The sequence below is a fragment of the Phaeobacter sp. CAU 1743 genome (genome assembly GCF_039839315.1).
In the GTDB taxonomy this organism is placed as follows: Bacteria; Pseudomonadota; Alphaproteobacteria; order Rhodobacterales; family Rhodobacteraceae; genus Phycobacter; species Phycobacter gallaeciensis_A.
Genome location: NZ_JBDOQR010000037.1, coordinates 1 through 46657, shown reverse-complemented (window position 1 = coordinate 46657; position 46657 = coordinate 1). Strand labels below are relative to the sequence as shown.

The window sequence follows — 46657 nt, the reverse complement described above, 5'->3', positions numbered from 1 at the left end:
GCGGCAGGCGCTTGAGCTATTTGAGGGCTCCGCGCCTGCCGCGCTTGCCAAACCCGAAACCGACGACTACCAAAATCAAACCCGCAGACTCTCGTCATGAGCGAGGGACCAGCGGGGGGCAGGTCAATCGCACTGAAAACTGCGGTACACCTTCCTCATAACCCATTGAAACTTATAAGGTGGTGTTTTGGCCTTGCGGTACACCTTGGGCATTGAAAACATTATATTTTTTCTGGATGGTGGTAGGCCCGGCAGGATTCGAACCTGCAACCAAAGCGTTATGAGCGCTCTGCTCTAACCGTTGAGCTACAGGCCCGCCGTAAGCAAGTGGTTAGGAAATGGCGCGGGTAAGGTCAAGCGATGATTGTCGCGGGTCTCGGCTGCGCCGCCCGGCGGTGTATCTGGGTCAGGCGCTCTGTCACTCCATCGATCACCAGTTCCCGCCGCCGGTCGATACTGTGGCGCGAGGGGAAGACCGCAAAGACGTCCTTGTCCGGGGCGTTGTACTCCGGCAGCACCTGTTCGAAGGTGCTATCGCGCAGCTGGTCATCGACAAAAGGACGCGGGGCGCGGGTGTAGCCAGAGCCGTTGGTCACCGCCTGAATGATGAGTTCGGGATCGTCTGCCGTGAAACCAACCCGTATCGGCGCCAGGACTTCCTTGCCATCGCGGTGCAGCGGAAAGAAACCTTCGGTCTGGTCTTCGTGCAGCTGGATGAACTTAAGCCTTATCAAGTCTTCGGGCTGCTGCGGTCGCCCCACGGCATCAAGATAGGCTGGTGAAGCAAAGAGCACGGTTTCCAACTCCGCGATCTTGCGGCCCACGCCATCGGTGCTGCCCAGCTTGCCGCTGCGGATGGTTAGATCGTAATTCTCGCGCACCACATCGACCAGCCGGTCCTCCAGCCGCATGACGATGTCTAGATCGGGGTATTGCCGGTCCAGCTCCAGAAGAAGCGGTCCGACCACGCTGCGGCCAAGGAAGGTGCTGGTGCTGATGCGAAAGGTACCGGAGACGCTGGCGTTCAGGCTGTCCAGCTCGGCTGTTAGCCGGTCATAGCCACCCAGCAGTCCCTGGGCGTGGGTAAAGACCAGGTCCCCGGCGCGGGTGGCCTGCACCCCGCGAGCACTGCGGTGCAGCAGTTGCTGGCCCAGTAGGCTCTCCAGTTGCTTGATCTGCTGGCTGACGGCGGATTGGGTCATACCCCGGCGCTGCGCTGCGCGGTTCAAGCTGCCTTCATCCAGTGCCACGACGAATGTTTCCAGAAGTGAAAGCCTGTCCATGATATACCTATTAGCAATGCTTATAATGGGTGTCTGACTTCTGTGACTGATCCCCAAGATATATGCACCTTATCTGCAGGGTGCGGGGAAATTCCGCTGATCAGATATTGGAGTGTCTTATGACTATCACCCGAAGAACCCTTTTGAAAGCCGCTGCGGTCGCCCCAGCGGCGGCTGCAGCACCTGCATTGATCACTCCTGCTGCTGCGGCGCCGCAGGGGCCGACGCCAGTGCTACATCAGTTCACACTAGGCGATGCGCGGATTACCGCGCTGCTGGATGGGCATCTGGCGATCAAGCCGGAGTTTTTCACCGGCTATGACGCCGCCAAGGCAGAGGCGGCGCTGGCAGGCTCGCTTTATCGCGAAAATGCGAAAGGTCTGGAAATCCCGGTCAATGGCTATCTGGTGAAGCAGGGCGGTGAATATACCCTGATCGATACCGGGACGGCACAATTGATGGGGCCGGATTTGGGCGCGCTGCCTGCGGCCCTGGCAGCGGCGGGTGTGACGCCTGAGCAGATTACGACCGTGCTGCTGACCCATATCCACCCTGACCATAGCGGTGGATTGCTGACGCCGGATGGCCGTGCCGCCTTTGCCAATGCGGAACTGGCGGTGGCTGCGGCGGAGTGGGATTACTGGCACGATGAGGCGGTTCTGGCTGCTGTGCCTGAGGAAAGCCGCGGCTTCTTCCAGACGGCGCGCAACAGCGTCGCGCCTTATGTGGACCGCCTGAAACTGTTGAGGGGGGAGGCCGAGGCCGCAAGTGGGCTCAGCGCGGTGCCGCTGCCCGGCCACACACCGGGACATACCGGATTCATGCTTGATGCGGGCAGCGAGGCGCTGTTGTTCTGGGGCGATGTTGTTCACAGCGCCGCCCTGCAATTCGCCGAGCCGGATTGGACCATTCCTTTTGACGTCGATCAGGCGCTGGCGGCGCAGACGCGGCGGCAGATGTTCGACCGGGCGGTGGCGGATGATCTGCTGGTGGTCGGCATGCATTTGGACTTCCCGGGGCTGGGCAAGGTGCTGCGCGCAGGCAAAGGCTTCCGGTTTCAGCAGGCACCTTGGCAATTCGGCCTGTAATCCGAGCGTGAGAGACGCAGTTTGACAGGTTTGCCGCGCTGCCTCTTGCGGCGCGGCAGATTCCCTTGTTCCCTTCCGAAGCGCCTTGCGTTAAAGGCTGCGCAACGTTTCTAAAGGAGCCAAGCGATGACCAGCGGCAAGAACGGTTTGACCTATGCGGATGCAGGTGTGGACATTGATGCAGGAAATGCATTGGTGGACCGGATCAAGCCGGCCGCGAAACGCACCAATCGCTCTGGCGTGATGAGCGGTCTGGGCGGCTTTGGCGCGCTGTTTGATCTGAAGGCCGCCGGCTATAATGATCCGATCCTGGTTGGCGCCACCGATGGCGTCGGCACCAAGCTGCGCATCGCCATCGACACCGGCGTGGTGGACGGCGTCGGCATCGATCTGGTTGCCATGTGCGTCAACGATCTGGTCTGTCAGGGCGCCGAACCTTTGTTTTTCCTGGACTATTTCGCCACCGGCAAGCTGGAAACAGAAACCGCCGCCCGCATCATCGAAGGTATCGCCGAGGGCTGTGTGCGCTCTGGTTGCGCGCTGATCGGTGGTGAGACGGCAGAAATGCCGGGCATGTATCCTGAGGGCGACTTTGACCTTGCGGGCTTTGCCGTCGGCGCGATGGAGCGCGGCACCGCGCTGCCCGAAGGCGTGGAAGAGGGTGATGTCCTGTTGGGGCTAGCCTCGGATGGGGTGCATTCCAATGGCTATTCTCTGGTGCGCAAGCTGGTTGAAGTGTCGGGACTCGGCTGGGATGCCGATTGTCCCTTTGCCGAGGGCACACTTGGTGAGGCGCTGCTGACTCCGACCCGGCTTTACGTGAAACAATCGCTGGCGGCGGTGCGGGCAGGGGGCGTGCATGCGCTGGCCCATATCACCGGCGGCGGTCTGACCGAGAACCTGCCGCGCGTGCTGCCCGAAGGGTTGGGCGCTGATATCGATCTGAACGCCTGGGCGCTGCCGCCGGTGTTCAAATGGATGGCGGAAACCGGCGGCATCGCCGAGGCTGAGATGCTGAAGACCTTCAACTGCGGCATTGGCATGATCCTGTCGGTCTCTGCCGACCGCGCAGATGCGCTGACTAAGGTTCTGGAAGGCGAAGGCGAGACCGTCAGCCGCCTTGGCTCCGTGACCCCGGGCGAGGGTATGCGTTACTCGGGCAAGCTGCTGTGAGCCACAAGAAGGTTGCCATTCTGATTTCGGGCGGCGGCTCCAATATGGTGTCGCTGCTGGAAAGCATGACCGGAGACCATCCGGCGCGCCCTTGTCTGGTGCTCTCGAACAACGCCGATGCCGGGGGGTTGAAAAAAGCCGCTGCTGCTGGTGTTGCGACCGCCGTGGTGGATCACCGCCCGTTCAAGGGCGACCGCGAGGCGTTTGAGGCGGAACTGGTCAAACCCATTCTGGAGGCGGGCGCCGATATCGTCTGCCTTGCCGGGTTCATGCGGGTTCTGACCGCTGGTTTCGTGTCGCAGTTTAAGGGCCGGATGCTGAATATCCACCCGTCGCTGCTGCCCAAATACAAGGGGCTGCACACCCACGCACGCGCGCTTGAGGCAGGCGACAAGGAACACGGCTGCACCGTGCACGAGGTCACGCCCGCGCTGGATGATGGCCCGGTTCTGGGGCAGGCGCGGGTTCCGATCCTACCGGGGGACACGCCCGAGGATCTGGCCCAGCGGGTTCTGGTGAAGGAACACCTGCTGTATCCGGCAGTGCTGCGTCGTTACGCAGCCGGGGACCGAACACCGGTTCTGATCGACTGATCTTTCCCGCGCCGTTTGCAATGCAGGAACCAAGGGCGTATCACCGGGTGATACGCATGAAATATAAAGAAAAGCCGCGACCGATGAAAACACTCACCACCACCGAAGAGTTGACTGCCTTCTGTCAGGAGGCTGCCAAGCATGATTATGTGACGGTGGATACCGAGTTCCTGCGCGAGCGAACCTATTATTCCAAGCTGTGCCTGATCCAGCTGGCGTTTTCCGGCGATGGTGAAACGGACGCGGTGCTGGTCGATCCGCTGGCCGACGGTCTGTCGCTGGAGCCGCTTTACACGCTGTTCCGCGATGAAAGCGTGGTGAAGGTGTTCCATGCCGCGCGGCAGGATCTGGAGATTTTCTGGGTCGATGCGGGCGTTTTCCCGAAACCGCTGTTCGACACGCAGGTGGCCGCCATGGTCTGCGGATTTGGCGAACAGGTGGGCTATGAAACTCTGGTGCGCAAGATCGTGAAACAGGGGCTCGACAAGACCTCGCGGTTTACCGACTGGTCGCGCCGCCCGCTGAGTGATGCGCAGAAAACCTATGCGTTGGCGGATGTGACCCACCTGCGCCGGATCTATGAATACCTCGCCGCTGAGCTGGACCGCAGCGGTCGCAGCCATTGGGTGGCCGAGGAACTGCAGGTTCTGACCGACCCAGCCACTTATGACATTCGCCCGCAAGAGGCCTGGCGTCGGATCAAGACCCGCACCACCTCGGGTAAATTCCTGGCCGTGGTGCGCGAACTGGCGGCCTTCCGCGAAGATTACGCACAGCGCAACAACGTGCCGCGCAACCGGGTGTTCAAGGACGACGCACTGGTCGAGCTGGCCTCGACCAAACCGCGCACCGGATCGGATCTGGGTGGCTCGCGCCTGCTGCTGCGCGAGGCCCGCAAGGGCGCCATCGCCGAAGGTATTTTGGAGGCAGTTGGCCGCGGTGTGAACTGCCCGCCGGAAAAGCAGCCCAAGCCCGACCGCAGCCGTGAAAAACTGCAGGTCAATCCGGCGCTTGCGGACCTGTTGCGGGTACTGCTGAAGGCAAAGACCGAAAGTTCAGGCGTCGCAGCCAAGCTGATCGCGCCTAGCGCTGATCTGGATGCTATCGCCGCCGGGCAGCGCGATGTGGCGGCCCTGACGGGCTGGCGCCGCGAAGTCTTTGGTGCCGATGCGCTACGTCTGTGTGACGGGGAAATCGCGCTGGCGGCGCAGGGGCAATCCGTGAAGGTTGTTTCCCTCTAAGCGGCACCCTTTCCTGCGAAAAATCTCTCACATTGCCCTGACGAACCTTTGGTGGTCGTCAGGGTCTAAGCGCGGGTACAAAGGGCAGCAGCCTGTTCGCGTACGGCGCCTGATCAGCGACGGCGGCTTTCGCGGGCGTTGCCGGATCCGTTGACGCGGATCGTGCGAATACCCGCCAGATCCTGCCTTCCGAGGCTAACCGCAGCGCGCAGGGTGCGGCTGAAGGCACTGCCCACGGCGGTGGCGTCTTCGGGATAGACCACCCGGAAATCATATTCGAGAACGGCAGGATCGTCATTCGGCACCGGGCGCATCTCGACATCAAAGGCGCCGAGCCGCGAGGCAACACCAGTGGCATAGACGATGGCGCCGGTGGGGGTCTTTTCAATGCGCAATTCACTGACCTCGGCGATCAGAACGCTGCGGTCCTCGGCCTCGGGTTTGTCGAGCAGGCCATTGCCGACCTTTTCGGGGATCAGCGGGTTCACATCGCCGTCTACCGGGGCCTCAGCCACACGGGAGCTGCCGAACCAGTTGCTCGGGTTGATGCGGGAGTCACGCCAGCCGCCGCAGCCCGCCAGAACAATTGCACTGGCCAAGAGTAGTGAAAGGGGTTTGCGCATGATGTCCTGCCCGTTTGAGTTCTCCCTGATTGTGGTTACCCGATTGCTGCTGCGTTGAAAAGCGGTTGAAAAGACCGGGCCAGCCGCATAACTGCTGATCTGCTCGCACCGTAACCAACAGGGGATTGTCCTTTCATGGCCAGCGCCGCATTTGAAGAGATCGTCGAGGACTTCGAATTCCTGGAAGACTGGGAAGACCGCTATCGCCATGTCATCGATCAGGGCAAGGAAATGACCCCGCTGGACGATGCGCTGAAGGTCCCCGCAACCAAGGTCGAAGGCTGCGCCAGTCAGGTCTGGCTGCATCCGGTGATCGAAGACGGCCGGTTCCATTTTGACGGCGACAGCGACGCGATGATCGTGCGTGGTCTGATTTCGGTTCTGCGGTCGCTTTATAACGGGTTGACGCTGGCCGAGGTTCTGACCGTGGATGCCAAGGCTGAACTGGGCCGCTTGGGGCTGAACGATCACCTTTCGGCGCAGCGCTCCAACGGTCTGCGCGCCATGATCGAGCGGATCCGCGAGACCGCCGCCGCCGCGTCCTGATCCGCCCCTGATCTGCGCCTACGGAGGGGCCTCTGTCTGGGATGGTGCACAGCGCGCTTTTAGCTGTTCGATAAACTCCCTGAGCAGGGCAACCCTGCGCGGGCGAAAGCTTTCGCCGGTTTGCGCGTATCCTTCGATGCGGGTGATGTGAAAAAACCTGAAATCCAGCCGTTTGCAGCACCAGGCGAGCAGCATCACAGTGCGATCATTGTACGACAGGGCCAGCGGATAGATCCTCCGCTGTGTGCGCGCGTCCTGCAGATCGCGATAGCCAATATCCAGCGCCTCCTCGGCCCACATCGCCTCGCGCAGAAGGGTCATGTCGATCGTCGCCTGCGGCGGCGCATTGAACCGGTGTACCAGATTGACCGCATGCATCGCTTGGCGCTGCTGGCGTTCTGGCAGGGTGGCCAGAATCTTGACCAATGCATCATTTGCCGCTTGCGCCAGATCCGCATCGCCTCGCTGGTTCACATCGGCCAGCCCCAGCATCAGTGCCTCCAGTTCGATCTGGCTAAAGGTCTGCGGTGGCAGGGCAGGGTCCTCGGTCATGGTGTAGCCGAGACCTGCCTCGCCTTCGATCCGGGCGCCAGCTGCGCGCAGGCTGTCGATGTCGCGATAGATCGTGCGCTCGGATACCTCCATTGCAGCAGCAAGCCGCGCAGCCGTCACCGGCGGGCGCAGACCCCGGATCAGATGCAGTAGTCGGAACAGTCGGTCGCTTTTGGCCATGGGGGAGATATACCCGGAAACATCCTGACAGAAATTGGCAAGAGGGTAACGGCATAGCTGCGTCATCAGCAACCCATCAACACGAAGGTCATGGATATGCCTACTCTCTTTCATTCCCCTAACAGCCGCTCCTCTCGCGTGATTGCCCAGCTCATACTGATCGGCAAGCTGGAGGCGGTCGATGTCGTCATCGTAAATGTCGCACGCGGTGATGGCACCGGGCGTCACGACCCGCGCAATGTCCATCCCGAAGGCAAGGTGCCCTATCTGATCACCGATGACGGGCAAGAGGTCCGCGAAAGCGCCGCGATCATGATGTACCTGGATGAGCTCTTCGGCCAGCCGCTAAGCCCGAAGATCGGCACGCCTATGCGTGGGAGCTTCCTAAGCTGGATGAGCTATTATGGCGGCGTCATGGAGCCCGTCATCGTGTCCGCCTTCTCCGGCATTGACCATCCGGCGATCACCGTGAATTTTCGTGGGATGGCAGAGGTTTGCTCCGCACTGGAGGCGGGCTTGAAGGATCGGCCGTTCCTGTTGGGAGAGGACATTGGTATTGCAGACATCCTTCTGGCTTCACCCTTTCAATGGGCGCCCCATCTGATGCCAGACAGTCCTGCGATCAAGGCCTGGGTCAAACGGGTTGGCAATGCCTTGGATGGTTCGGCGCTGGCAGCCTACGAGGCTAACGCGGTGGCGGAGCTCGGTGCGTTGCAAAGCGCCTGAGCGAGAGGGGCTAAATTGGGGGCGCGTAGGTCAGTCCTGCGTGTCCCTAGCGCCCCAGCGCCGGATCGCGGTTTCCAGATCGCCATAGCCGGTGTGGCGGTGTTCAAATTCCAGCCCCATGCGATCTGCGCAGGCGCGGGCCTTGTCCACCAGCGCGGGATCGCTGATCTGGGACTGATAGACCAGCTTGGTGTAATTGCCGAACACCATGTCGCGCAGCTCGGGGTGCTTATCCAGCCCCATGGGACGCCAGACAAAGGCGTCGAACTGTTTGACCAGAAAATCGGTGAGGTAAAAGGCGGTGATTTCGCCCTCGTCAGCCTTTTGAGCAAAGGCTTCGTTTCCCTCGAAAAAGGCGTAGCAATGCGGGCCGGGCACCAGTTCCACGCCCAGTTCCGCGCAGCGCTTTTCGAGCGTACCGCCAGTGCCGCAATCGGCATAGACCACATAGATCTGGTCGTAGACCTGCTGGTGTTTCAGCACCGCCTCCTCGACGGCTTCGGTGATCTTGTCGGGATAGATATGCAGTTTCGCGGGCAGGCAGGTCAGATCCATGTGATCCAGACCGTTCTTTTCCTTGATATCAAGGATTTCCCGGGCCAGGGCGCCACATCCGATCAGCAGGATGCGCCCGGTCTTTTTCTCGGGGGCGGCCAGCCCCTGTTCCGCAAGGGAGGCGGTATCGAGACTGCGCCCGGTTGGGGGGCGGAAGGCAGCCCGCTCATTCAGGCGGGCTGCGCGTCCTTTGCGTGCCAAATCAGGCGCTCATCTGGTTGTGCTTGCGCGCGACGAAGTCCTTGGCGGTTTCCACCGCAACAGCCGCATCGCGGCAATAGGCGTCTGCGCCGATGGCCTTGCCGAACTCTTCGTTCAGCGGGGCGCCGCCAACCAGAACGATGTAATCGTCCCGCTTGCCCTGTTCGACCATCGTGTCGATGACCACTTTCATATAGGGCATGGTGGTGGTCAGCAGAGCCGACATGCCGAGGATGTCGGGCTGGTGCTCTTCCAGAGCTTCCAGGTAGTTTTCAACCGGGTTGTTGATGCCCAGATCCACCACTTCAAAGCCTGCGCCTTCCATCATCATCGACACAAGGTTCTTGCCGATGTCGTGGATGTCGCCCTTGACCGTTCCGATCACCATCGACCCCATGCGCGGCGCGCCGGTTTCTGCCAGCAGCGGCTTCAGGATGGACATGCCGCCCTTCATCGCGTTTGCGGCCAGCAGCACTTCGGGCACGAACAGGATGCCATCGCGGAAGTCGGCGCCGACGATGGTCATGCCGCCGACCAGCGCTTCGGTCAGGATCTTGTAGGGCGCCCAGCCGCGTTCCAGAAGGATATTCACACCTTCTTCGATCTCTTCTTTCATTCCATCGTAGAGGTCGTCGAACATCTGCTGAACGAGTTCCTCGTCATCCAGTTCCGCCAGGATGATTTCGTCTTCTTCTTCCGACATGGGCTTGTTCCTTGACTGGCGGGGTATCCCCGGCTTGGCCTTATTCACCGACTAATGGGCCAGAATGACGCAGCGAAACTGCATTATTTGCGACACTGCCTTTATCCGAACCGACCTATAGGCGGAAAAGATGCCGAATGATAATGAAGATTTCGCAAGGAAATCTTCGCGTTTGCTTGTTTGTTCTTTATTTGTTCCTGTCGCTCTGTCATCCTTGGCGCATGAGTATCGAAAGCGACCAACCCCACATGCGCCGCAAAGGGCGCGCCAGTGTCAGCAATGCGACAGGCCGGTTCGATCTGCCGAGAATCGCGGTCGATGACGGCTGGGAGCAAGAGGCACCGCCGGAGGTGATTCCCACCGAAATCCGGCAGGAAACGGCCAAATCCATCATCAGCTACAACCGCTCGCCGGATCTTCCCTTCGATCGCTCTATCAATCCGTATCGGGGCTGCGAACATGGCTGTATCTATTGTTTTGCGCGGCCCACGCATGCCTATCTGGGCCTGTCACCGGGGCTGGATTTCGAAACCCAGCTGATCGCGCGGCCCAATGCCGCCGAGCTGCTGCGCAAGGAGCTCTGCGCGAAGCGATACAAGGTGGCGCCGATCGCCATCGGCACCAACACCGATCCCTACCAACCCTGTGAGCGGGATCTGGAGATCACCCGCAGCTGCCTGAAGGTGCTGCGGGATTTCCGGCACCCCGTGGCCATCGTCACCAAGGGAGCGCTGGTCGAGCGGGATATCGACCTTCTGTCAGAGATGGCCGCGCTGGGGCTGGTACGGGTTGGCATTTCGGTCACGACGCTGGATCCGGACCTATCCCGCCGGATGGAGCCACGGGCCCCATCACCCGCCCGGCGGCTGGCCACGATCCGCCGCCTGTCGGAGGCGGGGATCCCGGTGCGGGTCATGACGTCACCCATCGTGCCGGGATTGACCGATCACGAGATTGAGGCGCTGCTTGCTGCCGGGGCCGAGGCGGGCGCCGATGCTGCCAGCTGGATCATGCTGCGCCTGCCGCGCGAAGTGTCCGAACTCTGGCAGGAGTGGCTGTCCTTGCACGTGCCGGGCCGCGCGGACAAGGTTATGGCCCGCCTGCGGGAGATGCATGGCGGGCGGGAATATGATCCGCGCTGGGGTGAGCGGATGCGGGGCACTGGTGAATATGCTGGAATGATCGGGCGCCGGTTTCGCGCCGCCTGCAAGCGTCTGGGCCTGACCGAGAGGTCTGAACCGCAGCGCTGCGATCTCTTTGCGCGCCCGGCGCAGGCCGGGGATCAGCTGGCGCTGTTTTGACCGGGCCGGTTTGGGCACTGGAATGTGGGAATGGGAGTGAGCTATGCGCGCTGAGCTGCGTCAGAAGATCCTTACGGTGTGCGACCGTAAAATTGCTCAGAAGGGGGCCGGTGTCGGCCTGTCCTTTTATGCCTTTTTCGCCAATCGCAATGATGATCCCGCCCTGTTGATGGAGGCGGCCACCTGGTGGATTGAGACGCACCAGCTGGATCATTTCGAAAAGGCAGTGAAGGTTCGAGCCATGGTGGCGGATGGGCTTTAGGCGCCTGCGGGTCACGGAACCCGCTGAACAGGGCTGCGATTGGTGAAACGAAAAACGGCAGCCCGGGATCGGACTGCCGTTTCATAGAATAAAGAGGGGGAAACTTAGCCGCGGCGGCGACCCCGGCGGCTGCGGCGCTCACCGGCAGCAGCGGCATCTTCACCGGTGCCATCGCTGGCCGAGGAGAAGGGGCCAAGCACTTCGACGATCTGCTCCAGCGTGGGGCGGTCACCGCGCGGGCGGCTGTCCAGCGCGGCGCGCATGTGGCGCAGATGCTCGGGCATGGTGCCACAGCAGCCGCCGATGATCTTGGCGCCGCAATCGCGCGCCATCACCGCGTATTCACCCATCAGTTCGGGCGTGCCGTCATAATGGATGTGGCCGTCGACGTATTTCGGAATGCCGGCGTTGCCCTTGGAGATGATCGGCCGCTCGGTGCCCTGCGCCGAAAAGCCGAGCACGGTGCGCAGGATGTCTGAGGCGCCGGTGCCGCAATTGGCGCCAAAGGCGAGCGGCGGATTGTCGAACTCCTCGACCAGCTGCGCCAGCGCTTCGGAGGTGACGCCCATCATGGTACGCCCGGCGGTGTCAAAGCTCATGGTGCCGCACCAGGGTATATCCGCGAGTTTGAACGCCTCGGCCGCGGCGCGGAATTCTTCAGGGGCGGAAATGGTTTCCAGCCAGAGCACGTCGACGCCGCCTTCTTTCAGGGCTTCGGCCTGTTCGTGAAACATTTCCACCGCCAGCGCGTGCGACAGTTCTCCGACCGGCTGCATGATTTCACCGGTGGGGCCGACCGAGCCCGCGACGGCGATCTTGCGCCCGGCCTTGTCGGCAACCTCGCGGCCCAGTTCCGCAGCGGCGCGGTTCAGCTCGCGCACGCGGCCCTGGGCGTCGTGCAGTTTCAGGCGGGCAGCGGTGCCGCCAAAGCTGTTGGTCAGGAACAGATCACTGCCCGCATCGACCGAACCCTGATAAAGCGCCATGATCTTTTTCGGCTCGTCGGTGTTCCACAACTCGGGCGCATCGCCCGATTGCAGGCCCATGTTGAACAGGTTGGTGCCAGTGGCGCCGTCGGCCAGCAGCACGTCTTTGTCTTGCAGGAGCTGAATAAAGGTGTTGGTCATCGCTGATCGGTCCCGTCAAAGGGTTGGCACTGGGGCGCACTGGCGGGCCAGTGCGGAGTGGCCCCTCCTGTCACGGCGCGGCGCGCAGGGCAATTTCATTTTGCTCAAGTTCATTATGAGCCGGATAGCGGTCGAGGAGATCATTCTCTGCGTCCGAAGTCTGGCCTGCGTCATCGCTACTGGTCTGCAGGACTGGCTGCACGGGACCCGGGCGGTGCACAAGACGCAGAAGCTCAATCAGGGAGACAGCCATCTGCGGCCAGCTGGGCGACGCCAGATAGCGTGGTTCCCAGCGCGGCGCGAAACAGGATTTGAAGCGGCGCAGTCCCGGATCGGTATGCTTGGCCCAGCGGTGGTCGGGCACTGCCGCCAGCGACAGGCGCGGCACGTTTTCCAGCGCGGCGGCAGCAATCGCGGTGCGCACCAGCGCGTGGCCTGTGCCATCCGGCGCGTCAGGCACGATGCGGATCAGGTCCAGGCACCACTCTCCGGGCGTGGCGTGCAGGCTGACAAATCCCTCAAGCCGTCCGTCCTTCCAGGCAAGGAACACGCGCTGCTCGGCCAGGTATCCCGGTTCGAACCGGCCCATGGTGGTACCGTGGGCGTGTCCGTGCGTGGACTGCCAGGCGGCGTCGATGGCGCCCATCTGGTCGATCGGCAGAGAGGCGGGGGCCTGCATGACCTTGAGGCCCGCCTTTTCCGCATGGCGGAGCTTGCGGCGCAGCTGCCGGTGGGAGGAGCCGCTGTCGCTGAAGGTGGTGGGCCGGACCACGGCCTCTTGCGCGATGCGCAGGATCCTCCATCCGGCCTTGCGGGCCAGCGTCCCAGTGCGGGCGCCGCATTTGTAGAAACAGGCAGAGCCATTCCGCTGCCGAGCATAGGCGGCAAGCGGGGCAAAGACTTCGAGCGTGTGGCCCGACAGGGGATCAAAGAAGGCTACCGTGCATTGCGGGCTGTCAAGCACCGCAAGCTGGTTGAAACCCAGGGCCTGCACGTGGCCTCCGTTCTGCCGGATGATTGCCGTTTCGGCGCAGGCGCGGGTTGCGGGCAGATCTGCGGCAGGGGTGCGACGGGCGCCCAACAGGTCAGCATCGGTCGGGGCGCTGGATTTCGCGCGGCCCATACCCGGGAGGAACAGCATGCCGCAAGCCAGCGCGGCAGGCAGCACATAGTATACAAGGCGAAAGGCGACGAGGGCGCCGACGAGGGCGCTGGTATCCGCGCTAGGCAGCAGGGCGCAGACCGTCAGCTCCAGTGGACCGGCGCCACCGGGGGCGGAGGACAGGATCGCAGCGCCAAGGGCGATCAGATAGACAGGCACCAACATCGACCAGGCAATCTGGACCGTATCCGGCAGCAGCATCCAAAGGGCAGTTCCCGCCGCCACCACATCGATCAGGGTCCAGCCCATCAGCGCCGTCAGGGCAATCAGTGAAGGCCAGCGCAGTCTGAGCTTGCCGATCCTCAGGGACGGAAACCAGAAGCTGGCCGCAACCGCACAGATGAAACCGGCCAGCAACAGCCCGCCAATCCAGCCAAACCCCTGGATTGGCGGGAAGAGCACGAGGGCAACCCCGGCGATAGCGGCCAGCGTGGCCATGAAGGTGAACCCGACAAGGGCAGTGATCTTGGCGGCCTGCAGCGCGGTAAGACCCGGCAGCAGGCGCCAACGGGCATAGGTGCCGGTGATGAGCCCAAAGCCAGCTGTCTGTGAGAACGCGATGGCGGCCATTCCGGCGCGGCGGGCCGCGGCGCCATCAAGGCCGGTTTGCAGATGGCGGTGTGCCACGGAGTCGTAGCGTCCCAAAGCCCAGAAACTGATTGCGGTGGCGATAGAGGCCCCCAGCCAGCCCCATGCGGGCAAGGTGGCTAGTGTGTGACCAAGTTCGGCAAGGGAGGGAAGGCCAAGTTTGGCCTCAAAGGCCCAGAGACACAGGACCGTCATGGCCACAGGCGTGACCCACCGGAAACCGGCGCCAAAACCGTCCTTCAGGCTCGTCCAGAGGCGGCCGCGGCCTGCACCGGAAAGAGGGAGAGTGTGGATTGTCATCAGCATCCCTGCGTAATCGCCGCACCAGCGGTTCGCGCAGGAGAATACCAAAGAAGGCGTTCTTCTTCAGTTAATATCGATGATTTCAGTTAATGCCCCTCCCGACCAAGCTGGGCGGGAGATGCATGCCTCAGCTGATTTCGGACAGAATCTGTTCCTTGGCAAGGGCCAGCGTGTCGGTCATCTTCTCGCGGATGTCATCGGCGCTCACCCGGCCAGTCAGATCCTCCGCCAGCTTGCGGACAACGTCCTCGTGCCCCGGTTCCTGAAAATCGGCGGTAACCACCGTTTTGGCATAGGCCTCGGCTGCATCGCCGGACTTTCCCAGCATTTCGGCCGCCCAGAGACCGAGCAGCTTGTTGCAGCGGGCCTGCGCTTTGAACTGCATTTCCTCATCATGGGCAAATTTGGCCTCGAAAGCCTGCTCGCGACTGTCAAAAGTACTCATCATTTCCTCCTGTTCCGCACTATGGCATGAAATGACTATGCGCCTGCCCCGGTCGCACTGCAATAGCGCCAAGAGCGGCCTGCGGAACCAAATATCCCTTCACAGCAAGCCTGTGACCGCGCGCCGCGCTTGCGGCGCAATGTCGCTTGCACTAAGAGAGCGGCAAGAAACCGGGACGGATTCCCGCCCCTGACCCCCGAAAGGTTCCTCATGGCACGTCGCAAGAAGATCTACGAAGGCAAAGCCAAGACATTGTATGAAGGTCCCGAGCCCGGAACCATCGTGCAGTACTTCAAGGACGATGCCACCGCGTTCAACGCAGAAAAGCGGGACGTGATCGAGGGCAAGGGGGTTCTGAACAACCTCTTGAGCGAATTCTTCATGCAGGGGCTAGGCCAGATCGGCGTGCCGACGCATTTTCTGAAGCGGCTCAATATGCGCGAACAGCTGGTGCGCAGCTGCGAGATTATCCCGCTTGAGGTGATCGTGCGCAATTACGCGGCCGGCAGCATGTCCAAACGTCTGGGTATCGACGAGGGCACGCAATTGCCACGCCCCATCGTCGAGTATTGCTACAAGGACGACGCGCTGGGTGACCCGCTGGTTACAGAGGAACATATCGCCGCGTTCGGCTGGGCCAGCCAGCAGGACATGGACGATATCCTGAGCCTGGCGTTGCGGGTCAACGATTTCCTGTCCGGCGTGATGCTGGCTGTGGGCATTCGCCTCGTCGACTTCAAGATCGAGATCGGCCGGGTCTACGACGGTGATTTCCAGCGTCTGGTTGTCGCTGATGAGATCAGCCCGGACAGCTGCCGCCTGTGGGACATCGAAACCGGCCAGAAGCTGGACAAGGACGTGTTCCGCCGCGATCTGGGTAGCCTGACCGACGCCTATACCGAAGTGGCACGCCGTCTGGGCGTGATGCCGAACAACCCGCCTGCAGCGGGAAAGCCGACTCTGGTCAACTGACCGACCCGTCCCGCCTATCCGGGGCTGTGGTCCCGTGAAGATGGCAGGCAGGGCATAGATCTGACAACAACAAGCCCGTGGCGGGCTTTGTGACCGAAAGCTGAGGAAAGACGCGATGAAGGCACAGGTGCATGTGATGCTGAAGAACGGAGTTCTGGATCCCCAGGGCGAGGCGGTCCGCCACGCGCTTGGCGCCATGGGCTTTGACAAGGTCGAAGGCGTCCGTCAGGGCAAGGTCATCGATCTGGAGCTGAGCGACGACGCCACCGAGGCGGATGTGCGGGACATGTGCGAGAAGCTGCTCGCCAATACCGTGATCGAATCTTACGAGATCGAGCTGGCCTGACCGATGCGGGCGGCGCGGCTGATCGGCTTTCGCCAGCCGCTGGAGCTGGTAACTCTGCCGGACCCGTCGCCCGCGCCGGGCGAAGTGGTGCTGCGGGTACTGGCCTGCGGCGTATGCCGGTCCGACTGGCACGCCTGGAGCGGGGCTGACCCCGATGTAAAGCTGCCGATGACACCCGGCCATGAATACTGCGGCGAAGTCGTCGCGGTGGGTGCGGGTGTTAACCGCTGGCGGGCTGGTGATCGGGTTATCGCGCCTTTCATTCTCGCTTGCGGGTGCTGCAGTGATTGCGCTGCGGGCGACCAGACCATCTGCGCCAACCAGGCGCTGCCGGGCTTTACGCAGGACGGCGCCTTTGCCGATCATATCGTGGTGCCGTTTGCCGATGCCAACCTCACTGCCTTGCCTGATACGCTGGCGCCTGAAATTGCAGCCGCGCTTGGCTGCCGGGTGACAACGGCCTGGCAGGCACTGACCGGGCGTGCCCGTCTTCAGGGCGGCGAATGGCTGGCTGTCTTTGGTGGCGGCGGTGTGGGGATTTCGGCGCTGATCCTGGGGCGGGCACTGGGCGCGCGGGTTATCGTCGTCGACATTCAGCAGGATAAGCTGGATTATGCCATGCGGCTTGGTGCGGATGTGGTGGTCAATGCCGCAACCTGCGATGCAGCCGAAGCGGTCCGCGAGCTGACTGGTGGCGGAGCACATGTCGCGCTTGAGGCGCTGGGGATTGAGGTCACTACCGTGGCGGCAATGAAATCACTGCGCAAATTCGGCCGCATGGTTCAGATCGGCATGCCTACGGGTGATCATGCCCAGATGACCTTGCCTATGGACGCGCTGTATTCCGGGCAGCTGACCCTGCAAGGCACCCGCGGTATGCCCAGCTGGCGCTATCCGTCGCTTTTGAACCTGATTGCGGGGGGGCAGGTGGACCTTGCACCGCTGGTGACCCGCACCATCTCTCTTTCACAGGCCAGCGACGAGCTGGCCGCATTTGATCGTCCGGCGCCTCCGGGTGTGGCGGTCATTACCGATTTCGCAAGCTAGGAAGGAACCCCTGATGCGTGCTGCCGTTGTCGTTTTCCCCGGATCCAACTGCGACAGGGATCTTGCCGTGGCCTTTGAACAGGCCGGATTTGATGTCTCCATGGTCTGGCACAAGGACAGCAAGCTGCCCGAAGGCATCGACATTGTCGGCGTGCCCGGCGGGTTCTCCTACGGCGACTACCTGCGCTGCGGCGCCATCGCGGCGCAATCGCCGATCTGTCAGGCGGTTGTGGAGCACGCTAACCGGGGCGGTTACGCACTTGGTGTCTGCAACGGGTTCCAGATCCTGACCGAGACCGGCATCCTGCCCGGCGCCCTGTTGCGCAACGCGGGGCTGAAATACATCTGCCGCACGGTGGACCTGAAGGTCGAGACCACGAGCAGCGTCTTTACCGAAGGCTATTCGGCAGGGGACGTGATCGGCATCCCGATCGCCCACCACGATGGCAACTACTATGCAGACGCCGACACTGTTGCGGCGCTGAAGGATCAGGACCGGGTGGCCTTCTCCTATGTCGACAATCCCAACGGATCGGTTGCTGATATTGCCGGGATCCTGTCCGAGAACCGCCGGGTTCTGGGCATGATGCCGCACCCCGAACGGGCGGCGGACGAAGGTCATGGCGGCACCGACGGGACGGCAGTCTTCCGCGCATTGACCGGGATCGTCGCTACAGCGTGACTTGAGGCAGGCGGGCAGCCGCAATAGGTTAAGCCTATGAGCACCCCGCCTGATCGCACAGAACTCCCCGTGGCCAAATCCGGGTCCGCCGCAAGATCGCGCACGATCTCCTGGCGGGCGCGGCTGGCCTTGGTCCTGTTCATGGCGGTGGCGGCAACGACGGTATGGGTGACCAACCGAATGCTGACGCACCGGTTCACCGAAAGTACCCGCAACCGGGCCGAACTGCGCCTTGCGCTTTACTCCGGAAACCTGGTCAGTGAGCTGCGCCGCCATGCCATCGTGCCGCAGCTACTGGCGCGTGACCAGGCGCTGATATCAGCGCTGCAAAGTCAGGATTTTTCGCTATCCACCCACCGACTGATTTCTTTTGTTGAGGAAATCGGCGCTGCCTCAATCATGTTGCTGGCCAGCGACGGGCGTACCGTGGCGGCGACCAATCGCAACCGTCTGGGCGAAACCCACCGCAACGCGCCCTATTTCGTCGATGCGGTGCGGGCCAAATCTACCGTTTTTTCCGTCATTGAACGCGAGGTGGGCGGCTATCGTTTTACCTATTCGCGGCGCATTGTTGACACCACCGGGACGCTCGGCGTGATCGTGATCGAGGTCGATCTGCAGAAATTCGAACGGGCCTGGGCGGGGATTTCAGACGCGGTGATGGTGAGCGACAGCACCGGCCGTATCGTTCTGGCGACCGAAGCGCGCTGGCGCGGCAAGGAAGAGCGCGACGCACTGCGCCTGCAAACACCGGAGGGCGCCATTCAGCGCGCAATCCGGGCAACCGCGGATTGGACCGTCCTGCCAGCCGATGCCTATCTGCAAGGCGAGGCGGTGATGCGGCTGGAAACGCGGGTGCCGTTCCAGGGCTGGAGGCTGACCTCCTTCACCACCTATGCCTCGATCCGCGAGCGGGTGAACGCGGTTCTGGCGCTTGAAATCATGGGATTCGCGATTCTGCTGGCGCTGGCCTTCTATGCGCTCAGCCGCAAGACGGCGCTGCGCATGGCGCTGTTCCAGCGCGAGTCGGCGGAGCTTCGCGTATTGAACGCACGGCTGCAGCGGGAAATCGCCGAACGGGAACGGGTGCAGGAAACCCTTGCCGTGGCCGAACAAAGCCTGGCGCAAAGCTCGAAACTCGCGGCGCTGGGGGAGATGTCAGCGGCGGTTAGTCACGAGCTCAATCAGCCGCTGGCGGCAATGAAAACCTATCTGGCCGGGGCGCGGCTGCTGCTTAACCGCAACCGCCCCGAAGAGGCACTTGCCTCATTTGGGCGTATCGATGATCTGATCGAACGCATGGGCGCCATTACCCGGCAGCTGAAATCTTACGCCCGCAAGGCAGGCGATGCCTTTGCCCCTGTAAACATGGGCGATGCGCTGGCGTCGTCCCTGTCGATGATGGAACCGCAGCTGCGTCAGCGTCAGGTCAAGATCACCCGAATGCTGCCCGATCAGCCGGTTTACGTTATGGGCGACCGGTTGCGGCTGGAGCAGGTGATGGTCAACCTCTTGCGCAATGCACTGGATGCCACCAAATCTGTAGAGGACCCCGAGGTGGAGATCCTGCTGGCGGCAGGCGAGACAGCAACCCTGTCGGTGCGCGACAATGGCAACGGGATCAAGGATTTCGACAATCTGTTCGAACCCTTCTACACCACCAAACAGCCCGGCGATGGGGTCGGACTGGGGCTTGCCATCTCCTCGGGGATCGTGAACGACCTCGGGGGGCGGCTGATTGCCCGCAACGGGCAAAACGGCGGCGCCGTGTTTGAAATACAGTTGCCGATCCTTGTGGACGGTATCGAAGCCGCTGAATAAGCGGCGTTAAAGATGGAGAGGCCGCGCATGGCACAGGCTATGAAAATCGCGATCGTTGATGATGAACAGGATATGCGCCAGTCGATCAGCCAGTGGCTGGCCCTGTCGGGCTATGACACTGAAACCTTTGCCAGTGCCGAGGATGCGCTGAAGGTTCTGGGCTCGGATTACCCGGGGATCGTGATCTCAGACATCAAGATGCCTGGCATGGACGGGATGCAGTTCCTGAAGAAACTGATGGGCAGCGACAGCGCCCTTCCCGTGATCATGATCACGGGTCATGGTGATGTGCCCATGGCAGTCGAGGCGATGCGCGTCGGGGCCTTCGATTTCCTGGAAAAACCCTTCAATCCGGACCGGATGTCGGAACTGGCGAAGCGGGCCACCAACTCCCGCCGCCTGACGCTCGACAACCGGGCGCTGCGCCGCGAATTGTCCGATGGCGGCCAGATCATGAAGAAACTGATCGGGATGAGCCCAGTGATGGAACGCCTGCGCGAGGATATTCTGGATCTGGGCCAAGCCGACGGGCACGTGCTCATCGATGGCGAGACCGGCACCGGCAAGACACTGGTGGCCCATGCGCTGCACGCGGTTGGCAGCCGGGCGGGCAAGAAATTCGTTCTGGTCTCCTGCGCCGCACTGGAGGAAGAGGCCCTCTCGAAGCGTCTGTTTGGTCCGATGCAACCCGAGGACAGCCTGTTGCCCGCCATTGAAGAGGCCCGCGGCGGCACATTGGTGTTGGAGGACGTGGAGGCGCTGAGCGAGGCGCTGCAGGCCAAGCTCCTGAGCGTGATCAACGAACAGGGCATGCCGGGCGAAACCCGTATCATCGCCATTTCGAACCTACAGGAGGCGGGCAAGACCTGCGAGGACGCGCTGCGCCCGGATCTGTTCTACCGCCTTGCGGCATTGCGGATCACCGTGCCGCCCCTGCGCCAGCGCGGCGAGGATATCCTGACTCTGTTCACCCGCTTCAGCGAGCAATTCTCTGAAGAATACGGCTGCGAGGCACCGCAGGTCACCGCACAGGAGGCCGCACAGCTGTTGCAGGCCCCCTGGCCGGGCAACGTGCGCCAGCTGATCAATGTGGCCGAACGAGCGGTTCTACAATCCCGGCGCGGATCTGGCACGATTGCATCCCTGCTGATGTCAGATCACGAGGAAATGCAGCCGGTGATGACCACCGAAGGTAAGCCCCTGAAGGAATACGTCGAAGCCTTTGAACGCATGTTGATCGACAACACCATGCGCCGCCACAAGGGCTCCATCGCCTCGGTGATGGAGGAGCTGTGCCTGCCGCGCCGGACGCTGAATGAGAAGATGGCCAAATACGGATTGCAGCGCTCAGAATACCTGAGCTGACAGCTGCAGGCTTGGACTGCAACCTGGCTGAGGCAGGTTTTGGCTTTGTTCGACATTGATGCGGCGCTGGGATGCACCGGCGCCGTTTTCCATTCAGGTCGCTTTTTTGCGGAAAAACACCGCAGTTTTTCGGGGATTTGTTAACCAATACCGTCTAAGGAAGAATAGTTTACACTTTCAGCAATGCCCGTGCCGAATGGCCATTGTCATTTCCCGGTTTCAGGCCTTATGCTGAAAATACAGGAAAAGGATGCCTCTTTCGCATCCAGCCTTATGAGATTCGCTGTCTCATGCTTTTGTCCGGAAAGAACCGAGAAAGCTGAGGCAGACCGATTTGCCCCTTGTGAAGGGGCAGCCTAGCACCTCTTCCGGCACGACCGGGAAGGAATAACATGGCAGGGTTCGGGATATCCCACCTGTCGGAGAAGAACCGCGATGACGCGCGCGAGAGCGAAGAGCATACAGGACAAAGGGCCGGACGCATGTTTCGGGACCCTGACCTGCGGCGCGCAGTCTGAAATCGCCCTGACAAGACACCACCCAAAACACGCGCAGCCCCCCGGAAGAGGAGGGGCTTTGTTTGCACTGGGCAGGTGCACCAAGGAAACATGGCCAAGAAGATGCTTATCGATGCCACCCACGCGGAAGAGACCCGCGTCGTGGTGGTTGATGGAAACAAGGTCGAGGAGTTCGACTTTGAATCCGAAAACAAACGCCAGCTTGCCGGCAATATCTATCTCGCAAAAGTAACTCGGGTCGAACCTTCGCTTCAGGCGGCCTTTGTCGATTACGGTGGAAACCGCCACGGGTTCCTCGCGTTTTCGGAAATCCATCCGGACTATTACCAGATCCCCGTCGCCGATCGTGAGGCGCTGATGGAAGAAGAGCGCGCCTACGCCGAGGCGATGCGCGCCCGCGACGAGGAAGAAGAAAGCAAACCGTCCCGTGGCTCGCGCTCGCGCAGCCGCAAGTCTTCGCGCACCAAAGCTGCCAAGGCGAACGCCGGTGATGCGGTGGAGACCAAAGAGGTCACGCCGCAGGACAATGGTGATGAGGCGTCCACCCAGGCCCCGGAAAAAGACAGCCCAAAAAAGGCTGAAATCGCGGGTATGGAAACCATCGATCTGGACGCCGAAGATGGCGCTGCGGATGACAAGCTTGCCGAGGTCCCCGAGGGCACCTCGCCGATGGAGACCGTTGCGGAAACCCCGGTTGAAGAGCCGGATGGCGACGATCAGAACGGTGCAGAGGCTACCAGCGCCGAAGAAGCGGCTGGCGATGATGCGGCCGCCGATGCTGGCACAGCCGAGGATGCCGGTGCGGACAACGGTGATGTAGTCGACAAGGCTGAGTCTGCCGAACAAGATGAATCTGACGATAAGGACGAGGACGACAAAGAAGACACCGCGAAGTCTGACGCGACCTCGAAAGATGAGACCATCGAATCCGTCGCAGACGAGGATGACAGCGAGGACATCCGTCCGCCGCGCAAGCCGCGTCCGCGTCGCTACAAGATTCAGGAAGTCATCAAGGTGCGCCAGGTTCTTCTGGTGCAGGTCGTCAAGGAAGAGCGCGGTAACAAGGGCGCGGCGCTGACCACCTACCTGTCGCTGGCAGGCCGTTACTGCGTACTGATGCCCAACACCGCCCGTGGCGGTGGCATCAGCCGCAAGATCACCAATGCCGCCGACCGCAAGAAGCTGAAGGATATTGCAACCGAACTGGACGTGCCGCAGGGCGCAGGTCTCATCGTGCGCACCGCTGGTGCCAAACGGACCAAGGCCGAGATCAAGCGCGACTATGAATACCTGCAGCGCCTCTGGGAACAGATCCGCGAGCTGACGCTGAAATCCATCGCGCCGGCCAAGATCTATGAAGAGGGCGACCTGATCAAACGCTCGATCCGCGATCTATACAACCGCGAGATCGACGAGGTTCTGGTAGAGGGCGAGCGCGGCTACCGCATCGCCAAGGACTTCATGAAGATGATCATGCCGTCCCACGCCAAGAACGTGAAGAACTACAACGAGACGCTGCCGCTCTTTGCGCGCTACCAGGTGGAAAGCTACCTGGCGGGCATGTTCAACCCGACGGTGCAGCTGAAATCAGGCGGCTATATCGTGATCGGCGTGACCGAGGCCCTGGTAGCCATCGACGTGAACTCCGGCCGGGCGACCAAGGAAGCCTCGATCGAGGAAACTGCGCTCAAGACCAACCTGGAGGCCGCCGAAGAGGTGGCGCGACAGCTGCGTCTGCGTGACCTTGCGGGGCTCATCGTCATCGACTTCATCGACATGGACGAGCGCAAGAACAACGCCGCCGTCGAAAAGCGTATGAAGGACAAGCTGAAAACCGACCGTGCCCGCATTCAAGTGGGCCGCATTTCCGGCTTTGGTCTGATGGAAATGTCGCGTCAGCGTCTGCGCCCCGGCATGATCGAGGCGACCACGGCGCCGTGCCCGCATTGCCATGGCACCGGCCTTATCCGCTCGGATGACTCGCTGGCCCTGTCGATCCTGCGTCAGATCGAGGAAGAAGGCACCCGCCGCCGCTCGCGTGAGGTTCTGGTGAAATGCCCGGTGGCCATCGCCAATTATCTGATGAACCAGAAACGCGAACATATTGCGCAGATCGAAGCGCGCTACGGTCTCTCCGTGCGCATCGAGGGCCACCCGCATCTGGTCAGCCCGGATTTCGAGCTTGAGAAGTTCAAGACCGCATCGCGCACGGTTCCGGTGGCCGCATCGCCCGTGGTCTCCGTTGATACTTCGATCATGGATCAGATTGATGCCGACGAAAGTGAGGCTGCGGAAGCAGAGGAGACCACCTCTGTCGATGAAGGCAACAAGACCCAGCCCGAGGCCGAAGGCGATAGTGAGAACAAACCCAAGCGCAAGCGTCGTCGTCGGCGGCGGCGCAAGTCCGGATCCTCGGATCAGGACAATGGCGAGAACAACGGCGATCAGTCCGAAGGTGACAAAGACCAGTCTGCTGGAGTTGCGGAGGGTGACAAGTCTACGGAAGACGGTTCGGCGCAGGACGCCAAGTCTGATCAGCTCGCTGACGCAGCCGAGGCCAAGGCGGAGGGCGCGGAAGAGGGCGCTGAGCAGGAAGAGAAGAAGCCTGCCAAACGCACCCGTCGCACCCGCACCAGCCAGAGCCGCAGCCGCAAAAAATCTTCCGATAAACCGGCAGAGGCTGCAGAGGCCGAGACTGCAGATGCGGTGACCGAAGAGAAACCCGCAGAGCCCGACCAAGCCGAAAGCCCTGCGTCGCAGCCAGAAGAAGCCGTTGCTGCCGAAGCACCTGCGGAAGCAGCTGCCGAAGCGGAAGCTGCACCCGATGCCGCTGAGGCTGCGCCTGCGGAAGAGCCCGAGGCGGTAGAACCCGCCGAGGCAACTGCTGCTGCTGAGCCGGAGGCCGCGCCTGAGGTGGAACCGGTGGCAGAAGAGGAGGCCGCCGAAACTGCACCTGCCGAGGCGGAGACCGCTGCGCCTGAAGAGGCCGAGAAACCCGCTGAGCCGGAAGCTACGGCCCCTGAGACAGCAGAACCGGAAACCAAGGAGCCCGAGGTGGCTGTGGCAGCGGCAGAACCTGCGCCAGCGCCAGAACCGGAAGCCCCGCCCAAGCCCAAGCGCCGCGGCTGGTGGTCACTGGGAAGCTGAGACTGATATCGGGGCGGGCCGCAGGGTCCGCCCCTTTTTCATTACTGAGGGGATCGCCATGGCAAAGACGCGGCCGCACAGCGACACAGAGCTACTGAACGCGTTGTTGGAGTGTGAGGCGCGGGTCTGGCAGGCGCTGCAAACCGGCGATAGTGCAGCAGACGCCGCCTTGCTAAGTGCGGATTTTCTGGGGGTTTACCCGGACGGCTTTGCGGGCCGGGAGGATCACGTGGCGCAGATCAGCGCTGGTGCGTCGATTGACCGCTACGAGATCTCGGAGGCAAAGGTCAGGGCGCTGGGGCCGGATCACGGACTGCTGTCTTATCGCGCCCTCTACTGCCGTTGCGGCAAGACGGTGGAAGAGGTGATGTACATCAGCTCCATCTGGCAGCGCAGTGGTGCAGGCTGGGTCAATACCTTCAGCCAGGACACTCCGGCGCTTTACCCCGAAAGAGAGACAAACTGACCGCTTCAGGTGCGGGGACCTGGCTTTCGCCCCATGGAAATAGGGATCTCAGCTGCCTTTTCGGATGCGGTAGATCTGGTGCCCGGTTCCGTCGCTTTGGCCAAGGAACTCATGCCCGGCCTCGGCACAGAAATGCGGCACATCGATGATGGCCGCAGGATCATCGGCCAGCATGGTCAGCGTATCGCCCGGGGCCAGCGCCTTCAGCCGTTTGCGGGCCTTCAGAACGGGCAGGGGGCAAAGCAGCCCGATGGCATCTAGAGTGGTGTTTTCGTCAGTCATATCCTGCAGATAAGGTGCCTCTCACAGCCTGTCCACAAGGATGTGACCGCAGGTACCAGTGACCTTTGGTCTGCACTGGATTAAGTGAGAGCTATGTTTGGAATTGAAATCATCGACGCAGGACTGATTCCTGCCATGTTCGTGGCGCTGACGGCTGGTCTTATCAGCTTTCTGTCGCCCTGTGTGTTGCCGATCGTGCCGCCCTATCTGGCCTATATGAGCGGCGTCACCATCGGAGAGATGCAAGGCACGGCAACCGCCCGGCGCAAGGTGATCGTCTCGGCACTGTTCTTTGTGCTGGGGCTGTCGACGGTGTTCCTGCTGCTGGGGTTCACCGCCTCGGCCTTTGGCGCCTTCGTCCTGCAAAATCAGGAGCTGTTCGCCAAGGTCTCCGGCGTTGTCGTGATCGTCTTTGGCCTGCACTTCCTGTCGGTCTTCCGCATTCCGATCCTCGACCGCGAAGCACGGATGGAAGCGGGGCAATCCGGTGGGTCCGCCATCGGGGCCTATGTGCTTGGTCTCGCCTTTGCCTTTGGCTGGACGCCCTGCATCGGCCCGCAGCTGGGCGCGATCCTGTCGCTGGCGGCCTCTGAGGCTTCGGTCAGCCGCGGAACGCTGTTGCTCGGTGTCTATGCGTTGGGACTGGGCGTTCCCTTCCTGCTGGCGGCGATTTTCCTTAACCGTTCCATGGCGCTGATGAACCGGATGAAGCGCCACATGGGGCTCATCGAAAAAGTGATGGGCGGCCTGCTGCTGGTGGTTGGGATCATGCTGGTGACCGGTCTGTTCTCCACCTTCTCCTGGTGGCTGCTGGAAACATTCCCCGCGCTTGCAACACTTGGCTAAGAGCCGCCGCCGGGGTCTTACTCTTGCCCAGATCCGCCGCTAATCTCGAGTGAAATCGAATGAGGCCGGAATGGGCAGAACGGCAAGGCAGGACTGCGATCAATCCATCGGCGGTGCAACAGTGCGCCGCCGACAGGTTTTTTACATCCCCGGTTACGATCCCATCCACCCCCGCCGCTATCGTGAGCTTTACCGCAGCGAAAGCGCCGCCCAGGCGGCGATCTCTGGCTACCAGATCTCGCAGCGCCCCAAACAGGCTGACGGTCCCTATGGCTGGCACGTAGAGGCCGAGATCGACGGGACCGAGGTGACGGTCGATGTTGAGGTTCTGGTCTGGTCTGACATCGTGCGGGGCAGCATGGCGGCCTCCATTCCGGCGACCTATCTGCAACTGGCGCGCACCGCCTGGACCTATATCTCGACCGGCGCGCTTTTTCGCCTGATGCGTCTGCGCAAGGGGCCGGTGATTGCAGCGCTTTATCCGGTGGGCATGCTGCTGCTGCAATTGCTGCTGGCGCTGGCGTTGGGGGCTGTTGTCGGCGGTGCAATCGACTGGCTCGCACAATGGGCGCTCACCCCTGTGGCTGGGTCTCAGACAGCGGCGGTCATCGGCGCGGTGGCATTCATTGCGGCGCTGATTTTAACTGCGATTGCACTGCTGCGCTGGTTCAAGGCGCGCGATGGTAAGCTCTTTGCCTATTACCTGATGCATGATTACGCCTATTCCGCAGCCTCGCGCGGGGCCAACCCGCCCGAGCTGGAGGCCCGCATGGCGGAGTTCCGGCAGCTGATCCGCCGCGCCATCGAAGAAAACACAGTGGATGAGGTTCTGGTCGTTGGCCACTCATCCGGCGCCCATGTCGGTGTTTCGGTGCTAGCGGATCTGTTGCGCGAAGGGTTGCCCGCGGCGCGCCCGGCGTTGGGGTTTCTCAGCCTTGGTCAGGTCGTGCCGATGGTATCCTTCCTGCCAAAGGCTGACCGGCTGCGCGGCGATCTGCGGTATCTGTCGGCCAGTCCGGAACTATTCTGGGTAGATGTCAGCGCGCCGGGGGATGGCTGCGCCTTTGCCTTGTGCGATCCGGTCTGCGTCAGCGGCGTTGCACCAGATGAAAAACGCTGGCCACTGGTCGTTTCGGCGGCCTTTACACAAACGCTGAGCCCTGGGCGCTGGAAAGAGCTGCGTTGGCGGTTCTTCCGGCTGCATTTTCAGTATCTCTGCGCCTTTGACCGGCCCGGTGACTATGACTACTTTCAGATCACCGCAGGCCCCATCTCGCTGGCAGAGCGTTACGAGGGGCGGCCTGCGTCGAAATCCCGGATCGAGGCGCCGACCTCGGGCTATACCTCGGTGCCATCGCCATGACCCCCCTGCCACCCAAACCCGCCTCGCGCCCCGACAAAGTATCGCTCTGGCGCTATGTGAGGCTGTTTCGCAAGGACATCCTGTCGGCGCAGCCCGCGCGGCTTTACCGGGCCTGGATGGCGGAGTTTCGCACGCCCTTCTTCCGGTCCTTTCTGCTGAATCAGCCGGATCTGGTGAAAACGGTGCTGAAGTACCGCCCGGACGATTTCCCGAAATCGGACCGGATCAGCGAGGGGCTGAAGCCGCTGCTGGGTAATTCGGTGTTCCTGACCAATGGCGAAACCTGGAAGCGCCAGCGCCGGATCATCGACCCGGCATTCGAAGGCGGGCGTCTGAAAGAGACCTTCCCGGCGATGCGTGCCGCTGCCGAAGCCGCTGCCGCGCGCCTAAAGGGGCAGGAGGGGGAGGTGGAGATCGAAGCAGTCACTTCGCATGTGGCGGCGGATGTGATTTTTCGCACGCTGTTTTCAATCCCCATCGAGCACGAGGTTGCCGCCGAGGTGTTCTCCCGGTTTAGGGACTACCAGCGCAGCCAGCCAATCCTGAATCTCGCCGCCTTTGTGCCGGTGCCGCGCTGGATGCCGCGTTTCTTTCGCAAGGGAACGCGAGAGAATGCTACGCGCATTCGCGCCCTGATTACCCAGTTGACGGATGAGCGCGCAGCCGAAATCGCTGCCGGAACCGCGCCGCAGGACCTTGCGACCAAGATCATGACCAATGCCGACCCGGAAACCGGAGCGCGATTTTCCACCGAGGAAATGGTCGATCAGGTGGCAATCTTCTTTCTGGCCGGCCATGAAACCAGTGCATCGGCGCTGGCCTGGACGCTTTATCTGATGGCGATTTATCCGGAGTGGCAGGAAAGGGTGGCCGAGGAAGCCGCCGCGCTTGAGGACGACAGTTTCGCCGCAGTATCCCGCATGCGCATCAGCCGCGATGTGTTCCGCGAGGCGCTGCGGCTCTATCCGCCGGTGCCGATGATGGTACGCGAGGCGACGTGCCCCGAACGCTTCCGCGACCGCGAAGTGCCGAAAGGGTCGCAACTGGTGCTCAGCCCCTGGCACCTGCATCGCCACGAACGGCTGTGGGACAACCCGGATGGCTTTGATCCGGAGCGCTGGCAGACCGAGAATGGTAAAAAGTGTCAACGTGAAGCCTATATGCCGTTCTCGGCTGGTCCCCGGGTCTGCACCGGTGCTGGCTTTGCTATGGTCGAAGGGCCGTTGATCCTGTCGATGCTGCTGCGCCATTTCCGGGTGGCGCCGGTGGCAGGCAAGGAGCCCGTTCCGGTTGCCCATTTAACGGTGCGGGCAAAGAATGGGATCTGGCTGCGGCTGGAGCGGCGGGATCAGTCCCCGGTCTGATGCGCCTGCAGGTGGCGCAGAACGTGCAGGCGGATGGCCGAGGCCAGCCCGCATTCTGTTCCGCGTTCTGCATCAATGTCGGCTGCCAAGTCGTTGATTGCACGGCCTTCCTTGGCGGCTATGGCGCGGAAGGCGGTCCAGAATTCATCCTCCAGCGAGACCGAGGTGCGGTGCCCGCGCAGGGTCAGGGAGTGTTTCTTGGGACGGTTGCTCATTCTTCGGACTTGTGACCGTCAAGTTGGCGGTCGCTTTTGTCACGCCGACTGCGGTCCAGCTGTTTCTCGGCCTTGCTGCGGCCGAATTTCACAGCGTTGGCATCAGCGCGGGCCTTTTTGTCGGCCCGCGCTTTTTGTTTTCTGAACCGGTTCAGATTGACCGGTTCCGCCATCAGGCCTTGGGCCCGATCATGTCTTCGGGGCGCACCACAGCGTCAAAGGTGGCTTCATCCACAAAGCTGAGCGCGATGGCTTCTTCCTTGAGGGTGGTGCCGTTCTTATGCGCGGTCTTGGCGACCTTGGTGGCGTTGTCATAGCCGATGGTCGGCGCCAGAGCGGTGACCAGCATCAGCGACTCTTTCATCAGCTTTTCGATGCGGGGCTCGTTGGCCTGAATGCCCATCAGCATCCGCTCGGTAAAGCTGTCCGCCGCATCACCCAGCAGCTGGATCGACTGCAGCAGGTTGTAGGACATCATCGGGTTGTAGACGTTCAGTTCGAAATGGCCCTGGCTGCCAGCGAATTTGATCGCGGCGTCGTTGCCCATGACATGGGCGGCGACCTGTGTCAGCGCTTCTGCCTGCGTTGGGTTCACCTTGCCGGGCATGATCGAGGAACCGGGTTCGTTTTCCGGCAGGATCAGCTCACCCAGACCCGAACGCGGACCAGAGCCGAGGAAGCGGATGTCGTTTGCGATCTTGTAGCAGCTGCCCGCGATGGTCGCGAGGGCGCCGGACAGGAACACCATGGCGTCATGCGCGGCCAGTGCCTCGAACTTGTTCGGTGCGGTCACGAAAGGCAGGCCGGTGATCTCGGCCATGTTGGCCGCCACGGTCTCGCCCCAGCCGTTCTGGGTGTTGAGCCCGGTGCCGACGGCGGTACCGCCCTGTGCCAGCTCGTAGATGCCGGGCATCGCGGCCTCGACCCGTGCCAGACCCTGACGGATCTGATGCGCGTAGCCAGAGAATTCCTGGCCCAATGTCAGCGGGGTCGCGTCCTGGGTGTGGGTGCGGCCGATCTTGATGATGTCCTTGAACTCTTCGGACTTCTTCTCCAACCCTTCGGCCAGTTTGGTCAGGCCCGGCACCAGCACGTCGCGCACGGACATGGCGGTGGCGATATGCATCGCGGTGGGGAAGGTATCGTTCGAAGACTGCCCCATGTTGCAGTGATCGTTGGGGTGCACCGGATCCTTGGAGCCGATGACGCCGCCGAGGATCTCGATCGCGCGGTTGGCGATCACCTCGTTCGAGTTCATGTTCGACTGGGTGCCGGAGCCGGTCTGCCAGACAACCAGCGGGAAGTTGTCGTCGAACTTGCCTTCGATCACCTCACCGGCGGCCTGGATCACCGCATCGGCGATCTTGGCTTCCATTTTGCCAGAGGCCTTGTTGGCCATGGCGCAGGCTTTCTTGATCACGCCCAGCGCGCGCACGATGGCGACGGGCTGTTTTTCCCAGCCAATGGGGAAGTTCATGATCGAACGCTGCGTTTGCGCGCCCCAATATTTGTCGGAAGGAACTTCCAGCGGACCAAAGCTGTCTGTTTCGGTGCGGGTATCGGACATCTTGTCTCTCTCCGTCTCGTATGCCGTTGCATGCCGTTTAGCCGACGCCCGGGTCAGGCGCAATCGGCCAGTTGCGCGCATCATAGGGAAACGCGCGCGCGGGTATAGGGACAAATGGGCGCGCCGGATTGCCTGCGCCCCGAAATAAGCTAAAGTCACCCGAAGATACTTTCGCTCATCTGTAGACAAGGAACGCCAGTGCCCGATTATTCTGCCCCCTCCAGTCCATCAGCCGTTGCCCGCGTCGGGGCGTTTCCGGCCGTACGTGACGGTGTGGCATGGCTCCGCTGGGTCATGCTTCAGGCTGCGATGTTTTGTGCCGCAGTTCTGCTGCTTGCGCAGGCGGCTATTGCGGATATCGCGCCGTTTGTCGGGGCCTACACCGGGTCGGTGATCGTCACCCATGCCAACGGCGAGAGCGAGCTGCGGGACATGAGCGTGACGATTGCTGAGGCCAAGAAGGGATTTACCGTCAAATGGAGCACCGTCACCATCAAAGGGGGCGGCAACCGCAAGGCAAAAACCTATGAGATCAGTTTCGTGGACAGCGATCGTTCGGGGATTTTTGCCGCTGCGATGGAGCAGAACGTCTTTGGCCATGCCGTCCAGATGGATCCGATGAAAGGCGATCCCTACGTCTGGAGCCGGATTGCCGGAGATACCTTTACGGTGTTTTCAATGTTCATCGCGCCGAACGGTGACTACGAGATGCAGCAATACGACCGCACACTGGTCAAAGGGGGGCTGGATCTGAAGTATGTGGTCCATCGCAATGGTGAGCCGACCCGGATGGTTTCGACCTTTCTGAAACGTCAGGACTAACGCCGCGCCATATTGCCTTGCTGTCCCCCGTCAGGGCTGGTTTTCGATGCAGAGTAGCCGCGCCGATGGCTGACGGTTCAAGCGGGCAAAGGCCTTATTTGGGGTATCTGAAAAAACGGCGCCCGTGACGCGCAAAAGACCAAGTCGTATTTTCCAATCTGGGTTTCTGGAGATCCGGCAGGCCGCGACTGGCAGGTTACTTGCGGAAGCTGTCCAGCGATACCACCTCGGCGTCGGTTTTCTCCGTCGTCTCATCCGTGGTTGTCTCTTCCTCGGTTGCGGTGGTGTCTTCGGGCTGTTCGTCCTCGACGTCGTCCTCGGCGGTTTCGAACCGCAGGCCGAATTCGACGGAGGGGTCCACGAAGGTTTTGATCGCGTCGTAAGGAATATAGAGCGGCTCTGGCGTTTCACCGAAATTGAGCGTGACGGCAAAGCCATCCTGGTCGACGGCAAGATTGTCATACCAGTGCTGCATCACCACGGTCATTTCTTCCGGGTAGCGTTCGCGCAGCCAGTCGGCGAGCTGGGCATCGGGATGACGGGTGTCAAAGGTGATGAAGAAGTGATGATTGCCGGGCAGACCGTTGTCCGCCACATCCTGCAGGACGGTGCGGATCAGGCCGCGCATGGCGGAATGCATCAGGTTACCGTAGTCGATTTCTCGGGACACGCTTAGACCCCTTTTTCTTTTCTCCTAGCATAGGGGATTCTCCGGGAAACGAAATAGTTACCGGAACCGATTTGTTAAAAAAACAACGGACCGGAGGGGGAATTTTCCGCTCTGGCACAGGGATTACGGGAGCAGCAGATCGGGTGCAGCCGCAACTGCGAGCCCCGCCACAACCATAAGCGCCAGAAGCCAGAGCAGCCGCCCGCGCAGCGCGATGGCCGCGCCCGCTGCCACTGCTGTCAGAAGCAGCGCTTCGGCGTCAAGGCTGCTCCAGTCCGGCACCACAAAGGACAGCGGCCCGACCTGTGTTTGCGGCAGGTTGCGGAACAGCACGTGCAGGAGGAACCAGACCGACAGGTTGAGGATGACACCGGTCACCGCAGCGGTGATCGCCTTTAGCGCGCTGCCAAGGCGGGGATGCTGGGGCAGGCGCTCCACATAGGGGGCGGCGGTAAAGATCCACAGGAAGCAGGGCACGAAGGTCGCCCAGAGGGCCACCGCCCCGGCAGCCAGGAACACGGGCATCCCGCCGGTCGTCAGCCCGGCCAGCATTGCAATGAACTGGGTAACCAGGATCAGCGGTCCGGGGGTGGTTTCTGCAAGACCCAGCGCGTCGATCATCTGCCCGGCGGTGACCCAGCCATGCTGCTCGACCACGGTCTGGCTCATATAGGCGAGCACCGCATAGGCGCCGCCAAAGGTTACCACGGCGAGTTTGGCAAAGAACCAGCCAATGTCTGCCAGAAAGCCGAAGCCGGAAAAATGCAGCAGTGCCAGCGGCGTCAGCCAGAGAATGCTCCAGAAGGCAGCGACCCGCAGCGGCGATTGTGACCCGTGTTCCTTTGTGACTTCTGCCGGTGCCGCTGCCGGTGTCTGGCCTTTCACAAGACCAAACAGACCTGCGCACAGGACGACAACGGGAAAGGGCAAGCCAAGGAAAAACAATCCGACAAAGCCAAGTCCGGCGAGGGCCCAGTCGGAGCCTTTGCTGAGGGCCTTCTTACTGAGCCGCCACAGGGCTTGCAGAACCACGATGATGACTGCTGCCTTGATCCCGGCAAAGGCGGCCTGAACCCCCGGCACGGTGCCAAAGGCAGCGTAAAGCCAGACCAATGCGGCGATAACTGCGGCGCCGGGCAGCACAAAGAGCAATCCGGCCAGAATCCCCCCAAAGGTGCCGCGCAGGCGCCAGCCGGTATAGGTGCACAGCTGCATCGCCTCTGGGCCGGGCAGCAGCATGCAGAAGGAGAGACCGCGCAGGAATTCATCTTCGCTGAGCCAGGGGCGCTGCTCCACCAGTTCGCGATGCATCAGGGCGATCTGGGCAGCGGGGCCGCCAAAGCTCAGCAGGCCGATACGAAGGAAAACGCGGAACAGATCGCGAAAATCCGGGCGGTCGGGCGTGAAGCTGGCAGACAAGTCGATCTCCGCGGCTGATCGGGGCAGGGTCTTGCATGCCTATAGGGCAGCCGCGCCCGCGGAGACAGAAAAAACTAGCTTAGTCTGTGGAGGGATTACTGAGCCCAGATCAATTGTTCGCCTGTGAGGCAGATCGGGAGGGAATCCTCGGGCAGCTGGCCAAGCTGCTCGAACATCTTCATGTAGTCTATGGTTGCAATAAGTTCTGTCACTATTGCTTCTTTGACCCGGGCGATGATCTGCCCGGTAAAGCGAACGTCATCCCCAGTTGCGGCGGATTGCGCCTGCACGATCAACTTTACTGCAACCCATTCCCCCTGCTCGACCGGATAGGCGTATTCGAAGTGAATATTCTTTAGCAGGTCATTCAACGCGGTGACCACTTCGCCATAGTTCTGTGGCGCAGCCAGCTCTGATATCGCTCCCTGCATCGTGGTGCCAGAATTGGAGAGGGCATTTATGGCGGCCGTGTCCGCTTCTTCCCAAAGCTCGTGAAACCATTGCTTTACAGTCTCAAGAACGCTGCCTGTCTGATGAGTCATTCGTTGGGGTCTCGGTTGGTCAGAGTTTAAGTGTCAATCCGGTACTTGTTACCAACAGTGAAGTCGAGAGGGCTTGTGGCTGCGAATCAACCACTTTTACGTGTGGATGTTTTCTGGTGAGAAAGATTAGGGTTGAGCTTGTTTGCGAGGCTGGCGGTCTAAGGCGCCGCGGCGATGCTGTGGGGTATCTGTCTGACCCAATCGAGCCGCTGCCCGGTCATGCAGATCGGGATCGTGTCGGGCGGCAACAGGTCCATTTGCTCCAGCAGGCAGATATAATCGACGTGATTATAGGCTTCGGCGATCCGGCCGTTTTCGAACCGGGCCATAACCTGCCCTGAAACCTCAAGCGGGGCGCCCGTGTCGGTTCTTGAGGTGCGGACGACGAGAAAAGCTGAAACCCAGTCACCTTCGGCGATCACCTTGGGTAGGTCCACTTCAAACCGCCCGACCTGGGCCTGAAAGGTCATGATAAGGTCTCGGAAATCATCGATTCCCATCTGCATTTCAGGAACGATTCCCTTGGCGATGGTGTCCGGTGCAATGAAATCTGTGATCGCGTCCAGGTTTCCTTTTTCCCAGACCTCGGTATACCAGTTTCGCAAGCGTTGAGCGTTGGTCATCACAGTTCTCCGTCTTGCGCATAGGATGCGCCCAGAGTCTGAATAAAACCTATACGGGTGCCTGTGATCGTTGAGAAAGCTGGGGAAAAGTGCAGGTTTCTGTTGCCAGGTACCTGCGAACCCCGCCTAACGCGGCTAGGCGCTAGGACTTAAAGTCGGTTCGACTCGAACTGCTTACGCAGCCAGAGCAACCGGAGCACGATTGTCGTTTGCAATTGTACTAGTTTCGCCGATAACGGTGGCAGACAGCCGAGACAAAGCTAACCCCTTTAGACGTTCGTCGATCCTGTTTCGGCCCCATGATCCCCAAACGAAGGATATATGGTGGAGCCGCCGGGTACCGCCCCCGGGTCCGATCCGCTTATTACGAGCGCGTTTATGTCCATAGTTCCACGAGGGAACAGTGAGAACATAGGTGCTGACCGGGCGGAGTTAAAGGGGCAAATCGGATAGACAGTGCGAATTTTGTGGGCCGATTTACCTGCGATCAGGCGTCAGGTTGAGACCGCCGCAGCACGTGCGGCGAAGACATCCGAGGCCAGCTTGCGCGTTTCCTTTTCCAGATCACTGAGGCCTTCGCTGGCAGCGGTGCCGTCACCGGATTCGATGGCATCCGCGATGCGCCCGTGCAAATCCACGATACGTGCGCGGTCCCTTGCGGTGAAGGTGATCATGTTCATCAGCGGCTGCATCGCCTCGACTGCGCCAGCCAGCTGATAAGACAGGACTGGATTGCCCGCGCCATCGACGAGCGCCCGGTGAAAGGCAACATCCGAGGCGCAGAAGGCTTCATCGGTCAGGCCGGGCTGGGACTGGCGGAACATCTCGGTTCGCATCGTGGCCAGTTGATCGGCTGTGCGCCGCTGGGCCGACAAGGGCGCGCAGGCGCGCTCCAGCGCATAACGCGCTTCACAGGCTGTGTCGAAACTGACCGCATTCATGGACAGCAGCAGGGTCGAGGTGGTCACCTGCTGGGGGTAGGCATCCTCAAAACTCAATCTGTTGACGAAGGCGCCGCCGGTGGCGCCGCGCTGCGTACGGATCAGCGATTGCGCCGCAAGCCGTTTCAACGCTTCGCGTACGGTCGGGCGGGACACCTGAAAATGATCGGCCAGTTCGGCCTCGGAAGGAAGTCGTTCATCGACGATCAGCTGACCGCCAATAATCGCGTCCTTGATTGCTTGTGCGATTTGCACAGAGAGGTCGTCGGAACTGGAAGGGTCGATTTTCATGGGTACTGTCCTGTCGATATCCAGCGTCATTACCATATCGTGAGGGGCTGTAAAAATCATTTGTCAGACATTTAAAAGTCTGACATTTGGGAAGCAAGCGTTGAGTCGCGGTTTCCGACCCTTGGGTGAAGCGTAAAACCCTGTTCCGGTGAGGATGAGGAGGACCGCAGGCTACTGGGCAACGCGCCTTGCCAGGGAGGATTTGCAATGGCACTGATTTCACCGTCGCGTCGGCTGCGGCGCACCCCGTTTTCCCAAGGTGTGGAAGAGGCCGGAGTGCGCGCCTACACCGTTTACAACCACATGCTGCTGCCCACGGTTTTCGAAAGCGTCGAGGCGGATTACCATCATCTGAAAAACCATGTTCAGGTCTGGGATGTGGCCTGTGAGCGCCAGGTTGAACTGCGCGGACCTGATGCCGGGCGCCTGATGCAGATGCTGACCCCGCGTGATCTGCGCGGGATGACGGCAGGCCAGTGTTTCTACGTGCCCATCGTCGATGAAACCGGCGGCATGCTGAACGATCCCGTGGCAGTGAAGCTGGCCGAGGACCGCTGGTGGATCTCCATCGCGGACAGCGACCTTCTTTACTGGGTCAAGGGGATCGCCAATGGCTGGCGTCTTGATGTGCTGGTGGATGAACCAGATGTCTCACCGCTGGCCGTGCAGGGACCCAAGGCCGAGGAGCTGATGGTGCGTGTCTTTGGTGAAAGCATCCGCAATATCCGCTTCTTCCGCTTCGGGGTCTATCAGTTCCAGGGTCATGATCTGGTCATTGCGCGCTCGGGGTATTCCAAACAGGGCGGGTTCGAGATCTACGTGGAGGGCAGCGAATTTGGCATGCCACTGTGGCGCAAGCTGTTCGAGGCGGGTGAGGATCTTGAGGTCCGCGCGGGCTGTCCGAACCTGATCGAACGGATCGAGGGCGGCTTGCTCAGCTATGGTAACGACATGACCGATGACAACACGCCGCATGAATGTGGTCTGGGCCGGTTCTGCAATACCCATACGGCGATTGGTTGTATCGGCCGGGATGCGTTGTTGCGGGTCGCCAAGGAAGGGCCGGTACAGCAGATCCGCCCGATTGCCATCGACGGGGATGCCGTGCCACCCTGTGATCAGTTCTGGTCGGTGTTTGCAGGCGGTCGTCCGGCGGGGCGAATTTCCTCGGCGGCCTGGTCGCCCGATTTCCGCACCAATGTGGCAATCGGCATGATCCGCATGACTCATTGGGATGCGGGCTCAAGACTTGAGGTGGAAACACCCGACGGTATGCGCACGGCCACCGTGCGCGAGAAATTCTGGATGTGAAACGAGGGGAAGCATGATGTTCAACGCATTGGTCGTGAATAAGGACGAAGACACGGGAAAGACATCTGCGGCGGTCGAGGAGATCAGCCTTGATGACCTGCCCGAGGCCGAGGTGACTGTGGCGGTGGACTATTCCACCGTGAACTACAAGGACGGGCTCTGCATCGGCCCTGGTGGCGGTCTGGTCCGCAAATACCCGCATATTCCCGGCATCGACTTTGCCGGTACGGTCGAGGCGTCTTCGGATGCGCGTTACAAGGCGGGGGACAAGGTGGTCCTGACCGGCTGGCGCGTGGGAGAGGCACATTGGGGCGGTTATTCGCAAAAGGCCCGTGTGCGCGCCGATTGGCTGGTACCGCTGCCCGAAGGGCTGACAACCCGCCAGGCGATGGCAGTGGGAACCGCTGGGTTCACCGCCATGCTGGCGGTCATGGCGCTGGGGGATCACGGGCTGCAAAAGGACCACGGTCCGGTTCTGGTGACAGGCGCCGCCGGTGGGGTTGGCTCTGTTGCAACCGCGATTCTGGCTAATCTCGGCTATGAGGTCGCGGCCGTGACCGGCCGTCCTGAGACCGCGGATTACCTGCGCAGCCTTGGCGCGACACAGATCGTGGCCCGTGAAGAAATCAATGAGACGGTCAAACGCCCGCTGGAAAGCGAAACCTGGGCAGGCTGCGTTGATGCGGTCGGCGGGGCGATGCTGGCACGTGTGCTGGGGCAGATGAAATACGGTGCCTCCATTGCGGCGGTGGGGCTGGCTGGTGGTGCGAACCTGCCCGCAACTGTGGTGCCCTTCCTTTTGCGCGGGGTGAACCTGCTGGGTATCGATTCCGTCATGCAGCCCTATGACAACCGCCTGCGCGCCTGGGAGCGGATCGCGACCGATCTGCCGATGGACAAGCTGGAAGCGATGATCCAGCCCGCAACTCTGCAGGATCTGCCGCAACTGGGCGCAGACATCCTCAAAGGGCAGGTCAAAGGCCGCGTCGTGGTGGATGTGAACGGGTAACGGAAACACCGTTTTTCTGAGACGAAGGGAGCGCGCAGGGTTGATACTGCGCGCTCTTTCTTTTGGCGACGCATCTGGCGCCTCACGCTGCAGGACGGTTCCACCGCGTACCGGCGCTTGACCTTGCACGGCAAGATCTGCATCCCTTTTGCAAACACAAAAGCAGGGGAATGACAGATGGCGCTGGATATTGATTTTGTACGCGGGCAATTCCCGGCCTTTGCCGAACCCACGCTGCAAGGGCAGGCTTTCTTTGAGAACGCAGGCGGCTCCTATACCTGCAAGCCGGTGATTGATCGTCTGATACGCTATTACACCCAGCGCAAGGTGCAGCCCTATGCGCCTTATGAGGCCTCGACCTTGGCCGGGGCAGAGATGGACGAGGCCCGGCAACGGCTTGCGGCAATCCTGGGAGTGGATACCGATGAGGTTAGCTTTGGCCCCTCGACCACGCAGAACACCTATGTTCTGGCGCAGGCCTTCCGGCAGTTCCTGTCCCCGGGGGAGGCGATCATCGTCACCAACCAGGATCACGAGGCCAATACCGGCCCCTGGCGGCGGCTGGCCGAAGAGGGCATCGAGGTCCGTGAATGGAAGATCGACCCTGCCACCGGTCATCTGGATCCGGCGGATCTGGAGACGCTGCTGGACGAAAACGTGCGCCTTGTCTGCTTTCCCCATTGCTCGAACGTAGTGGGAGAGATCAACCCGGTGACCGAGATAACCGCGCTTTGCCATGCAGCGGGGGCCTTTGTCTGCGTCGACGGGGTGTCCTACGCGCCGCATGGGCTGCCCAACGTCGGGGAGCTGGGACCGGACATTTACCTATTCTCGGCCTATAAGACCTATGGTCCGCATCAGGGGATCATGGTCATCCGCCGGGCGCTGGGCGAAATCCTTCCGAACCAGGCGCATTATTTCAACGGCGACGTTCTCTACAAGCGCTTCACCCCTGCGGGACCAGATCACGCACAGGTCGCGGCCAGCGCCGGTATGGCGGACTATATCGACGCCCTGTGCGATCATCACGGCGGCCCTACCGAAGACGCGGCAGCGCGCGCCGGGTTTGTGCACGACCTGATGCGTGACCACGAGGTCAAACTGCTGCAACCGCTGTTGGATGCGCTGAAGGACCGCAACGATCTGCGCCTTATCGGCCCAAGCGACGCCGCCGTGCGCGCACCGACCGTGGCTGTTGCCGTCAACCGGTCTGGCGCTGGGCTGGCAGAGGAACTGGCCGGGCACGGTATCATGGCGGGCGGCGGGGATTTCTACGCGGTGCGCGCGCTCTCGGCGATGGGGGTGGACCCGGAACAGGGCGTCCTTCGGATGAGTTTTACACATTACACCAGCGAAAATGAGGTGACGCATCTGATCGAGGCCCTAGATCGCGTGCTGTAACGAGAATGGCAGCACAGGACTTTCAGACATATGACCAGCAATGCCCCGGTGATCTGGTGGATCCGGCGCGATCTGCGCCTTGCGGATAACCCAGCCCTGACGGCTGCCGTGAACAGCGGCGCGCCTGTCATCCCGCTTTATATTCTGGATGCGCAGGACAAGGCGCTGGGCGCGGCGCCGAAATTCCGTCTTGGCCTTGGGCTGGAGAAACTCGCAGAAACGCTGTCCTCGCGCGGTAGTCGGCTGATTTTCCGTCGCGGCGATGCGCAAGAGGTTCTGCGGCAGGTGATTGATGAGACCGGGGCAGGGAGCGTCGTCTGGTCGCGGCTTTATGATCCCGAGGCCATCGCGCGGGATACAGCGATCAAGGAGGATCTGAAGGCCTCCGGGATCGCGGTGAAATCCCATGGCGGGCGGCTGCTGTTTGAACCCTGGACGGTCGAGACCAAGGCGGGGGGCATGTTCAAGGTCTACACCCCGTTCTGGAAAGCCGTTCGCGACCGCCAGCCCGCCGATTTGCTGCCCGAGCCGGGCAAGCTGTCCGCGCCGGAGAGCTGGCCGGTCAGCGATGCGGTGGCGGATTGGCAGATGGGCGCGGCGATGCGGCGCGGCGCCGATATCGTGCGGGCGCATTGTAATGTTGGAGAGCAAGCGGCGCTGGACCGTCTGGACGGGTTCCTCGAAGAGGCCGTCGCCCGCTACAAGGATCGCCGTGATTACCCAGCCGAGGATGCAACCTCGAACCTGTCGGAAAACCTCGCATGGGGTGAGATCAGCCCGCACCGGATGTGGCATCTGGGCCAGCGCGCGATGGCAGGCAGCGGGAAAGGCGCGGAACATTTCCTGAAAGAGGTGGTCTGGCGCGAGTTTGCCTACCACCTGATGTATCACAGCCCGCAGATCCTGACGGAAAACTGGCGGCCAGAATGGGATGGTTTTGGCTGGTCCAGCGAGATCACCCCGGATGTGGAGGCCTGGCAACAGGGGCAGACCGGGTATGACTTTGTCGATGCCGCGATGCGGGAGATGTATGTCACCGGCAGGATGCACAACAGATCGCGCATGATCGTGGCAAGTTTCCTGACCAAACATCTGATGATGCATTGGAAGGTCGGGATGGACTGGTTTGCGGATTGTCTGGTGGACTGGGATCCGGCCGCCAATGCCATGGGCTGGCAATGGACCGCGGGCTCCGGCCCGGATGCGGCGCCGTTCTTCCGCATCTACAATCCGGAAGGCCAGGTCGACAAGTTCGATGCCGATCGCCGTTATATCCGCCGATGGATCGCCGAAGGTCAGCGCAGACCGCCGCAAAGCGCCACCAGCTTTTTTGATGCGGCGCCGTTCAGCTGGGGCCTGTCCCCGGACCAGATGCGCGCCCGCCCCCTGATCGATCTGAAAGCGGGGCGGGAGCGGGCTTTGGAGGCCTATGGGCAGCACCGTAGCGCCGGACAGGAAGCAGGCTGAGTGACGCCGGGCAGGCTAGCTTTGTTGCCCAGTTGCGCATGGTGGCAGAACTTGTTCCCGGCACCCTTGTCTGCGAGGCGGGAACCGGCGAAATTGCTGGTCAATGCAGGATGCGGTGGCCGTTTGGGGGCGACCGCCACAACAGGAACGGAACCCGCCGGGATGCCAAACGGAGCACGACTGATCGCAGCCCTGTCGATGGCGCTGCTTGCCTTTGTTGTTTCGGGCATGATCATGCCCCTGATGCCCGAGGGTACCGATTTTGGCTATTTCACCTATGTGAACATGGCCATCGGGGTTGTCTGTGGCTGGATCCTGATGGGGCGGCGGGCTGGTCATGGTCTGGTGCCCGCCATCAACAACGGGATCACCGGCATGGCGGTGATGGTGTTCTGGGGGCTGTTCGTGCAGGGCGTCTGGGAGATGTTCCGGCTGGCCATGCGGCACCGGTTTGACGGGCCGTTCGAGGCGCTGACTGCGATCTTCACCATTTCGCTGGATTATTTCTTTGTCATGGCGGTGCCGCATGTCCTGCTGGCGCTGGTGATCGGCGGGGTTCTGGCGGGCCTCGCCACCGAGAACGCTCACAACCGCTGGCGCTGACTGTCAATTGTCACTTCATAACGGGAGCGCCTTGTGGCTGATCTCTTTTTATACGGCACGCTGCGCTATGTGCCGCTTCTGGAATGCGTTCTGGGACGCAGCGCCGAAAGTCTTGATGCGCGGCAGGCACAGCTTGCAGATCACGCGGTGCGGCAGGTCAGGGACCAGCACTTTCCCGCCATCGAGGCCTGCGAAGGCGTCTCTGCGCCGGGGCTGCTGCTGCGGGGTGTGACGCAGCAGGATCTCGACGCGCTCAATTTCTATGAAGGCGGTTTCGATTATGCGCTGAAACAGGTGGAGGTGCGCCTGGAGAGTGGAGAGCCTGCGCATGCAGAGGTATATTTCCCCGCGCCCGGTATGTGGGATACCACTGAGCTTTGGGACCTGGACGGCTGGATTGCAGACTGGGGCGCGCTGTCACTGCGCGCTGCCGAGGAGGTCATGGACCTGCGCGGTTGCAAATCGGCTGAGGAGATCGCCCGGATCTTCCCCTCGATCCGCCGCCGCGCCGCGTCCTGGTTGGCGGCGCAGGCCCGGCCAGAGGATCCGGCCCACGATCTGGCTCGGGATGTGCGGGTGCACGGCCACAAACGTGCCTATGTGAATTTCTTCGCCATGGAAGAGATGGACCTGCAGTTCCGCCGCTACGATGGCAGCTTCAGCCCGGTGGTGAACCGGGGCGTGGCGCTGGTTGGACGGGCGGCGGTGGTTCTGCCCTATGATCCGGTCCGCGATCAGGTGCTGCTGATCGAGCAGTTCCGCGCCGCGACCTATATTGCCGGGGAAAAAAGCCCCTGGATGTGGGAGCCGGTGGCGGGGCTGATCGACCCCGGTGAAACGCCGGAAGAAACCGCTCGGCGCGAAGCACAGGAAGAGGCGGGCGTAGCCGTCACCCAGCTGGAGCGTGTGGCCGAGGTCTACCCCTCAAGCGGCGCTTCAGGTGAATTCATTCACATTTTTGTGGGGCTTGCCGATCTTGATGCGGTCGAAGGGGGCGGCGGGCTGGCCAGTGAACACGAGGACATCCGCAGTAAAGTCATTTCGTTCTCTGAATTTATCGATGCGGTGGACAGGAATACCTATCAGGACATGCCTTTGGTAACGGCAGCGCTGTGGCTGGCCCGGCACCGGGACAGGCTTCGCGCGCACATCGGTTGAGCGGGGCACAGTTGTGGCTTCGCGCCTTGTGATCGGAGGGGCGGTTGGCTAAGTCTGTAGAGAAAGATCGAAAGGGATACTATGCGCATTGCACGTGATCTGGCCGATGCAATCGGCCATACGCCACTGATCCGGCTGAACCGCGTCAGCGACGAAACCGGCTGTGAAATTCTGGGCAAGGCGGAGTTCATGAACCCCGGCCAGTCGGTCAAGGACCGTGCGGCGCTCTATATCATCCGCGACGCCATCGCACGCGGCGAGCTGAAGCCGGGCGGCACCATTGTTGAAGGCACCGCGGGCAACACCGGGATCGGTCTGGCGCTGGTGGGGGCCTCGATGGGGTTCAAGACCGTCATCGTGATTCCCGAAACCCAGTCCGAAGAGAAAAAGGACATGCTGCGCCTTGCCGGTGCGCAACTGGTGCAGGTTCCGGCGGCGCCCTATCGCAACCCGAACAACTTCGTGCGCTATTCCGAGCGTCTGGCCAAGGAACTGGCCAAGACCGAACCCAATGGTGCGATCTGGGCCAATCAGTTCGACAATGTTGCCAACCGTCAGGCCCATGTGGAAACCACCGGCCCCGAAATCTGGCAGCAAACCGACGGCAAGGTCGATGGTTTCATCTGCGCTGTCGGCTCGGGTGGTACGCTGGCCGGTGTCGCCGAGGCGCTGCAGCCCAAGGGCGTGAAGATCGGTCTTGCCGATCCGATGGGCGCCGGGCTTTACAGCTATTACACCACCGGTGAAATCGCGATGGAGGGCTCCTCCATTGCCGAAGGCATCGGTCAGGTACGCATCACCAAGAACCTTGAAGGCTTTACACCGGATTTCAACTATCAGGTCCCGGACGAAGAAGCGCTGCCGTTTGTCTTTGATCTTCTGCATAATGAAGGTCTGGTGCTTGGCGGTTCGTCGGCGATCAACATCGCGGGCGCCGTACGCATGGCCAAGGAAATGGGACCGGGCAAAACCATCGTGACGGTGCTGTGTGATTATGGCACGCGCTATCAGTCGAAACTTTTCAACCCCGATTTCCTGCGTGAGAAAAGCCTGCCGGTGCCGGACTGGATGACTCACGCTCCTGCCTCCATCCCGGGTGTATTCGAGGACGTATGAAACGCATAGCTGACTTGCTGCGCATTTGGGGGGCTGGGCTGATCCTGTTGATCGGCCTGGCCCTTCCGCTGTCTGCACAGAGCACGGAAGAGATCCGGGCCATGTCTGCCGAATGGCAGAAAACCGCGACGCGTGCGGAACAGGTTATTGATGCCAACCGGGCGTCCAACGCTGCGCTGGAACAGCTGCGAAGCGAATTGGCCAGATTCCGGCAGACCTTTCTGTCTTCAGGCACCGACAACGCTGACCGGATTCGCACGCTGGAAGGGCAGCTCGAGGCGCTTGGCCCGCCCCCGGCAGAGGGCGAAACCGAGGCCGAGGATATCGCCCAGTTGCGGGCAAGCCTCCGAGATCAGCTGAATGCCTTGCGGGTCCCACGGGTGGTTTCTGAAGAGGCTTACAGCCGCGCCGACGGCTTGATTGCAGAGATCGACAAGATCATTCGTGAGCGGCGCACCAAACGGTTGCTGGAACGGGGGCCGTCGCCTCTGAACCCGCAATACTGGCCCGAGGCAGCGGCCGATCTGTCCGATGCCGGAATGGCGGTGTGGCATGAAACCGCTTTCCAATTGGGCAATGACACCACGCGGGAGCGGATCAGCAACAACCTACCGGCGATTTTGCTGCTGCTGCTGTTGTCCGGGCTGCTGCTCTTGCGGGGACGGCCTTGGGCACGGGCTGCGGGCAGCCATTTGCGCCAATATGGCGGCGGTGGCACCGGGGTTTGGAGTTTCGTGGTCTCCTTGCTGGAAGTTCTGCTGCCGTTCGGTGGCATCCTGTTGCTGACCGCTGCAATTGATCTGTCCGGTCTTCTCGGGCTGCGCGGTTCGCTGCTGACGGATTACGTGCCGGTCTGGGCCTTCTTGCTGTTGTCCTTCCATTGGTTGGGCGAACAGGTCTTCAAGCCGCGCGACGGCAGCAGCCTGATCCCGGTTGCCGACAACCGGCACCAGCAGGCCCGGTTGATGCTGGATTTTCTGGCGGTGTTGCTGGTGCTGAAGGATGCGCTGATCCGTCTTGAGCAGATCGAAAGGATCTCGGTCGAGGCCCATGCGGTGCTGGGCTTCCCGCTGATCGTCTTTGCCGCGCTTGTGATGTTGCGGGTACAGCGGCTAACGGCCATCTCCGAGACGTCCGAGTCCCAGCAGAGCGAGGACGACGACACCGGAGCGCCAGCTGTTTCAAATGTCGGGCGGATACGGTCCGTCGTGCGACGTGGCGCCTATACCTTGGGGATCGTGTCGCCGCTGGTGGCTGCAGTCGGCTATACCAGTGCGGCCGAGGCGCTGATTTATCCGGCAATCTCCACGCTTGCGATCCTCGCGGCAATGCTGGTGCTGCAGCGCTTCATTGGCGATGTTTACGGCTGGCTTAGCGGCAAGGGGCAGACCGCGCAGGATTCGCTGTTCACGGTGATCTCTGGCTTCCTGCTGGTGACGCTGTCGCTGCCGATTTTGGCCATTGTCTGGGGGGCCCGCGTTGCCGACCTGACGGAGCTGTGGTCTCGGTTCCTTGCGGGCTTTTCGATTGGCGATACGCGGATTTCTCCGACCGCTTTCCTTAGCTTTGCAATCGTATTCGCCGCCGGGTATGCGCTGACCCGGCTGGTGCAGGGTAGCCTGCGCAATTCTCTGCTGCCAAAGACCAAGATCGATCCGGGCGGCCAGAATGCCATTGTTTCGGGGCTTGGCTATGCGGGGATATTCATTTCCGCTGTGGTGGCGATTTCCCTGGCCGGACTGGACCTGTCTTCGCTGGCGATTGTTGCCGGTGCCCTGTCTGTCGGGATCGGTTTCGGCCTTCAGACCATCGTGTCGAATTTCGTATCGGGCATCATCCTGCTGATCGAACGCCCGATCTCCAAAGGCGACTGGATCGAGGTTGGCGGGTTGATGGGCTACGTGCGGGACATCTCGGTGCGCTCCACCCGGATTGAGACCTTTGACCGCTCTGATGTGATCATCCCGAACTCTGACCTGATCACCGGGACTGTGACCAACTATACGCGTGGCAACACGGTAGGTCGCGTGATCGTGCCGGTCGGGGTGGCCTATGGCACGGACCTGCGCAAGGTTGAGAGTATCCTGATGGAGATTGCCAAGGCCAATCCGCTGGTTCTGATGAACCCGGCACCCAGTGTGATCTTCCAGGGCTTTGGTGCTGACAGTCTCGATTTTGAAATCCGCGCCATTCTGCGGGATGTGAATTGGGTGCTCTCGGTCAAATCCGAGATGAACTACGAGATCGCTCGCCGGTTCCACGAAGAAGGCATCGAGATCCCGTTCTCGCAGCGCGATATCTGGATCCGCAATCCCGAGGCTCTCGCGACATCGCAGTCTTCCGGTCCGGCTGCCCCTCGTTCGGCGGTCGACGATCCGGTTAAACCCGATCTTCAGGATCTCGACCCCGATCAAGCCGACGGAGAGGATTGAGCGGGCGCGCCTGACGTGCCCGTAAAACCTTGCGCGATGCGGCGTCGCGGGCGGCGGCGAATAGTTGATTCGTTAAGGAAAGTCTGAAAAACCTCGTGCTCTGAGCGGGTTGCGGTAGACTGAGCGGGACCTTGAAGGATGCCCGCCGATGCCCAAACAGCCCGCCTTTCCTGCGCTACGCCAGTCAATGAAGAAGAAA

General features: G+C 61.5%; 45 protein-coding genes, 1 tRNA gene and 1 other RNA gene. 28 read left to right on the top strand and 19 right to left on the bottom strand.

All coding sequences use genetic code 11. The annotated features are described in order from the left end of the window. Positions 1 to 240: 240 nt before the first annotated feature. Both AAFO90_RS14945 and AAFO90_RS14940 read right to left on the bottom strand, forming a co-directional pair. A tRNA-Ile gene (locus AAFO90_RS14945) sits at positions 241 to 316 on the bottom strand. Between the two features lie 37 nt (positions 317 to 353). After that, a complete protein-coding gene (locus AAFO90_RS14940; protein ID WP_347509875.1) occupies positions 354 to 1283 on the bottom strand; it encodes a LysR family transcriptional regulator in 930 nt (309 codons plus the stop codon). A gap of 119 nt (positions 1284 to 1402) precedes the next feature. On the opposite strand from AAFO90_RS14940, the gene AAFO90_RS14935 reads away from it, so the two are divergent. The 4 genes from AAFO90_RS14935 to rnd all read left to right on the top strand — a co-directional run bounded on the left by AAFO90_RS14935 (position 1403) and on the right by rnd (position 5378). Continuing rightward, positions 1403 to 2371 (top strand): MBL fold metallo-hydrolase, encoded by a 969-nt coding sequence (locus tag AAFO90_RS14935; RefSeq protein WP_347509874.1) that lies wholly within the window; start codon positions 1403 to 1405, stop codon positions 2369 to 2371. Positions 2372 to 2497: 126 nt separating this feature from the next. Beyond that, the gene (gene purM, locus AAFO90_RS14930; protein ID WP_347509873.1) at positions 2498 to 3544 is read left to right on the top strand and encodes a phosphoribosylformylglycinamidine cyclo-ligase; all 1047 of its coding nucleotides are present in this window, start codon (positions 2498 to 2500) and stop codon (positions 3542 to 3544) included. Next, positions 3541 to 4137, top strand: a complete 597-nt coding sequence (purN, locus tag AAFO90_RS14925; RefSeq protein WP_274827956.1) for a phosphoribosylglycinamide formyltransferase — start codon at positions 3541 to 3543, stop codon at positions 4135 to 4137. Before purM ends, purN begins: the two co-directional genes overlap by 4 nt. A gap of 83 nt (positions 4138 to 4220) precedes the next feature. Further along, entirely contained in the window at positions 4221 to 5378 is a 1158-nt protein-coding gene (rnd, locus tag AAFO90_RS14920; protein WP_274832259.1) for a ribonuclease D, read from the top strand. Positions 5379 to 5491: 113 nt separating this feature from the next. On the opposite strand, the gene AAFO90_RS14915 is transcribed toward rnd, so the two are convergent. Next, positions 5492 to 6001 carry a hypothetical protein gene (locus AAFO90_RS14915; RefSeq protein WP_065273373.1) on the bottom strand — a complete coding sequence of 170 codons (510 nt, stop codon included), beginning with the start codon at positions 5999 to 6001 and terminating at the stop codon, positions 5492 to 5494. Between the two features lie 135 nt (positions 6002 to 6136). Here AAFO90_RS14915 and AAFO90_RS14910 point away from each other — a divergent pair, with 135 nt between their 5' ends. Beyond that, positions 6137 to 6547 carry a SufE family protein gene (locus AAFO90_RS14910; RefSeq protein ID WP_347509872.1) on the top strand — a complete coding sequence of 137 codons (411 nt, stop codon included), beginning with the start codon at positions 6137 to 6139 and terminating at the stop codon, positions 6545 to 6547. Between the two features lie 18 nt (positions 6548 to 6565). On the opposite strand, the gene AAFO90_RS14905 is transcribed toward AAFO90_RS14910, so the two are convergent. Next, the gene (locus AAFO90_RS14905; protein WP_347509871.1) at positions 6566 to 7279 is read right to left on the bottom strand and encodes a YafY family protein; all 714 of its coding nucleotides are present in this window, start codon (positions 7277 to 7279) and stop codon (positions 6566 to 6568) included. A gap of 96 nt (positions 7280 to 7375) precedes the next feature. Here AAFO90_RS14905 and AAFO90_RS14900 point away from each other — a divergent pair, with 96 nt between their 5' ends. Beyond that, positions 7376 to 8005 (top strand): glutathione S-transferase family protein, encoded by a 630-nt coding sequence (locus tag AAFO90_RS14900; protein ID WP_347509870.1) that lies wholly within the window; start codon positions 7376 to 7378, stop codon positions 8003 to 8005. Between the two features lie 30 nt (positions 8006 to 8035). Here the strand turns inward: AAFO90_RS14900 and AAFO90_RS14895 are convergent, their stop codons facing one another. Together AAFO90_RS14895 and AAFO90_RS14890 are read right to left on the bottom strand one after the other, a co-directional pair. Next, positions 8036 to 8761, bottom strand: a complete 726-nt coding sequence (locus AAFO90_RS14895) for a DUF1638 domain-containing protein (RefSeq protein WP_347509869.1) — start codon at positions 8759 to 8761, stop codon at positions 8036 to 8038. A 1-nt stretch (position 8762) separates the two neighbouring features. Beyond that, positions 8763 to 9464, bottom strand: a complete 702-nt coding sequence (locus tag AAFO90_RS14890; RefSeq protein ID WP_065273377.1) for a B12-binding domain-containing protein — start codon at positions 9462 to 9464, stop codon at positions 8763 to 8765. Positions 9465 to 9712: 248 nt separating this feature from the next. On the opposite strand from AAFO90_RS14890, the gene AAFO90_RS14885 reads away from it, so the two are divergent. Both AAFO90_RS14885 and AAFO90_RS14880 read left to right on the top strand, forming a co-directional pair. Further along, the gene (locus tag AAFO90_RS14885) at positions 9713 to 10765 is read left to right on the top strand and encodes a PA0069 family radical SAM protein (protein WP_347509877.1); all 1053 of its coding nucleotides are present in this window, start codon (positions 9713 to 9715) and stop codon (positions 10763 to 10765) included. A gap of 43 nt (positions 10766 to 10808) precedes the next feature. Further along, entirely contained in the window at positions 10809 to 11027 is a 219-nt protein-coding gene (locus AAFO90_RS14880) for a DUF6500 family protein (RefSeq protein WP_065273379.1), read from the top strand. A gap of 104 nt (positions 11028 to 11131) precedes the next feature. On the opposite strand, the gene bmt is transcribed toward AAFO90_RS14880, so the two are convergent. The 3 genes from bmt to AAFO90_RS14865 form a co-directional block, all read right to left on the bottom strand. Continuing rightward, complete coding sequence (gene bmt, locus AAFO90_RS14875) at positions 11132 to 12154, bottom strand: betaine--homocysteine S-methyltransferase (RefSeq protein WP_347509868.1); 1023 nt, start codon at positions 12152 to 12154, stop codon at positions 11132 to 11134. 70 nt (positions 12155 to 12224) lie between these two features. Further along, entirely contained in the window at positions 12225 to 14204 is a 1980-nt protein-coding gene (locus AAFO90_RS14870) for a phosphatidylglycerol lysyltransferase domain-containing protein (RefSeq protein WP_347509867.1), read from the bottom strand. A 130-nt stretch (positions 14205 to 14334) separates the two neighbouring features. Further along, positions 14335 to 14652: a DUF1476 domain-containing protein gene (locus AAFO90_RS14865; protein WP_274832110.1), complete on the bottom strand. Its 318-nt coding sequence runs from the start codon at positions 14650 to 14652 to the stop codon at positions 14335 to 14337. A gap of 210 nt (positions 14653 to 14862) precedes the next feature. Here AAFO90_RS14865 and purC point away from each other — a divergent pair, with 210 nt between their 5' ends. The 8 genes from purC to AAFO90_RS14825 all read left to right on the top strand — a co-directional run bounded on the left by purC (position 14863) and on the right by AAFO90_RS14825 (position 25016). Continuing rightward, the gene (gene purC, locus AAFO90_RS14860; protein ID WP_065273381.1) at positions 14863 to 15624 is read left to right on the top strand and encodes a phosphoribosylaminoimidazolesuccinocarboxamide synthase; all 762 of its coding nucleotides are present in this window, start codon (positions 14863 to 14865) and stop codon (positions 15622 to 15624) included. Positions 15625 to 15739: 115 nt separating this feature from the next. Then, positions 15740 to 15970, top strand: coding sequence for a phosphoribosylformylglycinamidine synthase subunit PurS (purS, locus tag AAFO90_RS14855; RefSeq protein ID WP_347509866.1), 231 nt, complete (start codon positions 15740 to 15742; stop codon positions 15968 to 15970). A 3-nt stretch (positions 15971 to 15973) separates the two neighbouring features. Next, entirely contained in the window at positions 15974 to 17017 is a 1044-nt protein-coding gene (locus tag AAFO90_RS14850) for a zinc-dependent alcohol dehydrogenase family protein (protein WP_347509865.1), read from the top strand. A 13-nt stretch (positions 17018 to 17030) separates the two neighbouring features. Further along, entirely contained in the window at positions 17031 to 17699 is a 669-nt protein-coding gene (purQ, locus tag AAFO90_RS14845) for a phosphoribosylformylglycinamidine synthase subunit PurQ (RefSeq protein ID WP_065273384.1), read from the top strand. 36 nt (positions 17700 to 17735) lie between these two features. Next, positions 17736 to 19520, top strand: a complete 1785-nt coding sequence (locus AAFO90_RS14840; RefSeq protein ID WP_065273385.1) for an ATP-binding protein — start codon at positions 17736 to 17738, stop codon at positions 19518 to 19520. A 27-nt stretch (positions 19521 to 19547) separates the two neighbouring features. After that, on the top strand, positions 19548 to 20885 hold the full coding sequence (locus tag AAFO90_RS14835; protein WP_065273386.1) for a sigma-54 dependent transcriptional regulator: 1338 nt from the start codon (positions 19548 to 19550) through the stop codon (positions 20883 to 20885). 608 nt (positions 20886 to 21493) lie between these two features. Then, entirely contained in the window at positions 21494 to 24550 is a 3057-nt protein-coding gene (locus tag AAFO90_RS14830) for an Rne/Rng family ribonuclease (RefSeq protein WP_347509864.1), read from the top strand. Positions 24551 to 24608: 58 nt separating this feature from the next. After that, positions 24609 to 25016 (top strand): nuclear transport factor 2 family protein, encoded by a 408-nt coding sequence (locus AAFO90_RS14825; RefSeq protein ID WP_347509863.1) that lies wholly within the window; start codon positions 24609 to 24611, stop codon positions 25014 to 25016. 48 nt (positions 25017 to 25064) lie between these two features. On the opposite strand, the gene AAFO90_RS14820 is transcribed toward AAFO90_RS14825, so the two are convergent. Then, complete coding sequence (locus tag AAFO90_RS14820; RefSeq protein WP_347509862.1) at positions 25065 to 25298, bottom strand: sulfurtransferase TusA family protein; 234 nt, start codon at positions 25296 to 25298, stop codon at positions 25065 to 25067. A gap of 93 nt (positions 25299 to 25391) precedes the next feature. Here AAFO90_RS14820 and AAFO90_RS14815 point away from each other — a divergent pair, with 93 nt between their 5' ends. The 3 genes from AAFO90_RS14815 (at position 25392) to AAFO90_RS14805 (ending at position 28871) form a co-directional block, all read left to right on the top strand. Next, positions 25392 to 26144 (top strand): cytochrome c biogenesis protein CcdA, encoded by a 753-nt coding sequence (locus AAFO90_RS14815; RefSeq protein WP_065273390.1) that lies wholly within the window; start codon positions 25392 to 25394, stop codon positions 26142 to 26144. A gap of 70 nt (positions 26145 to 26214) precedes the next feature. After that, positions 26215 to 27507 carry a hypothetical protein gene (locus AAFO90_RS14810; RefSeq protein WP_347509861.1) on the top strand — a complete coding sequence of 431 codons (1293 nt, stop codon included), beginning with the start codon at positions 26215 to 26217 and terminating at the stop codon, positions 27505 to 27507. Then, the gene (locus AAFO90_RS14805; protein WP_347509860.1) at positions 27504 to 28871 is read left to right on the top strand and encodes a cytochrome P450; all 1368 of its coding nucleotides are present in this window, start codon (positions 27504 to 27506) and stop codon (positions 28869 to 28871) included. Before AAFO90_RS14810 ends, AAFO90_RS14805 begins: the two co-directional genes overlap by 4 nt. Here the strand turns inward: AAFO90_RS14805 and AAFO90_RS14800 are convergent. The 3 genes from AAFO90_RS14800 to fumC are packed head-to-tail and all read right to left on the bottom strand — an operon-like array spanning position 28856 to position 30653. Beyond that, complete coding sequence (locus tag AAFO90_RS14800; RefSeq protein ID WP_347509859.1) at positions 28856 to 29086, bottom strand: ribbon-helix-helix domain-containing protein; 231 nt, start codon at positions 29084 to 29086, stop codon at positions 28856 to 28858. The two genes, AAFO90_RS14805 and AAFO90_RS14800, sit on opposite strands and share 16 nt — an antisense overlap. Continuing rightward, positions 29083 to 29259, bottom strand: coding sequence for a DUF4169 family protein (locus AAFO90_RS14795; RefSeq protein WP_347509858.1), 177 nt, complete (start codon positions 29257 to 29259; stop codon positions 29083 to 29085). Before AAFO90_RS14795 ends, AAFO90_RS14800 begins: the two co-directional genes overlap by 4 nt. Beyond that, positions 29259 to 30653: a class II fumarate hydratase gene (gene fumC, locus AAFO90_RS14790; RefSeq protein WP_347509857.1), complete on the bottom strand. Its 1395-nt coding sequence runs from the start codon at positions 30651 to 30653 to the stop codon at positions 29259 to 29261. The genes AAFO90_RS14795 and fumC overlap by 1 nt, the downstream gene beginning before the upstream one ends. Before the next feature lie 198 nt (positions 30654 to 30851). Between fumC and AAFO90_RS14785 the strand changes: the two genes are divergently transcribed. After that, positions 30852 to 31475: a hypothetical protein gene (locus tag AAFO90_RS14785; protein WP_347509856.1), complete on the top strand. Its 624-nt coding sequence runs from the start codon at positions 30852 to 30854 to the stop codon at positions 31473 to 31475. Between the two features lie 196 nt (positions 31476 to 31671). Here the strand turns inward: AAFO90_RS14785 and AAFO90_RS14780 are convergent, their stop codons facing one another. The 6 genes from AAFO90_RS14780 to AAFO90_RS14755 all read right to left on the bottom strand — a co-directional run bounded on the left by AAFO90_RS14780 (position 31672) and on the right by AAFO90_RS14755 (position 35961). Continuing rightward, positions 31672 to 32145: a ClpXP protease specificity-enhancing factor SspB gene (locus tag AAFO90_RS14780; RefSeq protein WP_347509855.1), complete on the bottom strand. Its 474-nt coding sequence runs from the start codon at positions 32143 to 32145 to the stop codon at positions 31672 to 31674. A gap of 123 nt (positions 32146 to 32268) precedes the next feature. Then, complete coding sequence (gene chrA, locus AAFO90_RS14775) at positions 32269 to 33564, bottom strand: chromate efflux transporter (RefSeq protein ID WP_347509854.1); 1296 nt, start codon at positions 33562 to 33564, stop codon at positions 32269 to 32271. Between the two features lie 95 nt (positions 33565 to 33659). Beyond that, the gene (locus AAFO90_RS14770) at positions 33660 to 34106 is read right to left on the bottom strand and encodes an ester cyclase (RefSeq protein ID WP_065273398.1); all 447 of its coding nucleotides are present in this window, start codon (positions 34104 to 34106) and stop codon (positions 33660 to 33662) included. A gap of 158 nt (positions 34107 to 34264) precedes the next feature. Then, positions 34265 to 34729, bottom strand: a complete 465-nt coding sequence (locus AAFO90_RS14765; RefSeq protein ID WP_347509853.1) for an ester cyclase — start codon at positions 34727 to 34729, stop codon at positions 34265 to 34267. A gap of 88 nt (positions 34730 to 34817) precedes the next feature. Next, positions 34818 to 35170: a transfer-messenger RNA gene (ssrA, locus tag AAFO90_RS14760) on the bottom strand. Positions 35171 to 35223: 53 nt separating this feature from the next. Further along, positions 35224 to 35961 carry a FadR/GntR family transcriptional regulator gene (locus AAFO90_RS14755; RefSeq protein ID WP_065273400.1) on the bottom strand — a complete coding sequence of 246 codons (738 nt, stop codon included), beginning with the start codon at positions 35959 to 35961 and terminating at the stop codon, positions 35224 to 35226. 207 nt (positions 35962 to 36168) lie between these two features. On the opposite strand from AAFO90_RS14755, the gene AAFO90_RS14750 reads away from it, so the two are divergent. From AAFO90_RS14750 to AAFO90_RS14715, 8 genes are all read left to right on the top strand, one after another. Then, on the top strand, positions 36169 to 37272 hold the full coding sequence (locus AAFO90_RS14750; RefSeq protein WP_274827979.1) for a dimethylsulfoniopropionate demethylase: 1104 nt from the start codon (positions 36169 to 36171) through the stop codon (positions 37270 to 37272). 16 nt (positions 37273 to 37288) lie between these two features. Continuing rightward, positions 37289 to 38281 (top strand): acryloyl-CoA reductase, encoded by a 993-nt coding sequence (gene acuI / locus AAFO90_RS14745; protein WP_347509876.1) that lies wholly within the window; start codon positions 37289 to 37291, stop codon positions 38279 to 38281. A gap of 177 nt (positions 38282 to 38458) precedes the next feature. Then, positions 38459 to 39682, top strand: coding sequence for an aminotransferase class V-fold PLP-dependent enzyme (locus AAFO90_RS14740; RefSeq protein WP_347509852.1), 1224 nt, complete (start codon positions 38459 to 38461; stop codon positions 39680 to 39682). A gap of 30 nt (positions 39683 to 39712) precedes the next feature. Then, on the top strand, positions 39713 to 41149 hold the full coding sequence (locus AAFO90_RS14735; RefSeq protein WP_347509851.1) for a deoxyribodipyrimidine photo-lyase: 1437 nt from the start codon (positions 39713 to 39715) through the stop codon (positions 41147 to 41149). A gap of 162 nt (positions 41150 to 41311) precedes the next feature. Further along, positions 41312 to 41752, top strand: coding sequence for a TrgA family protein (locus AAFO90_RS14730; RefSeq protein ID WP_065273832.1), 441 nt, complete (start codon positions 41312 to 41314; stop codon positions 41750 to 41752). A 33-nt stretch (positions 41753 to 41785) separates the two neighbouring features. Then, positions 41786 to 42910, top strand: a complete 1125-nt coding sequence (locus AAFO90_RS14725; protein ID WP_347509850.1) for an NUDIX domain-containing protein — start codon at positions 41786 to 41788, stop codon at positions 42908 to 42910. A gap of 81 nt (positions 42911 to 42991) precedes the next feature. After that, positions 42992 to 44026, top strand: coding sequence for a cysteine synthase A (locus tag AAFO90_RS14720; RefSeq protein ID WP_065273405.1), 1035 nt, complete (start codon positions 42992 to 42994; stop codon positions 44024 to 44026). Further along, positions 44023 to 46458 (top strand): DUF3772 domain-containing protein, encoded by a 2436-nt coding sequence (locus AAFO90_RS14715; RefSeq protein WP_347509849.1) that lies wholly within the window; start codon positions 44023 to 44025, stop codon positions 46456 to 46458. The genes AAFO90_RS14720 and AAFO90_RS14715 overlap by 4 nt, the downstream gene beginning before the upstream one ends. The last annotated feature ends 199 nt before the right edge of the window (positions 46459 to 46657 follow it).

Excerpts from the sequence above, each read along its gene's own strand:
- AAFO90_RS14885 (WP_347509877.1), top strand. The coding sequence starts at position 9,713 with ATGCGCCGCAAAGGGCGCGCCAGTGTCAGCAATGCGACAGGCCGGTTC.
- AAFO90_RS14735 (WP_347509851.1), top strand. The coding sequence starts at position 39,713 with ATGACCAGCAATGCCCCGGTGATCTGGTGGATCCGGCGCGATCTGCGC.
- AAFO90_RS14795 (WP_347509858.1), bottom strand. The coding sequence starts at position 29,259 with ATGGCGGAACCGGTCAATCTGAACCGGTTCAGAAAACAAAAAGCGCGG.
- acuI (WP_347509876.1), top strand. The coding sequence starts at position 37,289 with ATGTTCAACGCATTGGTCGTGAATAAGGACGAAGACACGGGAAAGACA.
- AAFO90_RS14850 (WP_347509865.1), top strand. The coding sequence starts at position 15,974 with ATGCGGGCGGCGCGGCTGATCGGCTTTCGCCAGCCGCTGGAGCTGGTA.
- AAFO90_RS14905 (WP_347509871.1), bottom strand. The coding sequence starts at position 7,279 with ATGGCCAAAAGCGACCGACTGTTCCGACTACTGCATCTGATCCGGGGT.
- AAFO90_RS14835 (WP_065273386.1), top strand. The coding sequence starts at position 19,548 with ATGGCACAGGCTATGAAAATCGCGATCGTTGATGATGAACAGGATATG.
- AAFO90_RS14765 (WP_347509853.1), bottom strand. The coding sequence starts at position 34,729 with ATGACCAACGCTCAACGCTTGCGAAACTGGTATACCGAGGTCTGGGAA.
- AAFO90_RS14815 (WP_065273390.1), top strand. The coding sequence starts at position 25,392 with ATGTTTGGAATTGAAATCATCGACGCAGGACTGATTCCTGCCATGTTC.
- AAFO90_RS14825 (WP_347509863.1), top strand. The coding sequence starts at position 24,609 with ATGGCAAAGACGCGGCCGCACAGCGACACAGAGCTACTGAACGCGTTG.
- AAFO90_RS14865 (WP_274832110.1), bottom strand. The coding sequence starts at position 14,652 with ATGAGTACTTTTGACAGTCGCGAGCAGGCTTTCGAGGCCAAATTTGCC.
- AAFO90_RS14730 (WP_065273832.1), top strand. The coding sequence starts at position 41,312 with ATGCCAAACGGAGCACGACTGATCGCAGCCCTGTCGATGGCGCTGCTT.
- AAFO90_RS14750 (WP_274827979.1), top strand. The coding sequence starts at position 36,169 with ATGGCACTGATTTCACCGTCGCGTCGGCTGCGGCGCACCCCGTTTTCC.
- AAFO90_RS14820 (WP_347509862.1), bottom strand. The coding sequence starts at position 25,298 with ATGACTGACGAAAACACCACTCTAGATGCCATCGGGCTGCTTTGCCCC.
- AAFO90_RS14840 (WP_065273385.1), top strand. The coding sequence starts at position 17,736 with ATGAGCACCCCGCCTGATCGCACAGAACTCCCCGTGGCCAAATCCGGG.
- AAFO90_RS14880 (WP_065273379.1), top strand. The coding sequence starts at position 10,809 with ATGCGCGCTGAGCTGCGTCAGAAGATCCTTACGGTGTGCGACCGTAAA.
- AAFO90_RS14800 (WP_347509859.1), bottom strand. The coding sequence starts at position 29,086 with ATGAGCAACCGTCCCAAGAAACACTCCCTGACCCTGCGCGGGCACCGC.
- AAFO90_RS14740 (WP_347509852.1), top strand. The coding sequence starts at position 38,459 with ATGGCGCTGGATATTGATTTTGTACGCGGGCAATTCCCGGCCTTTGCC.
- AAFO90_RS14720 (WP_065273405.1), top strand. The coding sequence starts at position 42,992 with ATGCGCATTGCACGTGATCTGGCCGATGCAATCGGCCATACGCCACTG.
- AAFO90_RS14770 (WP_065273398.1), bottom strand. The coding sequence starts at position 34,106 with ATGACTCATCAGACAGGCAGCGTTCTTGAGACTGTAAAGCAATGGTTT.
- AAFO90_RS14900 (WP_347509870.1), top strand. The coding sequence starts at position 7,376 with ATGCCTACTCTCTTTCATTCCCCTAACAGCCGCTCCTCTCGCGTGATT.
- purS (WP_347509866.1), top strand. The coding sequence starts at position 15,740 with ATGAAGGCACAGGTGCATGTGATGCTGAAGAACGGAGTTCTGGATCCC.
- AAFO90_RS14935 (WP_347509874.1), top strand. The coding sequence starts at position 1,403 with ATGACTATCACCCGAAGAACCCTTTTGAAAGCCGCTGCGGTCGCCCCA.
- purM (WP_347509873.1), top strand. The coding sequence starts at position 2,498 with ATGACCAGCGGCAAGAACGGTTTGACCTATGCGGATGCAGGTGTGGAC.
- AAFO90_RS14940 (WP_347509875.1), bottom strand. The coding sequence starts at position 1,283 with ATGGACAGGCTTTCACTTCTGGAAACATTCGTCGTGGCACTGGATGAA.
- fumC (WP_347509857.1), bottom strand. The coding sequence starts at position 30,653 with ATGTCCGATACCCGCACCGAAACAGACAGCTTTGGTCCGCTGGAAGTT.
- AAFO90_RS14715 (WP_347509849.1), top strand. The coding sequence starts at position 44,023 with ATGAAACGCATAGCTGACTTGCTGCGCATTTGGGGGGCTGGGCTGATC.
- AAFO90_RS14810 (WP_347509861.1), top strand. The coding sequence starts at position 26,215 with ATGGGCAGAACGGCAAGGCAGGACTGCGATCAATCCATCGGCGGTGCA.
- AAFO90_RS14805 (WP_347509860.1), top strand. The coding sequence starts at position 27,504 with ATGACCCCCCTGCCACCCAAACCCGCCTCGCGCCCCGACAAAGTATCG.
- bmt (WP_347509868.1), bottom strand. The coding sequence starts at position 12,154 with ATGACCAACACCTTTATTCAGCTCCTGCAAGACAAAGACGTGCTGCTG.
- AAFO90_RS14870 (WP_347509867.1), bottom strand. The coding sequence starts at position 14,204 with ATGACAATCCACACTCTCCCTCTTTCCGGTGCAGGCCGCGGCCGCCTC.
- AAFO90_RS14830 (WP_347509864.1), top strand. The coding sequence starts at position 21,494 with ATGGCCAAGAAGATGCTTATCGATGCCACCCACGCGGAAGAGACCCGC.
- rnd (WP_274832259.1), top strand. The coding sequence starts at position 4,221 with ATGAAAACACTCACCACCACCGAAGAGTTGACTGCCTTCTGTCAGGAG.
- purC (WP_065273381.1), top strand. The coding sequence starts at position 14,863 with ATGGCACGTCGCAAGAAGATCTACGAAGGCAAAGCCAAGACATTGTAT.
- AAFO90_RS14910 (WP_347509872.1), top strand. The coding sequence starts at position 6,137 with ATGGCCAGCGCCGCATTTGAAGAGATCGTCGAGGACTTCGAATTCCTG.
- AAFO90_RS14915 (WP_065273373.1), bottom strand. The coding sequence starts at position 6,001 with ATGCGCAAACCCCTTTCACTACTCTTGGCCAGTGCAATTGTTCTGGCG.
- AAFO90_RS14890 (WP_065273377.1), bottom strand. The coding sequence starts at position 9,464 with ATGTCGGAAGAAGAAGACGAAATCATCCTGGCGGAACTGGATGACGAG.
- AAFO90_RS14755 (WP_065273400.1), bottom strand. The coding sequence starts at position 35,961 with ATGAAAATCGACCCTTCCAGTTCCGACGACCTCTCTGTGCAAATCGCA.
- purQ (WP_065273384.1), top strand. The coding sequence starts at position 17,031 with ATGCGTGCTGCCGTTGTCGTTTTCCCCGGATCCAACTGCGACAGGGAT.